The 48,191-nt window shown below is 62.1% G+C and carries 46 protein-coding genes and 2 pseudogenes (1 of these 48 only partly in view); 26 read left to right on the top strand and 22 right to left on the bottom strand.

What is annotated here, in order from left to right:
• The 5 genes from IVA91_RS27100 to IVA91_RS27080 form a co-directional block, all read left to right on the top strand.
• Window positions 1–658, top strand: a 658-nt coding sequence (locus IVA91_RS27100) for a PHB depolymerase family esterase (protein ID WP_247459464.1), incomplete at its 5' end; no start/stop codon positions are given.
• Between the two features lie 285 nt (window positions 659–943).
• Window positions 944–1,249: a hypothetical protein gene (locus IVA91_RS27095; RefSeq protein ID WP_247279954.1), complete on the top strand. Its 306-nt coding sequence runs from the start codon at window positions 944–946 to the stop codon at window positions 1,247–1,249.
• 233 nt (window positions 1,250–1,482) lie between these two features.
• Window positions 1,483–1,821, top strand: coding sequence for a DUF1236 domain-containing protein (locus IVA91_RS27090; RefSeq protein WP_247459462.1), 339 nt, complete (start codon window positions 1,483–1,485; stop codon window positions 1,819–1,821).
• Between the two features lie 91 nt (window positions 1,822–1,912).
• Window positions 1,913–2,335, top strand: coding sequence for a hypothetical protein (locus IVA91_RS27085; RefSeq protein WP_247279937.1), 423 nt, complete (start codon window positions 1,913–1,915; stop codon window positions 2,333–2,335).
• Between the two features lie 241 nt (window positions 2,336–2,576).
• The gene (locus tag IVA91_RS27080; protein ID WP_247459460.1) at window positions 2,577–3,755 is read left to right on the top strand and encodes an MFS transporter; all 1,179 of its coding nucleotides are present in this window, start codon (window positions 2,577–2,579) and stop codon (window positions 3,753–3,755) included.
• 1,855 nt (window positions 3,756–5,610) lie between these two features.
• Here IVA91_RS27080 and IVA91_RS27075 read toward each other — a convergent pair.
• The 7 genes and pseudogenes from IVA91_RS27075 to IVA91_RS27045 form a co-directional block, all read right to left on the bottom strand.
• Window positions 5,611–6,045: a hypothetical protein gene (locus tag IVA91_RS27075; RefSeq protein ID WP_247279955.1), complete on the bottom strand. Its 435-nt coding sequence runs from the start codon at window positions 6,043–6,045 to the stop codon at window positions 5,611–5,613.
• 1,061 nt (window positions 6,046–7,106) lie between these two features.
• Window positions 7,107–7,430: a low affinity iron permease family protein gene (locus tag IVA91_RS27070; RefSeq protein ID WP_247279956.1), complete on the bottom strand. Its 324-nt coding sequence runs from the start codon at window positions 7,428–7,430 to the stop codon at window positions 7,107–7,109.
• An 814-nt stretch (window positions 7,431–8,244) separates the two neighbouring features.
• Window positions 8,245–8,415 (bottom strand): hypothetical protein, encoded by a 171-nt coding sequence (locus IVA91_RS27065; protein ID WP_247279940.1) that lies wholly within the window; start codon window positions 8,413–8,415, stop codon window positions 8,245–8,247.
• A 41-nt stretch (window positions 8,416–8,456) separates the two neighbouring features.
• On the bottom strand, window positions 8,457–8,636 hold the full coding sequence (locus tag IVA91_RS27060; RefSeq protein ID WP_247279941.1) for a hypothetical protein: 180 nt from the start codon (window positions 8,634–8,636) through the stop codon (window positions 8,457–8,459).
• Window positions 8,637–8,697: 61 nt separating this feature from the next.
• A pseudogene (locus IVA91_RS27055) lies at window positions 8,698–8,937 on the bottom strand (hypothetical protein); the annotation flags it as partial.
• A 140-nt stretch (window positions 8,938–9,077) separates the two neighbouring features.
• Complete coding sequence (locus IVA91_RS27050) at window positions 9,078–9,308, bottom strand: hypothetical protein (protein WP_247279942.1); 231 nt, start codon at window positions 9,306–9,308, stop codon at window positions 9,078–9,080.
• Window positions 9,309–9,345: 37 nt separating this feature from the next.
• Window positions 9,346–9,627 (bottom strand): hypothetical protein, encoded by a 282-nt coding sequence (locus tag IVA91_RS27045; RefSeq protein ID WP_247279943.1) that lies wholly within the window; start codon window positions 9,625–9,627, stop codon window positions 9,346–9,348.
• Window positions 9,628–9,984: 357 nt separating this feature from the next.
• Here IVA91_RS27045 and IVA91_RS27040 point away from each other — a divergent pair.
• The 3 genes and pseudogenes from IVA91_RS27040 to IVA91_RS27030 all read left to right on the top strand — a co-directional run.
• Window positions 9,985–10,333, top strand: a pseudogene (locus tag IVA91_RS27040) (transposase); the annotation flags it as partial.
• A gap of 235 nt (window positions 10,334–10,568) precedes the next feature.
• A complete protein-coding gene (locus tag IVA91_RS27035) occupies window positions 10,569–12,209 on the top strand; it encodes a cytochrome b5 domain-containing protein (protein ID WP_247279957.1) in 1,641 nt (546 codons plus the stop codon).
• A 519-nt stretch (window positions 12,210–12,728) separates the two neighbouring features.
• A complete protein-coding gene (locus tag IVA91_RS27030; protein WP_247279944.1) occupies window positions 12,729–13,631 on the top strand; it encodes a hypothetical protein in 903 nt (300 codons plus the stop codon).
• On the opposite strand, the gene IVA91_RS27025 is transcribed toward IVA91_RS27030, so the two are convergent.
• The 8 genes from IVA91_RS27025 to IVA91_RS26990 form a co-directional block, all read right to left on the bottom strand.
• Window positions 13,537–14,160 carry an HWE histidine kinase domain-containing protein gene (locus IVA91_RS27025; RefSeq protein ID WP_247459458.1) on the bottom strand — a complete coding sequence of 208 codons (624 nt, stop codon included), beginning with the start codon at window positions 14,158–14,160 and terminating at the stop codon, window positions 13,537–13,539. The two genes, IVA91_RS27030 and IVA91_RS27025, sit on opposite strands and share 95 nt — an antisense overlap.
• A gap of 1,205 nt (window positions 14,161–15,365) precedes the next feature.
• Window positions 15,366–17,390 carry an NAD(P)-binding protein gene (locus tag IVA91_RS27020; protein ID WP_247279946.1) on the bottom strand — a complete coding sequence of 675 codons (2,025 nt, stop codon included), beginning with the start codon at window positions 17,388–17,390 and terminating at the stop codon, window positions 15,366–15,368.
• A gap of 57 nt (window positions 17,391–17,447) precedes the next feature.
• Complete coding sequence (locus tag IVA91_RS27015) at window positions 17,448–18,389, bottom strand: acetoacetate decarboxylase family protein (RefSeq protein ID WP_247279947.1); 942 nt, start codon at window positions 18,387–18,389, stop codon at window positions 17,448–17,450.
• Complete coding sequence (locus tag IVA91_RS27010; RefSeq protein WP_247279948.1) at window positions 18,386–20,542, bottom strand: FAD-dependent oxidoreductase; 2,157 nt, start codon at window positions 20,540–20,542, stop codon at window positions 18,386–18,388. The genes IVA91_RS27015 and IVA91_RS27010 overlap by 4 nt, the downstream gene beginning before the upstream one ends.
• A gap of 17 nt (window positions 20,543–20,559) precedes the next feature.
• Window positions 20,560–24,693 (bottom strand): AAA family ATPase, encoded by a 4,134-nt coding sequence (locus tag IVA91_RS27005; protein ID WP_247459455.1) that lies wholly within the window; start codon window positions 24,691–24,693, stop codon window positions 20,560–20,562.
• Window positions 24,694–24,923: 230 nt separating this feature from the next.
• The gene (locus IVA91_RS27000) at window positions 24,924–25,199 is read right to left on the bottom strand and encodes a hypothetical protein (RefSeq protein ID WP_247279950.1); all 276 of its coding nucleotides are present in this window, start codon (window positions 25,197–25,199) and stop codon (window positions 24,924–24,926) included.
• Between the two features lie 527 nt (window positions 25,200–25,726).
• Window positions 25,727–25,897: a hypothetical protein gene (locus tag IVA91_RS26995; RefSeq protein ID WP_247279951.1), complete on the bottom strand. Its 171-nt coding sequence runs from the start codon at window positions 25,895–25,897 to the stop codon at window positions 25,727–25,729.
• An 81-nt stretch (window positions 25,898–25,978) separates the two neighbouring features.
• Window positions 25,979–26,176: a PilZ domain-containing protein gene (locus IVA91_RS26990; protein ID WP_346015531.1), complete on the bottom strand. Its 198-nt coding sequence runs from the start codon at window positions 26,174–26,176 to the stop codon at window positions 25,979–25,981.
• Window positions 26,177–26,724: 548 nt separating this feature from the next.
• Here IVA91_RS26990 and IVA91_RS26985 point away from each other — a divergent pair.
• Window positions 26,725–27,063 carry an H-NS histone family protein gene (locus IVA91_RS26985; protein ID WP_247279952.1) on the top strand — a complete coding sequence of 113 codons (339 nt, stop codon included), beginning with the start codon at window positions 26,725–26,727 and terminating at the stop codon, window positions 27,061–27,063.
• An 816-nt stretch (window positions 27,064–27,879) separates the two neighbouring features.
• The gene (locus tag IVA91_RS26980) at window positions 27,880–28,212 is read left to right on the top strand and encodes a hypothetical protein (RefSeq protein WP_247450688.1); all 333 of its coding nucleotides are present in this window, start codon (window positions 27,880–27,882) and stop codon (window positions 28,210–28,212) included.
• 1,412 nt (window positions 28,213–29,624) lie between these two features.
• On the opposite strand, the gene IVA91_RS26975 is transcribed toward IVA91_RS26980, so the two are convergent.
• The 6 genes from IVA91_RS26975 to IVA91_RS26950 form a co-directional block, all read right to left on the bottom strand.
• Window positions 29,625–30,461 (bottom strand): transporter substrate-binding domain-containing protein, encoded by an 837-nt coding sequence (locus IVA91_RS26975; RefSeq protein ID WP_247415304.1) that lies wholly within the window; start codon window positions 30,459–30,461, stop codon window positions 29,625–29,627.
• 69 nt (window positions 30,462–30,530) lie between these two features.
• Window positions 30,531–31,013: a MaoC family dehydratase gene (locus IVA91_RS26970; protein ID WP_247281351.1), complete on the bottom strand. Its 483-nt coding sequence runs from the start codon at window positions 31,011–31,013 to the stop codon at window positions 30,531–30,533.
• 9 nt (window positions 31,014–31,022) lie between these two features.
• Window positions 31,023–32,606 carry a CoA-transferase gene (locus IVA91_RS26965; protein WP_247281352.1) on the bottom strand — a complete coding sequence of 528 codons (1,584 nt, stop codon included), beginning with the start codon at window positions 32,604–32,606 and terminating at the stop codon, window positions 31,023–31,025.
• Between the two features lie 16 nt (window positions 32,607–32,622).
• On the bottom strand, window positions 32,623–33,765 hold the full coding sequence (locus IVA91_RS26960; RefSeq protein WP_247415300.1) for an acyl-CoA dehydrogenase family protein: 1,143 nt from the start codon (window positions 33,763–33,765) through the stop codon (window positions 32,623–32,625).
• 12 nt (window positions 33,766–33,777) lie between these two features.
• Entirely contained in the window at window positions 33,778–34,146 is a 369-nt protein-coding gene (locus IVA91_RS26955) for a hypothetical protein (protein WP_247281354.1), read from the bottom strand.
• Window positions 34,147–34,149: 3 nt separating this feature from the next.
• Window positions 34,150–35,226: a LacI family DNA-binding transcriptional regulator gene (locus tag IVA91_RS26950; RefSeq protein WP_247281425.1), complete on the bottom strand. Its 1,077-nt coding sequence runs from the start codon at window positions 35,224–35,226 to the stop codon at window positions 34,150–34,152.
• On the opposite strand from IVA91_RS26950, the gene IVA91_RS26945 reads away from it, so the two are divergent.
• From IVA91_RS26945 to IVA91_RS26890, 12 genes are all read left to right on the top strand, one after another.
• Entirely contained in the window at window positions 35,129–35,368 is a 240-nt protein-coding gene (locus IVA91_RS26945) for a hypothetical protein (RefSeq protein ID WP_247281432.1), read from the top strand. The two genes, IVA91_RS26950 and IVA91_RS26945, sit on opposite strands and share 98 nt — an antisense overlap.
• A 63-nt stretch (window positions 35,369–35,431) precedes the next feature.
• On the top strand, window positions 35,432–36,340 hold the full coding sequence (gene dapA / locus IVA91_RS26940; RefSeq protein WP_247281426.1) for a 4-hydroxy-tetrahydrodipicolinate synthase: 909 nt from the start codon (window positions 35,432–35,434) through the stop codon (window positions 36,338–36,340).
• Window positions 36,341–36,354: 14 nt separating this feature from the next.
• Complete coding sequence (locus IVA91_RS26935; RefSeq protein WP_247415298.1) at window positions 36,355–37,545, top strand: CoA transferase; 1,191 nt, start codon at window positions 36,355–36,357, stop codon at window positions 37,543–37,545.
• A complete protein-coding gene (locus tag IVA91_RS26930; RefSeq protein ID WP_247281356.1) occupies window positions 37,542–38,705 on the top strand; it encodes an acyl-CoA dehydrogenase family protein in 1,164 nt (387 codons plus the stop codon). Before IVA91_RS26935 ends, IVA91_RS26930 begins: the two co-directional genes overlap by 4 nt.
• A gap of 11 nt (window positions 38,706–38,716) precedes the next feature.
• Window positions 38,717–39,124 carry a MaoC/PaaZ C-terminal domain-containing protein gene (locus IVA91_RS26925; RefSeq protein WP_247298328.1) on the top strand — a complete coding sequence of 136 codons (408 nt, stop codon included), beginning with the start codon at window positions 38,717–38,719 and terminating at the stop codon, window positions 39,122–39,124.
• 3 nt (window positions 39,125–39,127) lie between these two features.
• Window positions 39,128–39,559 carry a MaoC/PaaZ C-terminal domain-containing protein gene (locus IVA91_RS26920; RefSeq protein ID WP_011086090.1) on the top strand — a complete coding sequence of 144 codons (432 nt, stop codon included), beginning with the start codon at window positions 39,128–39,130 and terminating at the stop codon, window positions 39,557–39,559.
• On the top strand, window positions 39,556–40,509 hold the full coding sequence (locus tag IVA91_RS26915) for a dihydrodipicolinate synthase family protein (RefSeq protein ID WP_247281358.1): 954 nt from the start codon (window positions 39,556–39,558) through the stop codon (window positions 40,507–40,509). The genes IVA91_RS26920 and IVA91_RS26915 overlap by 4 nt, the downstream gene beginning before the upstream one ends.
• Window positions 40,510–40,520: 11 nt before the next feature.
• On the top strand, window positions 40,521–40,823 hold the full coding sequence (locus IVA91_RS26910; RefSeq protein WP_247281359.1) for a DUF4286 family protein: 303 nt from the start codon (window positions 40,521–40,523) through the stop codon (window positions 40,821–40,823).
• A gap of 121 nt (window positions 40,824–40,944) precedes the next feature.
• Entirely contained in the window at window positions 40,945–41,781 is an 837-nt protein-coding gene (locus tag IVA91_RS26905; RefSeq protein WP_247281360.1) for an ABC transporter substrate-binding protein, read from the top strand.
• 19 nt (window positions 41,782–41,800) lie between these two features.
• Window positions 41,801–42,532: an amino acid ABC transporter permease gene (locus IVA91_RS26900; RefSeq protein ID WP_247281361.1), complete on the top strand. Its 732-nt coding sequence runs from the start codon at window positions 41,801–41,803 to the stop codon at window positions 42,530–42,532.
• Window positions 42,529–43,335 carry an amino acid ABC transporter ATP-binding protein gene (locus IVA91_RS26895; protein ID WP_275974750.1) on the top strand — a complete coding sequence of 269 codons (807 nt, stop codon included), beginning with the start codon at window positions 42,529–42,531 and terminating at the stop codon, window positions 43,333–43,335. The genes IVA91_RS26900 and IVA91_RS26895 overlap by 4 nt, the downstream gene beginning before the upstream one ends.
• 18 nt (window positions 43,336–43,353) lie before the next feature.
• The gene (locus tag IVA91_RS26890) at window positions 43,354–44,292 is read left to right on the top strand and encodes a dihydrodipicolinate synthase family protein (RefSeq protein WP_247281362.1); all 939 of its coding nucleotides are present in this window, start codon (window positions 43,354–43,356) and stop codon (window positions 44,290–44,292) included.
• 89 nt (window positions 44,293–44,381) lie between these two features.
• Here IVA91_RS26890 and IVA91_RS26885 read toward each other — a convergent pair whose 3' ends face one another.
• The gene (locus tag IVA91_RS26885) at window positions 44,382–45,269 is read right to left on the bottom strand and encodes a LysR family transcriptional regulator (protein ID WP_247281363.1); all 888 of its coding nucleotides are present in this window, start codon (window positions 45,267–45,269) and stop codon (window positions 44,382–44,384) included.
• Window positions 45,270–45,425: 156 nt separating this feature from the next.
• Here IVA91_RS26885 and IVA91_RS26880 point away from each other — a divergent pair, with 156 nt between their 5' ends.
• The 4 genes in view from IVA91_RS26880 to IVA91_RS26865 are tightly spaced (at most 36 nt apart) and all read left to right on the top strand, a layout consistent with a single transcriptional unit that may run on beyond the window.
• Window positions 45,426–46,382, top strand: coding sequence for an N-carbamoyl-D-amino-acid hydrolase (locus IVA91_RS26880; RefSeq protein WP_256464561.1), 957 nt, complete (start codon window positions 45,426–45,428; stop codon window positions 46,380–46,382).
• 36 nt (window positions 46,383–46,418) lie between these two features.
• Window positions 46,419–47,243: an ABC transporter substrate-binding protein gene (locus tag IVA91_RS26875; protein ID WP_247281364.1), complete on the top strand. Its 825-nt coding sequence runs from the start codon at window positions 46,419–46,421 to the stop codon at window positions 47,241–47,243.
• Window positions 47,240–48,097: an amino acid ABC transporter permease gene (locus IVA91_RS26870; RefSeq protein ID WP_247281365.1), complete on the top strand. Its 858-nt coding sequence runs from the start codon at window positions 47,240–47,242 to the stop codon at window positions 48,095–48,097. The genes IVA91_RS26875 and IVA91_RS26870 overlap by 4 nt, the downstream gene beginning before the upstream one ends.
• Window positions 48,094–48,191, top strand: partial view of an amino acid ABC transporter ATP-binding protein gene (locus tag IVA91_RS26865; RefSeq protein ID WP_247281366.1) — the 5' end (the start) only. The gene runs 667 nt beyond the window's last position; the window shows 98 of its 765 coding nt (coding positions 1–98); the start codon lies at window positions 48,094–48,096; the stop codon falls past the right edge of the window. Before IVA91_RS26870 ends, IVA91_RS26865 begins: the two co-directional genes overlap by 4 nt.

Here is a 48,191-nt window from a genome sequence, read left to right as displayed (position 1 = left end):
CGTGGTCTATCCCGAGCAGCCGAGCGCAGCCAATCAGTCGAAATGCTGGAATTGGTTTCGTACTGGTGACCAGGAACGGGATGGCGGCGAGCCTTCGCTTATCGCGGGCATCACCCGCCAGGTCATGCAGGATCATCGGATCGACCCAAAGCGCGTGTACGTAGCGGGGCTGTCCGCCGGCGGCGCGGCGGCTGCCATCATGGCTGCGACGCACCCCGACCTCTACGCCGCCGTTGGCATCCATTCGGGCTTGGTTTGCGGAGCTGCCAGTGATCTTCCCTCCGCTCTTGTCGCCATGCGGCAGGGAGCCCGTTCTATCATTTCCCATCGCGGACCGCAGGTGCCGACCATCGTTTTCCATGGCGACCGAGACACAACGGTGCATCCGAACAACGGCGACCGTATCGCCGAACAATCGGGTAATGCGTCGGATTTCAATGCGAAGGTCATCGGTGGAAAAGTGCCACACGGGCACGCGTATACCCGCACCATTCTGACCGACGTGAGCGGGCGCGCGGTCTCCGAACACTGGAATGTTCACGGCGCAGGCCACGCTTGGTCGGGAGGAAGTCCGGCGGGATCCTACACGGATCCAAGCGGCCCGGATGCAAGCAGGGAGATGCTTCGCTTCTTTCTCGAGCAATCGCTCCCGACTTAGTCGGCATCAGGTTGATGCCACTAGAGCAAGCAGAGCGATTGCAGAATGAATTGGCGCGGCCCGGATTGAAGTTTGCTGAAGCCGACTGGCCGTGATCTTCACCTCGATTGAGCGCGTGCGTCCAACGGACGCTCGCGCCGATCGCGCTACGTCTTCCCGGGCACTCAAATCGGTGCTGGCGCGCTCATATTTGATGCCCGGCGCGCGGTGCGGGGAAATGTGGCAGACGTTCCAAAGTCGGAACATCGCGCATGACGGGAAGTTAGTGGGGTAGGAGCACCCGTGATGGGCCTGAAGCGAACGATCAAAAACCTCGGCCCCTATCCGTCGCTCCTTCTATTGGCAGTACCCACGGCGACGGTCGAACCGTTGAAGCTTGTTGCGTTGGCGGTTGCCGGCAAAGGCCATTGGATCACCGGGACCGCGATGATCGTCGCCTGCTATCTCCTTAGCCTGTGTGTCGTCGAAAGGCTCTTTGTGATCGTCAAGCCGAAGCTTTTGACGCTTCCGTGGTTCGCCAAGTTGTGGAATGCCGTCACCTCGGTTCGCACGGCTATTTTTGCGCCTTTTCGTAAGCTGCGCGTGGATTAGGGCTCCGACGCGCGCGACGTGCTGTCCCGTATGCGAGGGTCGTCGCCACAACCACACCCATGAGGTGCGCCGCTACGTCGAGTGCCGCGCCGATGGCGACGGGGTGAGGCTTAGCCTCTCCGTATCATCCTGTGCTCGCGCGGGCAAAAGCGGCAATCGTGCTGCCGCGCGTCCGGAACCTTGCCACCATTCGCGGGTTCATGCAGGCTGCATGCTGCGGCGAGGAGATATGCATGAAGAAGCTGATGCTGACGTGCGCGGCCGCCGCGCTGATCTCGACGGGCGCGATGGCCCAGTCCACGGTGGTCACAACCACCGGGACGAGCCACGCCGCGGCCGTGCAGATCGAGCCGGAATACCGCACGAAGATCCGGAGCTACGTGACGGAACACAAGATCCGTCCGGTAGAGAGCCGCGAGAAGATCGTGGTCGGCTCGCCCGTGCCGCGCGAGCTCGAGTCCGTGCCGGCCGAATGGGGGCCCTCTCTTACGAAGTATCGCTACGTCTACTCCGGCGAGCGCGTGATGCTGGTGGACCCGTCGACGCGCACCGTGGTCCAAGAGGTGGAGTAGTCCTCGAAGGCGGGCCGCTGAAGGAAGCGGCCCGCCTTCAGCCACGTCCGGACCGTCGAAATCGATTCCCTTCATTTGCAAGCGGCTGTCCATGCCGATCATCCGTTATTTCGCGTTCCTGAGCGGGCTGCTGCTGGCGCTGCTCTTCGCAGCGGACCGGTACCTGCCGGCGCCAGTCGAGCGCGCAGGCGCGGCCGACCCCGACAGGACGACCATCCGGATCAGCTCGGCAAGGAGCCTTCCGGAGAAGATCGTCTTCGACACGCGCCCGCGCACCGATGTTCCGGAGATGGTGCAGGCCGAGCCGACGGCCGAAGTACCGCACCAGGCAATGCGGGAGGCCCTGGCCGCCATGCCTGCTGCAGCTCCCCACCAGATCAAGAAAGAACCGCGTGCCCGCACATCTACTGAGGCGCGTCCGCATGCAAAGCGGTTGGCGAAATCGTCGAGCCGACCGCCCGAGCCACGGCTGGCCTTCGAACGGTACGACCTCTTTTCCGGCGGGTGGTGGTGAGCGGGACGATTGATCCCGGGTACAGGAAAAGGCCGCGCCCACCGCGTGCGCGGCCCTCGTTCCGTTCCAGATGGGCCGGAGTCACCAGTGGGATGATGCCAGCGGTGCCGCACGACCGGATACGAGCGATAGTAGAAGAGCTTGAAAAGGCAGATCGACTAGGTGCAATGAACGGTGTTGCAAGTTGGGTGGAGAGCTTGGCGTAAAACACCGGCGAAACCGATTTCAGTGGCTTTAGGCTGTGGCTGGACCAATCGCCTATATTGCTGTTTACGGCGCCCTGTACGCTGCGTTCGGTGCGGCATCGCCATTCTGGCCTAAGCTTTTCGAGACGAGAGCTCTGACGCCTCAGCAGATCGGTTCAATCCTCGCTGCGGCAATGTTGGTGCGGCTTGTCTCCGGTCCGTGTCTTGCAAGGCTCGCCGACGTCCTCGGTTCATTGCGCCTTGTGCTCGCAAGCTGTGCCGTGTTGGCGGCCGGAGCGGCAGCTGCCTTGGTCTGGGCAGATGGATTTTGGTGGTTGCTTGTTCTAGCGTTGGCTCAGGCTGCGGCACTTGCTCCGACGACCTCGATTGCGGACGCGTTGTCAGTGAATGCAGCGAAACCTCAAATGGGCGGAAGGCCATTTGAATACGGCTGGATACGGGGTTCGGGCTCGGCCGCCTTCGTCGTGGGCACGATCGTCGTTGGACAACTGATCGGTCCTGCTGACCTCATGCCGGTTATCTGGATGAATGCCAGCCTACTGATCGCAGCGGCCAGCGCGACGGTGTTTATGCCCGCTGTTAACGCTCAAGCCGCTCCACCTGCGCCGCCGGCATCGTTGGCCTTCGGTGAGGTAGGTGCTCTTTTGGCGATCCCGCGATTTCGGATCCTGATTTTGGTTTCCGCTTTGGTCTATGGAAGTCACTCGATGCACGACGCATTTGCCGTCATTCGGTGGAGCGACGCTGGAATAGGAACTTCCGTCATAAGCGTTCTGTGGTCGGAAGCGGTGGCGGCAGAAGTTTTGGTCTTCTTTTTCGTTGGTCCTCGGTTGATTGAACGGTTTGGCGTGCGTGGTGCGGCCATCTTAGCAGCCGCGGCCGGCATCATACGTTGGCTGATTGAGGGAGCGACGACTTCTATTGTGCTTCTCTCAATGATTCAGCCCTTACACGGGTTGACCTTTGCGCTGCTCCATCTCGCTTGCATGGACATGATGAGGGCAGTTGTCTCCCCGACGGTAGCCGCCACCGCCCAAGCCCTTTATGCCCTTGGTTCAGGCCTCGTTACCGCTGCGTTGATATCGCTGTCCGGCATTCTTTATGCTCGATATGCAGGAGCTGCGTTCTTGCCGATGGCAGCTCTCTGTGCATTGGCCCTCCCGTTGGCTTGGTACGGCTTTGCCGACCAAAGGGCGCGATGCGGCCCCGTTTGATCCAACAGGTCCAACTGCCGGCGCACCGGCATCTTTATCGGCGCAGCGCGCGCGGCACGACGCTACGCTTGCGAATATCGCCAGGTGACGAAAAGGCGCCAGTTGGCAGGAGGCGCTTGTGGCGACCAGTCCAATGCCGATCAAGCGCGAGACTTATATCGGGCGGGCGCGTCACTCCGAGTTGCACAGCATCCAGAACCTACCTGTTACTCTCTTAGCTGAGCGGCGTTACCGCCGCGCGATGACATACCCGATGAGGAAAGCGACGGCCAGCGAAGCTAGAGGAGCTTCCCTGACCACGTCACGAACAATTTGGGACCACGCGCTGTACTGTTGGCCTTGCTCCAGAGATTCTCGAACGTTGCGCCCCACCTCCCGCACACTCTCTGATACTTGCTTTACTGTGGACATTGACGCCGCTTCGTACTCGTCGGCAGAACTGCGCGCGCCAGACCGCGGCGCTCACCAAGAAGAGCGACGAATTCGCAAAGCGGCTTCCAGCCTGGTCATCCACTTCCACCGCTCTTGCCCGTAAACGCCAAGCGTATTCGAGACCGAAACCAAGGCGATCCCTGCCTCGGCAACCTTCAAGCCGAGTAGGCGAAGCCCCACGTTGCCACCTTTCTGTTTTGGCGCGGCCGCTATCGGTCACTTGAGCGCCGCTGGCGTGAACGTGTCGGTCCACAGCCTTGGAAAGGTGTGTCAAGCATCGTGCGACTTCAAAGCACTTGTCGGATCCTTCTTGCCTCATCCAACCGCCCACGCGATTTGCGAAGGTCGCAATGTTCTCCACGTTGAGCCTGCAGCTCATCTGGGCAAGGGAAAAAATCATGATGCGATTGTCTCTGTCGCATCATGATCTGCACTCAAGGCCGATTTGGTGCGAGTGTCTGTATCACCCTTTGCGCTTGCCGAGCGTGTGAGAAGAGTTGGCGTTGGATGGATAGTATAGACGGTTGCAATCATTTACACCCTTCTTTTGGATGGCTTCAGCGATTCCTGGCGTTGAGCTCACGCGCTGAGCTTCGACGCGCGCCATGTCAGCGCGTTTCACGCAGTCGACATATGGCTTATTTCCTAACCAGTCCCACTGGCCGGCCGAGGCTGGAGAGATTTGTGCAGAGCCAACAAAGGCGCCTAGGCTGAGCGCGGCGGCTAGAGCTAGAGCGAGGCGAGAAGATTTCATTGTCGTGATCCCTGGTTTTTGCGGCTGCTCGATTGCAGCGCGGGGGGACCATCCCATTTTTCGATTCAGCAACTCTATAATGTTCGTCACACTTCGCGACGATGACCATGAGGCGTCATCTCGGCGCGCGTATGCTCACATTGCAGATGAAGGAGATCAAGAGCCGCTGCCCTCGGCTGTATTCAATGAATTGGCGCCATCATTCGACGGTTCGATTGGAACGCCGAGTGGGGACATAGCAATGTTGTTTCCGCTTTCGTCTCTGTTTAAGTCTCTGACGGTCCCCCCCGATTTGGCTGCGGCTGCGGGCGAGGCCGGGGATAGAGGTTCAGTTGTCCGCGTAATAGACCGAGTAGAAGGTCGCCTATTGATGCTGTGGACGGCTCCTCCCGACGCGAAGACGGTTTAGGGTCAACCCTCTTCGTCCTTCCCGACTCCACGCCGCGAAGCCTGAACGTGAAATCGACTTTGTGGGGATCGCTACGGGGATTTTGCTGCCCGCTTTGATATGGCCCTTGCGCCGCTCGTCTCTCGACACGAAGCCAATGCAGATGGCCCTGAAGTGAACAACGCTAAAACCGTTGCCACGTCGGCTCTCCGTGGCACACGATTTATGCCATTATTCCCTATCGGGCGAGAATCGGACATCGCAAACGTCGGCAGGCGATTTTAATGCGCTAGGAATATGAAAGCGGCAATCAGTGCTACCATGCTCGCGAAGATCAGCAGTGCCGGCACCGATTTTCGAGTCATTGGCCCCGTCGAATGGCGTGCAGGCGACTGACCGGGTTGAACTCTGAGCCGTCTCTGTGACCGCACGACTTTGCTCTGTGTCATTGGCGTCCGAGCCTTTGGTTCCGGAGCTGCGCCTACACCTCCCATCTCGCTGTAATAAGCGCTGTATACTTCGCGAACGGCCAGGGCCGTGGACTCGACCTCGCTCATGATCTCGAGCCGGGCTCGATAATTGGTCAGAAAGCTTTGGGCGTTGGACGGTAGGTCATCGAAACCACCGAGCTTGGCCATCATGAGCCAAGTGGCGAAATCCGCCTCAGCCTTCGTGCGAGCTTTCTTGGCGATATTGGTGTTGGAGCTAGAGGACATGGTGGTCCGCTTGGTTTGAACGCGGCCGCGAAGCTGGTTCATCGACAGCATCCGCGCCGCGCGAACGGCAATTGGCAATCCAGTCACAATAATGACGGCGCGGGAGAGTTCAAACGCGAACCCTACCAACTAGTCGGCTTCTGGCCGCGGTTGAAGCCGGCCGAGCAGGCTAGCCAGGGTAGGGCGCGCCTCTGCTGACACCACAATGGCAGTAGCCAACATTGAATCGTGGTCCAATTCGACTCCAATTGTCACGCTCTCAATGTATGCTCCGCGACGCACTTACGACAGTGAGCGCGATAACAGCATCTGCAGACTCATCTTGCAATGTCTGCGGATATCCGCTCCTCTACACTCCCCAGTGCAAGTAGTTAGAGCTGCATAGATTTCAGCTGAGTGTCTGAGCGTCGGCATGAATTACTACGGCCACTTGCTACAAGTTAGTGGCTTCCCCAACGCTGGCTCGAGCTGAGCTTGGCCGCGAAGGCGCCAGTGCGCGAAGGACGACTTCGCGACTGCATTTTGCATCGGCGCAGCCGCCGACAAGCGCAATGAGTTACTTGGGCGGCTTCATGGTCGCTGATCGCTTCGCTGCTGGCCTGCGCGAGGTGATCGCCTCTACCTTCTTCAGCGTCTGTGCAAACTTAGATCGGAGATACTGTTCATGCTCCGGGTCTTTAGGCTCTGAGAGGAATGCAACCTTCACGAGGAAGCGGTTCAGTAGCGATGCTATCGCAAGGTTGTCCGAGTGTTGCGAGCGCAGGGCCGTGAGTTGCCGACGCATCTCAATGAGATCGATGGTTTCGCGGTCTGACTGCCTTTTTCAAATGAAACTCGCGCGAGAGGCCTACAGCCCAGCGGAAGCCACCGCGACGAGTATGGTGGCGCGACGGCTTCGACACTTGGGGACCCGGACCAAGGGCAATGTCCGGCGATAAAAAGCTAGCGCTCCGCAGCTTCGCTGCAATCAAAGTCTGCAGTTAAGCTTGATGCCGCGGTGGCGGGTTAATTCTGGAACCTGAAGGGAAGAGCGGTCAACGTGATTCGAGTGCATCATTAGCTCACGACGTACGGACCTGTGCTCGCTCTCGCTCGACTTCCTCGGCGTCCCTGTCATCGATATTCATAAGTGAGTTTTTGGCATCGTCATGAACCTTCAGGAGTCCGTCGAGCTTCGCATGAATGGCCTGTGTGTCGCGGTGCCCGGCGCGCTGGATCACGAGGGTCATTCCCCAGGTCGCAAGCGTGGCAAGCGAGTGCCAGTCCCGTCCATTGCCGAAGATGATCCAAAGCGCGGCATAAAGGAGAAACACGGCGAACGCGCCTGGTCGCGCGGCAAGCACGCCGATATTGGTCAACCAGGCTCGGACTTCGCTCGGGGCCATGGCGATCAACGTACCGCTGCTTTTGTAGGTTCGAGAGAGGAGGCGCGCTCGCTCGTTCTCCCGGAAGCATCCGGTAGCCGTCGTGCTTCACCTCACGAATTCAGTCCAGTCCTGACGAGACCTGCTTACCGCTGGCCGCCAGGCAGAGCTCATACGCCATGCGCATGCGGGGAAAATAGGTGTTGAGGTAGGCGATTGCGAATCGAGTTCGTGGTTCCAATGTTCAGAAGCGAGCAGAACGAATCCGTCGAGCTCGATTCCCTTGTCGATCCGCGCCAAGCACCTCCAGCGGCCTCGGCATCGCCCCCTCAACGCATATAGTGCTGAGGCCGCATTTCTTTCGCGGCGGCAGGCACACGCGACCTTCCTGATACCGTGCACAGAAGGAACCTGTGTTCCTTGAATGGCGGCAGCACTCCATACATTAGCCGTAGATCGGCCACAGCGGGCGGGTTCGCTACAAAGCAGGACCCGTCCCGACTGTGGACAGGGACGCCTGACGACGAGCATCATCTGGTAGAGTGATCCAATGGCTGATCAACGCACGCCCGTGCGCCGCGCCGCGGCCGGTATCGGTTCAGAACCCGCTGAGAAGAACAATGTTGGGGAGGCACTCGATCATGTGTTGCACGAGGTCCAGGCCGCGCGGCGTGACCTCAGTATGACTCGCTTCTGCCTCCAACAGGCAGAACCGTTCGCAGAATAGATCGAGCCGCAACCACACTCGCTGATCTGATGCAATCCGGAAACCGCATAAACAAGGACCCCCGGGCCTACCAGCCGTTTCAAAGGGAAGAGGCGTAGTAAGGCCGCCTCATCGTTGCTTCTTGCCTGCTCGCTTTTTCGATTTCAGGACGTCGGCCTGGCTTTGGAACGCGCGTGCTAGTGCCTGCAGTTCCTCGGACACCCCGGCATCTGCAGCCGACTTTGCTGCGCGCGCAGCCTTTTCAGCTTGCTTGCGAAACTGTTTGATTTCCTTCGCCATGGATCAGTCTCCTTGTGGTTCCCGATCAGGCCGCCAGAAGATTATATCATGTCGCCGCCGCTGCGGAGCCGAACATAGGTCCCGCTCTCGTGCAGATGCAGCCAGCCGCGCTCAATAGCGAACTTTAGGCCGGCACCGACCTCCTCGCCGCTGGCTTTGAGCGTGTGGAGGAACGGTGCGTTGATTTTTTCAATATGGATGCGGCCGTCCTGGACGGGCACGACACTGGCGGCGAGCTGGACGAGCTTTCGGGCGGCGGCTTCCGGTTTGGCGTGGGGACGTTCAGCGGCAAACTAGCGCTCCTGGGGGATGGACCCACTTACAAGGCGTGATCTGCCTTGTCTCGGTTAGCTTGACCATGCGGGGAGGTGGCGCGTACCGGGCGGTGCGACATGGTCGGCATCTGAGGGAAGCTTCCAGCTTCCAGAGCGGCGTATCTTTCGGCCGGCGGATGGCCTCTAGCGGGAGACTGGCGCGGGTCTTACAGCGGGCGCACTCTACCTCTAGCCAGCCAAGTCCGCCATATATTGAATAGGAATTTGCCCGAATATGAGAGCGACCGGTGCAAGGTCCGGGCGGCGTCTCTGTTGTCGGTTCATCGGGCAAACCGGAAGCAACCTGCCGAGTCGCCGAACGACGCTCGTGGACTCCGTTGCGTTGATTTACGCGGCACGTTCCTTGTTCGACTGTTCCTGTACGGCGGTCGCGGTTTCTTCCAACCCCTTTTCGTAATTGCCCGCCAACCTCTCAATACTGTCGGCCCACATCCTCAGCATTGAGACTTGAAAGTGCATAGTTGCCTTCAAGGCATTCATACCGATTGCAGTCGCTGCGCTGATGGGACCTTGTTGGTCGCGCGCGAAACGGTTTTCGTTAGCGGTCTCGTCTGCCATGCGTTTCTCTCCCTCGTTTTGATGTTCTCGCCGTAAGCTATGTGGTGGGTTGTGCCCTGCGTGACTCTAAGCATTCAGCCAAGACTTGATCTGCCGCGAGCCTCGCACGTCGGTCGTCGTGCAGTTCATCCAGTTTTTTTAAGTACGCGACGGCCGCTATTTGCAAGAGATCGAAATCATCTCGACCCGAATCACGAACATTGGCGACGTAGCGATAGAGGGCAGAACGCCTATTATCGTTCTCGCTGATGCCGCTGTGGAACAGCAAGTAATTCCGCCAAGCGAACGCACACGCGCCTTCTATGGTCTGAGAAGTCATGGCCACCTCCCAAAGCCCAGAGAAAGACTGACGACCCGTTTCGTTCCTGGAATCTCTCAGATGTAATATTGTTCCGTAGCTGCGCTGCAAGGTGTTTGCACCGTTGCGACGTCGATGGTGTAGTCGGCAACTGTCGATATCGCATTCGGTCAATGCGATTGGGTCCGAACGGCCTTGGAGCGCACGGATTTCGAGTGGCGGGTTTGCTCGAATGATCGTTCGTGTGTTCGCCAGAAAAATGAGACTGCACTACGTGCGAAACTTCCGCTTCTGATGCTGTGGACGGCTCCTCCACGGGCACGAGAGTGCCAATGATTGGGCGCCGTTTGAGGCTCCCACGATTCGGAGGAGCAGCGCATGCAGTTAATTTCGACGATCGGTCTGGACATCTGGAAAGTCGGTCTTTCAAGTGCATGGCGTCGATGCAGCCGGCCAGGTGGTGATTCGGCGCCAACTCAAGGGCCGTTTCATGCTGTCGTTTTTTGAGAAGTTCCCGCCGTGCCTGGTGGGGATGGAGGCTTGCGCGCCATCCCACTATTGGTCCCGCGAACTGCAGGCGTTGGGGCATACGGTGCGCTTGATGCCTCCGGCGTACGTGAAGCCCTACGTCAAGCGGCAGAAGAACGACACCAAGGACGCAGAGGCGATTTGCGAGGCGGTCACGAGACCTAACATGCGGTTCGTGCCGACCAAGACGGTCGAGCAACCCTATCCCGATAGGCAGCTCGAGCATGCTACTGCGGGCTCGTTGGCGATTGTGAAGCTAGCACGTCCGGTTCCGCCAGAAGCTGCTTTATTGCTGGTCAACCCGAAGCTACTCTCGAGTTAATTCGAGCGGCACCCACCGTGCTCCGCCACGAGCTGGGTAATCGGTGCGTTCGCTTACTTGGCAAGGGCGACAGATGCGGGCAGTGATCATCGGCGCAGGAATGGGCGGGTTGATGACGGCGTTGGCGCTGCGGCAGTCCGGCGTCTTCGCCTCGGTCGATGTCTACGAGCAAACCAAGGTGCCGAGCACTGCAGGCGCCGGGTTGAACGTACCGCCCAACGGGGCGCGAATATGTCGTTGGCTGGGCGTTGACCTGGATGGCGGGGATCCCAGGGGCCCCGACGGGGTGATCGACGGTGGCCGGGCCGCAATTCTGGAGTCGACAAGGCAGTTCAACGCCGATGGGACGGTGACGCAGAGGCCGTTCGATCATGTCACCGCCGCGGGCGACGGCGCCGGCTTCCATCACATGCACAGGCTTGACCTGTTGATGTGTCTGTACAAGCGCGTGTTCGAGTTCGGTCCCGAAAGCGGGGCGCCGTGCCCGATCACCGTGCACATGGACTGTCGGCTGACGCAGCTGCATCAGACCGCGGGCGAGGTGACGGCGAGTTTTTCGAATGGTCGAAGCGCCGCGGGAGAGGTTCTCGTCGGCGCCGACGGAATCAACTCCGCCACCTTGCAGCTGGCGTGGCCGAACCCGCGTCCCAAGCGGTGGACGGAGGTGACCTGCTTCCGTGGACTTATTCCGCGGGCGGTGGTCGCCTCGCTCCGCAAGACTGACGGTAGCCCGCTGGACCACAACCCCATCCACTCCTTCAGCATGGACCGGCACCGGAGCGAGCGGAGCGGGGCGACAACGTACTGGGTGCGCCGGGGCGAGTTGTTGAACGTGTGGATCGCCCGCTATGAGCCGGACTCTGCCGCATTCGAGCAGGAGGAGGGCGACTGGTTTCCTGTCAGACACGAGGAGATCGTTCGCGATGTGGCTGAAGCATTTACTGGGCACCCCAGCAGAGACGATCTGCTCGCTTTGGCGGGCGCGATCGTTCGACCTACGAAATGGGGCCTCTACGATCGTGACGCCCTCGAAACCTGGGTGCAAGATCGTATCTGTCTGCTCGGCGACGCGGCGCATCCGATGCTTCCGACGTTCGGCCAGGGCGCCGCGCAGTCCTTCGAGGACGCCGCCGCGCTCGCTTGCGCGTTCACCCTGCACGGCCGCGACGTGGCCACAGCACTGTTGCACTACGAACGCGTGCGGCATTATCGCGCGACCCGATTCCAGCTCGGCTCCAAGTTCGCCTTCGATCATTTGCGGGCCAAGGACACCGCTGAGCAGAAGGCTCTGCTCGAAAAGATCGACGAGCGGGTGAGCCCGGCATTTGCCCACGACAAGCGGGGCGGTGAGGACGACTCCTGGATCTATGCGTACGATGCCCGCAACATCGGCGCCGAATTGCCTCCCAAGAGATTGGGGCCGTGGGACTTCCGCCGCGCCGCAAAGGCCAACTACCCCGCGATCACCCGCGAGTTCTGGACACCGGCTGCTCCCGCCAGGGCTCCACGCCCGGTCACGCGCGAAGAAGTCGCCCTGCACAAAACGCGCGACGACTGCTGGGTCATCATCCGGGGAAAAGTCTACGATATCACGGAGTGGGCACCCCATCACCCCGGTGGCGCAGGAATCGCCCGCATGTATGCCGGCAAGGAAGCTACTGCCGAATTCGGTGACTATCACAGTCCTGAAGCTGTCGCCCACATGTCTCATTTCTGTATCGGCGACCTCGTCGACGCTCCAACACCTGCGTGACTGGCCATCACTAGCTCGCCGACCCAAATCGGACTTCAGGGTTGACCATAAGCCATGCGCCAGTGAGGACGGGGGTTGGGACGCGAGGGTCGCTTTAGTCAACATATTTGCTAAACTGTGCAGGGAAATGGAAACGGGTGGATCAGCACAACCCGCCGGCGATGCCGCTGAAGAACTTCGTGAGTGGATCGGGTTGAGATCCCCGACAGCCAAGCTCGACAGTGCGGCTCGTTGCGATTTCCGCTTAGGGGCCCTGAGCTGAATAGCGGTCCGGCTGGCAGTACGTCAGCTGTCTGGCTTGGAACGGGCACGCCGGGCGCTTCCCTCGACCGCCGCTGGTGACCTCATAGCTGCCCTTAAGCAGCGTCGGCTCTCGGGTCCCGAGCGAACAGGTGGCGGACGGTGCCACGAAGGCCGCTTGTGGTCCCAGACCAGACAAAGACGCTCCGCACAGACGTGTCTCCGGAGAGCCAAAAAACGCAGAAACAGGCTACGATCCGGCCCGACGTTGCGCCCCGATTGTCCCTCGTTGTCCTACCATTTGCAAATCTCAACAACGATGCGGAGCAGGACTATTTCGCCAACGGCATTACGACCGATCTGACGACAGATCTCGCGCAAATGCCCGAGACATTCGTGATCGGGCGCGGGACGGCTTTCACCTATAAGAATAAGCAGGTCGATCTGAAGACGCTCGGCAAGGACCTTGGTATCCGATGGGCGGTACAGGGCGCGGTGCAGCGGGCCGGAGATCGGGTCCGTATGAACGTATCACTTTCCGACCTGTCGACTGGTCGTGACGTCTGGTCGGACCGCTTTGACGGCGATCGGTCAAACCTTACTGCCTTGCAGGACCAGGTCACGGCTCGGCTCGCCCGCTCCCTCAACGTCGAGCTCATCCAGGCTGAAAGCCGGCGCAGCCAAATGGATAGGCCAACCAATCCAGACGCTGTGGATTTCAGCATGCGCGGCTGGGCGAAGCGCTATGGCCCCCGGAGCAAGTTAACGAATGCAGAGGCAAACGACCTGTTCGATAGCGCACTGCGCCTCGATCCGGACAACGTTGATGCAATCATCGGCAAGACGTTGTGCATAGCGGATGGCGTGATCTACGGATGGTCACCATCCGTAGTCGAGGACAAAAAGAGGGCGATCAAGCTAATAGATCAAGTTCTTGCAAAACGACCGGCGACCGCAAACGCGCACGTAGCCAACGGAAACATTCTGAACTACGGGAATCCTGAGGAAGCTTTACCTGAACATGACGCAGCTTTGGAAATCGATCCCAATTCGCCCGTCGCGTATGCATCCAAGGGGATCGTACTTGTTACGGCGGGACGCGCGGGTGAAGCGTTTTCTCCGATTGAGATCGCTTTGCGCCTAAGCCCCAAAGACCCGGCTGCTGGCACTTGGGTGTCGTGAGAAGGTCATGGGCACGGGCAAGAGCTAACTGCCGTCCTGTGAACGTCGGCAGAAACTCTTGCAGATCGGTGGCATGGCGAGCCGTCTGACTGGCGAGTGACTGCACCGTGGCAAGCGTATTTTTCACGTGGTGGTTCAGCTCGTCGATGAGCACCTTTTGAGTATTCTCTGCCTGCTTGCGCTCGCTGATGTCGACGAGCATGTTGATGGCGCCGACCAAGTTTCCTTCCGCATCGCGGAGCGGAGTCGGATAAGCAATGAACGGCACGCGTCTGCCGTCTGGACGCTCAGCAATTGCCTCGGCCCCGCGAACCGGGCGGTTTTCACGCAGCGCCACTGCCATCGGACATTCATTGTGCGGCAGAGGCGGACCGTCGGGCCAATAGAGTTTCCAGGTTACACACCATTTATTGCCAGGCTGGGCGTCCGCCCCGCCATCTCGACTGCGGCCCGATTGAAGAAATTTAATACGGCCGTCGGCATCAGTGGTGTAGATCGCTGCGGGCAGACCCTCAAGGAGATCGCGCATGCGTTGTAGGATGTGCGCCGAAGTTTGGAGAGAAAATCATTGGTGTGACAGCCCTTTCTCGCCGGATATTCAATCGTCAGATTCGCCGAGGGGCAGCGATTTCCGGGTTGTGGGGAAGTGTATCCGAAATCCTAGGATTGGCTTGAGTGTTGCCAGCCCGGACCATGGGAAACTGTCACGACTTAGTTTGGATCACATCGAGAAATCTCTTTAAGCGCCATAGCTTAGGCGCCCAAAGTTCAACCGCTGGATCGGCCCGACAGACTCCAATTGAACGCGAATGATCCAGATCGAACGCGAAACGACACCATTGAAAAGGAAGGATGAGATGGACGGCCGACACGGCCGTCAGAACCTTAGGTCGAAGCTCGATGACGCCCGCTTGCGTGCCGCTAAGCGATCGACGCGAAACGACACCCGAATTTGGCGCGCCGTTTCGGGCCAGATAGGCTGTTTGAATGTGTATCCGAAAATCTTGGGATTGGCTTGAGGGCTGCCAGCTCAGATCATAGGACTGACATTAGCTAGTGCGGATCACATCGAACGCGAAACGACATCGAATTAGCCGAGCGTCGGACTTTTGGGATAACAAGATGGCCCAGCAGAAACACGTCAGACTGTTCCGGAACGGCCGCAACCAGGCGGTTCGTCAACACGCCTGCTACTGCGCAGGAAGCCTGGGGGTGTTGTGCGGAGTATCTGTCCGGCACGGCGGGCTGGGAACGTCGAGGAGCGAGTGAGAGATACGGCCGCATTCAAGGCGCTAGGAGTTTCCGATTTTCGGACCAAGGCGGCGCGCGAACTGCGCGATGCTGGGTATGCCTGTCGCGCAAGAAGGCCATCTCCGTATCGCCAAAGGACGTCTGGTGACGAGCCAACGCCACGGTACCTACTATCGCGGATCGCCCACCATCGACCAATACTCGCGCTCCTGCGCGGCTTCGAGTTCCTCGAGCGTCACGGGGAATGAGCGAGAAATCGAGGTTGTAGATCGGTATCGGCGCATTGTCGGCCTGTCCCGGCGGCGACTGCGGTGCCAGCCATTCCAGCGATGTTGCCGCCTGCCACCCGCTCAAGGTCGAGATTTTCGAGCCCGATCGAACAGTGGTCGAGGGCTGGCCCTGGCGCGACCGAGTGCCGATCATCGTCGCCACGGCACGCCTGCCGGAGTTTGAGGGACCGCGCCTCAGCGCGGCTCCTGCCACCTACGTTGTCTTGATGTGGGTGGGAAAGTTGCTGATCGCGCGGGAGGCGAGCATTGCGGATTCGATCGCTGACTCGAAACATCCACCGCTGAAGCGCGTGCGCGTCCAGTCGCCGACGACATACAGGTTTGCGAAGTCTGCCGTATCCGCGGATGAAAAGCGGCTCGCAACATTCGTGCCGCTCGGCGTCTGCACATAGAGGTCCGAGCCGTCGAAATTGGCCGCGACGCAGCGGCAGGTTTGCTGGCCCGCGCCGTAGCCCGGCCACAGGATGGGCAGGTGTTGTGCGATCCACTGATCGGCCTGCTGGTTCGCTGCCTGCTGCATCGAATCCGGGGTAGGCGCGGGTTGCTGCGGCACGTGGAGACAGCCGACGAAATAGCCGATCGTCTGCGGTGCGTCTGGACAGCTCCATGATTCCGTCTGCAGCTGATGACTCATGTCTCCCCAGGAATCGTAGTTCTCAGCGAAAGCGGTCAGCACGGTCGGCCCAAGCGGCCAGCCCAGACCGGCGATGGGAGGGCCCATCCAGAGCTGCAACGACTGGGTTCCCACGGACCGGCTGTCTCCTAGCGCGGCTTGCCATCGCGCGCTGCCTTGCGCGAACGACGCCGGGGTCTTGGTGATCGCCGCGGGCGGAATGGCAAGGATGACGAGATCGAAATCCTGGTCCACCTGCAGCGGTCGCGTGCCGGCGGATGCCGTGCAGAAGCTGGATTCGAAATTGCAGCCCCGCAAGACAGAGCCGTCCTTGAGTTGATCCCAGTCCGGCTGGTTCGGCCAGCATTGCAGGTTCTTGACCGGTACCAGCGGCCTGTAGGGCGTGCCGTCCCCCGTCACGGCCTGGATCGAGATCTCGATGGACTGAATGCGCCCGTTTGCCGCGGTCATGTCGGTGAGCCGGCTGAAGAACTGCACGCATCCCGGCTGCCGCGCCTCGAGGACCTCATAGAATGGCGTGAAGATGGTGTCACCCGTTCCTGCTGCCATCTTCCACAGCGGGGCGTTGCGATAGCCAAAGGTCAGCTCCATTGCAAAGCGAAAGGTGACGCCGGCGGCCATCGAGCCATTATCGATGTTACCGGCCAGACCGTCCCGGAAGGCAAAGGCGAGATCGTAGAGCGCGCGAATGGGAGCTGAGGCCAGCGTCTCGTCGAACGCACCGCACGTCGCCAGCCATGCGCGAAAGTCCTGTGCGTTGAGCTTGTCGTAGGCGGCCTCGCCGCTGTGGGCGATATCCCGGAGATAGCCGAGGCCTGTCGCCACGCCGAGGTTGGCAAGAATGAGGAGCCGGCTCATGGCTCCAGATGCCAGCTGAAACGATTCGTTTTGCTCGGCATCGTGCCCGGCCGGTTGCCAGCCCTTGTTGCCAATCGCCTCTCTCAGTTGCTTATTGGCGATCTCGAGGTCATTGAGCTTCTTTTTCGTTCTTTCATCCGTTGGTTCGAACAGGGGAGCACGCAATGCGGCAATCGCGGCCTTGCCGCCCTTGATCAGCTTATCGAGGCCAACCGACGTCTCGAGCCAATCGGCCAGCCTTTTTACCAGCCGATGCATGGCATCCACAGGCCCTTCCGCCAGGGCCCGCGCGGCCATCGGATCTGCGCCGAGACCGTCGCCAGGTTCACCTGGAGATCGAGGCAGGTTGGCGAAGTCCCATGGCTCCCAGGCTCCTCCGCGACCGTCGGGCTCCATGAGGGTGATCTTGCGCTGAGGGATGAACGCCTGCTCCCAGGTGGAGAGCGGACTGCCCGGGCCAGGATGCCAGGCCTCATAGCACGCCCGCAGCGTCGCAAACGCGTTGTGATAGCAGCCCATCAGCATGTGGAGCCCATGCTCTTCAATACGGTCGTGCTCGCTGTAATTACGCCCGCTGGCGCATTTTCCCCCAAGGCGCCAGCCCTGGGTGTAGAGTGTGACCCGATAGCGATCGTTCTGCTCCGGCGCCGTTAGCCAAAAGGCCGCGGCGAGTCCCGCCGGTCCTCCTCCGATGATCACGACGTTGATTTGCGATCCGTGGGGCATGGCTTATCCTCCATGCAGCATCGGTGCACCGATGCTGCCAAAACCAATTGAGCTCGTCTACGTTGCAACGATCACGGCGCTGCCGGGAAGCGCTGTATAATCGATCCTTGCCCAACCGGCGAACCTGATCGGCAGGCGTGTGGTCGGGGATGTTGGCATCGTCCCGAGCAAGTCGAACACGATCCTGTGGCTTTCGCAGGTGGCAATCTCGGCGGTGAAGCTGTCGAACAGCGGGCCCCCAGCGGCGAAATTCGTCACTGCGATCGGCGAGTTGACGATTGCCTGATAGCAGCAGATCGTCGGATCGTCCGACGTACGGAATTGCTTCAGCACGACACACGAAATTTCCGGCTGGCGGGTGAGCATCTGGAGGGCATCTTCGGCGATCCCGTCGAGCAAGCCTCGCACCGCGCCGCGGGCTGCTGCCCCCGCGCTGTCCCAAGGTTCGGACTTGGCGCCCTCGTTGGTCCTGAAGATACGATAGAGAACGACGTCCTGCGCGGGCGTCGTCGGCGCGAGGACCGGGAACACCGTGGTCCGACAAGAAAAGCCCGCGCCCGGCGCATCGGTGTCGACGCCGATGCGCGCGAAAGCTTTCGGCCATCCCCAGACCTCGCGCCCGGTGACAAGGCCGATCGTGTAGTCAATGAAGATATAGGGCGCCCAGAACACCAGCCGGCTGGGAAGCGGATTGGTGCCATGAAACTCCCAGAGCGGCACCAGGATCATGGTCTCGCGCCCGGGCATGAAGCCGATCGCATCGACCGTCGAGGTACATCTTGCATTGTCGCTGAAGCTGAAGATCGCGGCGGACAGCGCAGGGGCGTAGCGCACCCGTCCGGGAGCTACGGGATTGAGAAGCGCATCCACGAGGTTCTGAACGGCGGTGGTGTCGGTCTCGATGCTGAAGAGGCTCATCGTGGCATCGGCGAAGGTGTCGGGAGCTGACAGACACGTCGCGCCGTGTCCGATCCACGATATGTAGGGTACCTCTGTCATGTTCCTGGTCCTTGCGATGGCCGGCGTTGCAGGAAGTCGTACCCGACAATGTGAGCAGGGGCGCCGCTGATCGCGCGCGCGGCCGCCGCACCGGACATCACGGCTCCCTCGATTGCCGTGGTGTTGAAACCGTGCCGGCTGCCCTCGCCGGCAAGGATGAGGTTGTTGAAGCCGGTCTGGTCGGGATGCAGCCGATACTGCGTCGTTCCCGCTGCCGACAGCGTGCAGCATTCGGTCGGGTCGATATTGGCGCGCCAGAACTGCTGGTTGAAACGTGCTGTGCCGACGGCCGGCTCCGTCACGTGCAGCACGTCGAAATCGAAGGCGCCGTTGGGATCAGCGAGTGGCCACAGGCCGTAGGACGACTCGTTGAGCCACGCGATCGCCTGGGTCCGGATCTCATCATGGGCCTGGGCGGGAACGCCTGTATTGGAGGAGGGCTGCCGGAATAGCGTCGTCTTGTATGTTCCAGTGAGATAGTGCAGGGACTGCGGCCTCGGCCCCTGCCAGGTTTCGAACGGCAACACCTGGGTCATGTCGGCCCAGATGTTTAGATACTCGGGCCCTGAAACGGTCGCGGCTTTGCCGGTGGTCCAGCCGAGGCCGGCACTGGTCGGGTCGCACCACAGCTGGACCGACTGCGTCGGCACGACACCGACATTCTGAACGTACGAGGCAAACGCTCCGTTCTTGGCGATCAGCTCCGCGCACATGCTGGCGTCAGCGCCATTCAGGGGCTTGTAGGCGCCGAGCGAGATCGCAAGGACCGCGATGTGGAAATCCGTTCCGAGATGAAGCTCCTCGGGTGGTCCGACGGGCGGCCGATCGCACCAATAGCTCTCAAAATTGACCTTTGCGGCCTTCATCTCGGCGCCGTCGACGAGTTGCTCCCAAAGCGGCTCGGCCGGCCAGACAGTCAATCCATCCGCAAGATCGTAGGTGGGCTGGTAGTCGCCGGAGATCGTCTCCACCTGCTTGTCCATCCGGATCGTCTGGATCAGCGTCCCGTCCGGCGACAAGCCGAGATGTGTCACCTTGCGGAAAAATTTGAAGCTCACGCCCAACGAAACAAGATGCTCGTACAGCGGCGCGACGATCACCTCGCCCATGCCGGCCTGGATGTCCCACATCATGGCGCCCTTGTAGGTTCCGATCAGACGCATGATGACGCCGAGCCCGGAGCCCGCGGCGTAGGATGGACGCGACACATCACCGTCCTCGTACTGATACAAGGTGTCGTAGAGGACGCGAATGACCGAGGACGTGTTAACGATCGTGGGGTTGGCGCCGTGGTTGATCAACCAGGCGCGAAAGTCGTAGCCGTCGAGCGCTTCGAGGGGACGGTCCGGCACGACCAAATCCCAGAAAATGCCGGCAGAGGTTGCTGCGAAGATATCGAGGACTTCGGTCAGGATGCGGTGATCGAGTGGAGATGCCTCCACGAATTCCGCCCTCTGTTCACCCACGAACTTCCGTCCGGCCAGCGCATCGCGCGCCCACCGGACGAGGTCGTGAAATTCTTTCATGTCCTGTTCGGTCAGCTTGCGAAGATCTGAACCGTGAGCACGCAGGTGGTTCTGCGCCGCTCTCACCGCACCCGCCGGTGTCGCAGTATCCGACGACAGCGCCAGGGCTCCGGTGGGCGGCAGCCAGCCGGCCGCAGCGACCGCCTCTGCGGGGGCCGGTTGCTGCAGGCGACGTTCAATCGCCTCCGCGATCCAGCCGGCGACCATCTGCATCATCTGGCCCCAGCTCGGCAGGAGTGTGCCGTCACCGGGCGTTCCATCGTTGGTCGGCCAGGTCAGTGGCCAGTACGTCCATCGGCCGTTGTCGTAAACGCCGATCGGCGTGTAGCTTTGCGGCGTCACGGCGGCCGTCCAGTCCGTCAGCATGCCGCCGGGCGGATTCGCCGCATAAAGCTCCTGGAGCATCTGAAAGGTGTTTTCGTAGCAGCCGAACCAGACGTGAAGGCCGTGCTCGAGATTGCGTCCCAGATCGTCCCTTCCGCTTGCTGCCTTGCCGCCGAGCCGCCAACCAAGCTGGTACACCGCGACCTCGTATCGATCGCGCAGAGCGTGGGTCTTGGTAAGGTGATAGGCCGCGCTCAGCCCGGCCATGCCTCCGCCGAGAATCGCGATCTTCTGCTTCGCCATCGATCTTTCCTCTCATGCTACGCCCGGATGGCTGAGTGACCCTCGCGCTTGACTGCTGCAGCCGTCATTAAATCGTAGCCCCACGGCCGGGCTCCCAGGCCATCGAGCATCGACATTCCCTGTTCGTAGTGGTGCTCGCGCGCGGCGTTGTCGGGCAGGGCTTGCGCGAGCCCGAGATGACCCAATGCCTCCTCAAGCGGCATCTGCAATCGTCGCGCCCAACCCTGCGCACGGCGGAACTGACGGATCGCTCGGCTCTGCCGTCCCGAGGCCAATGCAAAGCGGCCTTCGAGCACGTGCGCGCGCGGGCGGCATATCCGCGTCCGCGCTGCGTAGGCCGATACGGCGCGGCACGCCTCGGCCGTGCGCGCATGCAAGCCGTCGTCGCGCTTGCCGTCAGCCTGGCTTTGCTCGAGCAGTTCGAGGAACACGGCAGCCACGCTGCTGACGCTGTTGTACGCCGAGCCCATCGTGCAGAAGCCGGCGGCCAGGTTCTGCAATGCCTCGTCGGCACCGCGCCGTGCGCCCTCGATGTCGCCTGCCCTGAGACGAGCGGCAGCGGCAACGCCGTCGCAGAGGTGGCGTTCGGCCGGATAGAGAACGAGCTCCCGCACCGCTTCCATCCGTCGCACCGCGGCAGCAGGCGGGCGGCCCTCCAGCATATCGAGTGCCGACTGACCGGCGAGCAACCAGATCCGCACCGCATTCGTTTCGGCCCCCTCCGCGTCCCATCCGAACTCGCTGAGGATGGCACGCGCTTCGCGGTAGTTCGCGGCGGCCATCGCGATATACCCGAGCACCGCGCGGCACGACTGTCGGCGAAACCGGTCGCCGAGCCGCTCGAACAGCTTGGCGCCATCCTGCAGAAGCGTACGCGCCTCGTCCCAGTCACAAGTGTGCAGCGAGTAGACCGCGCCATAGAGACGGGCAAAACCCTGGTCCCGCAATTCTCCGACACGTTTGGATTCGTCGATTGCGCGTTGACGATAGTAGCGGCCCAGCGCATGCAGGCGCGTCGTTCCAAGTCCGATCGCGAGCGCCCCGTATCCGCCGATCGTCTCCGAGACCGCACCAACTTTTTCGGCCTGGTTCAACGCCGCGAGCGTATCGTGCTCCAGCTCGGTGGATTGGCACATGAAGTAGGCACGCTCGGCGAGGCGTGTATGCAGAAGGGCGGACAGCCGCTCCCGTTGGCGGGTAACTTCATCGCATGGCGTTCGCATCAAGCCGACTCGGTGCGCGGCTTGTCGAGCGAGCTGCCGAATCGTGGAGAGCCTCATCTGGAGGGGGGTCTCCGGCCTCTTGATCCTGTTCAGCCGCATGCATTCCCGGAAATAGCCCTCGGCGTCACCGAAGCGCGCCAAGGCGTGGAGCGCTTCTCCTCTCAGGAACGCGAAGGTCGAGCGCTGGGCGTCGGTCAGCGCCAGCCGTGCGGTCCTGGCCAGACGGTCGGCGCGCTCCACATGCATCAGCGCGTCATCATTGGCAGAGCGGAGCACGGCGAGGCTCGCCGCCGACAGGCGAAACTCGACCGCTCTCGCCGTCTCGCCCGCGTGCTCGCAATGATGGGCGAGCTCCGAATAGTGCGGCTCCAGCGCCTCCGCGCGCCGCCGCTCGATCTGCTCGACGAGATGAAGATGGATCGATCGTCGTTGCGCATAGCTCAGGAGCTCGTATGTCGCTTCCTGAATGATCACATGGCGGAAGGCATGCGCGGCGCTGTCTCCTCCGGATGCGGGCTCCAGAATGCCCGCGAGGGCCAGGCGCCGCACGCTCATCTCGAGGCTGCGCGCCTCGCTCGGAAGCGGATAGATCGCCCGCAATGTGTCCATGTCGAAAACGCGGCCGATGACGCTCGCAACCTTAGCCACGAGCTGATCGGCCTGACCAAGATGGTCGATGCGTCCGACGACCAGGTCACGGAGCTTTTGCGGCACCGCGGCGGCTCTGAGATCGGACGCATGCACGAGACATTTCCCCTCCCGTGCTTCGATCAACCCATGCTCCTGCAGCGAAAGCACGAGCTGCTCGATATGGATCGGCAAGCCTTGCGACTGTCCGTAGACGAAATCGACCAGCCGGCGTGGGACGGACATGACGTTCAGGAGATCGCAGATGATCTGCGTCGTGCCTTTCGAGTCAATCCGTGTAACCGGGATGCGGCGGGACGCACGCTGGATGACCCGTCCGCCGTGCGGCGCCTCCGTCGCATCGAACGGCCGCGACGTCACCACGATCAGCAGCCGGGGCAATCTGCGCGCCAGCGCCAGCAGAAGGTCCGCCGACAGCGCATCGATCCAGTGCAAATCGTCGAGCAGGATCAAAGGGGCCCGATCCGCCATTCTTCGGGCGGCGAGCGCAACGATGATATCCTCTATGCCCGCCTGTCGCGCCGCGCCCTTGATCTGGGCAGCAAGTTCGCTGCTCGGCAATCCGAGCGGCATCACGTCCTCGATCAAGGCCGCCTTCTCGATGAGGTCAGTTTCGGCAAGCGCCTCGTGAAGTCGTGTCCGCAGCAGAGGCGGGCTCACGGGTTCGCGGTCGCCGGGCTCGCGCAGCAATTGCTGCACGAAATTGCGGAAGACGTAGTAGGGCGTCGCGCGCTCGATCACGTGCGTGGCAGCGACGATCGTCGTGTGGCGACTGCGTTCGGCCGCCTCACGCAAGGCCTGGAGCAATCGGGATTTGCCAGCGCCTGGTTCGCCTTCCAGAACGACGAGGCCGCCTTCACCACTGCCGAGCCCTCGCGTCAATTCCGCATATTCGGCATCGCGCCCGACGAGCGCTTTCTGCCCGGCGGGCGAGTGCGCAGGTGCCGCGAATGCCTGCGAAAGGCGGTGTACGGCAAGCGGACGCCCGCGCCCCTTGACCGAGATTTCCTCGGCTGGCGAGAAGGCGAACCGCCCGCTCGCCGCGCGGGCCGTCTCGGCATCGTAGAGCACGTCGTCGTCGGCGGCCTGCATGAGCCGCGCGCCGTAGTTCATGACGGGTCCGTTCAAGACGTAGTCGCGTCGCGCCGCGTTGCCGACCAGGCCGCAGAATACGCGGCCCGTCGCCACGCCGAGCGAGTGCGGTATGCCGAGCTTCGAGGCGTCCTCACGAATGCGTTCGGCGATCCCGACCGCGTGAGCCGCATTGCTTTCCGAGCCGAAGGACGGCAAGCCGCAGACGATGAGTGCGATGACGCCTTTTTCGTTAGCGACCACCCGCAGAATTTCGACATCGAGCGCCTCCGCGGCTTTCGCGACGACCTCGAACATCGTTTGCAGCCGAGCCTGGGCGGAGCCGTCGGGAAGCTCCGGTGCGCTGAGCCGAACATAGATAAGGCTCACGGCCCGGAATTCGGTCAGCCAGGCTACGAGATCGGACTGGCCGCGCGCGACGACCACGCGCGGCAGGAACGATTTTGGCGTGGACCACGAGAGCGGAATCGGACCAGGCGCCGGGCCGCGATCCGCTGGCCCCGTGTCGACCAAGGCGTCGAGGCGTGCCGCGGCGTGCATCGCTTGGCCGTGAGAGCCAATCGGTTCGAGCTTCGCTGCGGCGCCGAGCATTTGCGCGACCGCATCGTCGACGATCACCTCGCCCGGCTCGACCTCGTGCGAGATCGCGCTGATCGTGCGCAACGGCTCGCCGGCGAGAACATGAAAGCGCCGCCCGCTGTTGCCGGAAAGAATGACCGAGGTGAATTTGCCGGCGACCAGCGTCACTCGGTGGCGAAGCGAGGCGGGCGGCTGGACCGGCCAATGGAGCTGGACCTCGCGCAGGCCAATTGCAGCCCGTGCGGCTGAGACGGCCGGGGTGCTCGTCGATCCGGCGGCGCGCCAAAGCGCGATCGCGGCGTCGCCATCAATGCCCACCACGTCGCCGCCATGCGCCAGCACAATGTTGATCACGCAGCGGAAATAGTCGTTGAGGACGTCCCCGAGCCGCTCGGCGCCATCGGGACCGGACGCGGCCACCAGATCGGTCATGGACGTGGAGTCGACGATGTCGACGAAGAGAACGATTCCGTCGATGTCGCGAAAGCGAAAGCCTTCGGCGTCATCTCCGTCCGCCAGCTCCTGATAGAGTAAGTTCGAGGCGAAGCCTTGGAGCCGCTGGTCCAAAAGGGGAGTAGACAAAACTGCCCTCCCGAGGTGCGGGATCATTCACTGTATCAATGCACTACCGAAGCGCGTCTGACCGTGAACGGCTTCACATATCGGCAAATTACGTCTGGTTGTTCCAATGCTAACCTTCAGCTTCGGCGGTGTAAACAAACAATTGGGCACCTCTCGGAATCACGTCATCGATGTCGCCGGAAGCGACTAATTCACTTGCTTTCGCAATGTCTTCGAAGCCGTCGGGTTGATGGGATCCTGTCGCGAATGGCGCGCCGTCATTTTGTCGCCCGCCTGCTCCTGCGCGTCGATCCCAGTTTCGCCTTGACGTGGTCCTTCGGCCAAAGCGCGCCTTCGGGCAGAACCCGGACGCGGCCGTCATCATCGTTGCTGACTAGAACCTGGTCGCTTACATCGCCATCGATGCGGGTCAGCCTGAGATCGGTCTCGGGCGTCCAGCCGAGGGTGATGTCGACGTCACCAGGGAACACCTGCCAGCGTGAGCCGTCGTCGAGCTCGACGATATGGCTTTCGGAATGGGATACGATCCTCAAGGCTCGATCTCCAGCTTTCACGACGATAGCGGGGCGTGATCTGGCGGAGCGCATCCCGAATGCCAAATACATTGAATACTCAAACGGAGGACATGCCTTCTGGTTCGGCGATGCCGAGGCACTTCTCGGCGATATCGAAGAATTCATCACGGGAGATCATGAGAATTTATCGAATGATTTCGAGCGAGTTTTGATCACGATTCTATTCACCGACATCGTCGATTCGACCCGCAGCGCAGCCAGGATGGGCGACCTAGCATGGCGTCGGTTGTTGGACCAACACCACCAAATGGCAAGCGGGATCGTAAAGAAGCATCGCGGTAATCTCGTTAAATCTATCGTCGACGGATTCTTGGCAACCTGGGCATCTTTTCTCAGGTTGATGGAGCGCTCTTCAGGGGGCGTAATACTGAGGCCGCGGTCAGGCTTATCCGCGAATCGGCCGCGGGTTTGGTTTATAGAATTGGAAAGCAACTCTAGACTCTGCAGCGCGACGTCCGAGGCAGCCAATCCCGAAATGCCCGGTGTCAGTCCGGCATGAGGCTACTCGGCTGTTTCCCAGCCAACTCGCGGCCGGCGAAGTTAAGCTCCAGGTCTCTAAGGTGTTCGATCAACTGCTCTATGATCTCGTGATAGTCGGATGGCGTCAATGAATGCACGCCGCGCAACGCCAATTCATCCTGAAGAATCGTCGACAACAAGCCTGTCAGTCGTCTGAGCGAGCATGGATAAATCTGAAGTCTCATTGTGAACCGACGAGACGTTTCTCTGCGTTCGGTTTACTCTTTGTCTTCTGTGACGAACTGAACTCCGACGTGAGAACCATCCACCCAAATTAGCTCGCAGCGCCGAAATGCCAGACCCGTGGAGGACAGAACCAAGAAGAATTCCTGTGCTTTCAGGGGATCTGTCGAGCCGTCAACCTCAAGCTTGGCACCCATTGCAGAGGCATCGACAAGGGTCAGCTTCGCCGCCACGTCCCGTGGACACCCATGATGCTGACCGTATGCTTGTGTTCAAAGCGAACACGGTGAGCTTTTCGGTTGTTTTCCATCATCTGCAATCCCTAATTTCAAATCAGTTTCTCCAAATAAATGCGCCGCCTTCCTGCGCGTCTCTGCAATAAGCAAACTCGATCTTCGCCGACTGAGCCAGTAGAGCCGTCTTCTGGCCGCTTCATTTAGTTGTGTCTGTCCCACCATCAATCGGATGCAGCTACTCGCAAGCTCATAAATCAAGACAGCCCGAGCGAATGTCATCTGTTGTTTGAATGTCGAGAGCTTGAACCTGCGACAACAGAGCGGCGACGTTCGGCCCAATGCCGGGCAGTCTCTGGCATGAGGGACTTGTCTCAGATTTCGCCTTGTATGGCTGCCGAAATATGAGCACTGAGGACATTGTCGCAATTCTCAATTCCGGATCGGCATGGCCTTGCCGAACATAAACAGGAGACGATGAAAAATAGAGCGATACGAATACACCCGACTTGTTTGCTGGGCCTTCTCCCAAGAATTCGGATCGAGCCATGAACGCCGCCCATTTCAATTCGCTCTCCCTTGACGAGCTCTGGAGATTTCATCAGCAGGTCACCGCCAGCCTTACTCAGAAAATGTTAGTGCAAAAAGCAAAATTGGAGGAACGGCTCCACAAGATTGGACTCGCTGACGAGGCCACAAGGTTCGATCGTAAGCGCCGTCCATACCCGCCCGTTCGTCCCAAATATCGCAATCCAAGGAACCCGGCGGAGACATGGTCGGGTCGCGGCAGGCTGCCTCGCTGGCTGCGGCCGCAGCTTCGAGGCGGCGGGAAGTTGGACGACTTCCTAATCGACCAGACTTCGGTTCAAAAGCGGCAGACCAATTGAGCGCTGCGGGCGCGACCGCGTTGGAAAGAAGGCCAACCCCACATCCTTTCCTTGTCTGGCATCCGTTTGGCTTCTCCGACTGAAAGAACACGAAGGCCAGCGCCGCAGCATCGAACAGCCCTATCGGGCAATCTTCATTCACCACGGCTTGCGTTGGCGGTGGAACGTCTCGCTCTAACGCCCGTGCGAGCCGGTAGGGTTTGCTTTCTGAGGTCATCGCCGAGACGCGAGCATACGCCGAACTGACATGTTGGCGCTCGTATGTATGTCCCCGCACTCCAGTAGCTTGGACGCGTGGACACCAATACACAGGCTCTAGACGCGAGCGGACGTTCTACGAAGCTGGAGACATCCGTCGAATGGCCCAAGGACTCGATCGCGGCACCCACAGTAAGTGATGAAGCGACTACACCAGCGCGACAACGCCGCGCATTTGTAGGTCGAACGAAAGTGCGCACTCGATCCGACTTACGATAAGTTCTGCTAGGATCGGGCGAGGGCACGCATCGTTAGCCACTGGCGCGACCGCGAGAAACTGCGCAACATCGACTTGGCTAGCGTGGGCAAGCGGCTATGGAGCTCCGGGATGGGGCCGCCGAAGTCGGAGCGATCAACGCGCTGATGCCGAGTTCGGAAGCGGACGCGCTTGCAAAACACAGTCCCACCGTCATTTGGTCGCTCCGGGGGCCGCCAGACATCACTCCTTTGGTCTTCTGCGTGTGATGCGCCGCTGATTTATTCGTGCCGAGATGCATCGGCTGTTAAGGGTTGATTTAGTTCCCGGCACGATCATTGGGGACCACAAGGGACCCGAGCATGCAACTGCATCATGCCAATACCTTGGAAAGGTTCGAGACTGTCGCGGATCAAGGCAGTTGCGAGGTCGCGACCCGGCCCGTCACTCTCGACCAATCAGATTTCTCGACCTCCAATCGAGATGAGGTCCTGGCGCTATTGGCGCCGAGCGGCCTTGCAAAACGCACTTTTTGGCTCGTCGTGGCCGCCTTGGCTGGGGGCTTCGGATTGGGATGGGCTGGTGCTTGGTACGGTCCTGCAACTATCTCGCCTCTCAACCCAATTGCTCAGGTAGAGACCGTTTCGCGCCGCATGCCGGACACAAAGTCAGGCGGCAGGATCGAAAGCGCTTGAAAGGTAGCATCAGCCTCGGACTCGCGAACACCGCCTGGTGTAGGTCAGCCCTCCACAACAAGCGCGAGCCTTGCTCCGAAGCCCTTGGCCAAAGCGTCGAGTGGGGCGCAATCGGCGGAAGCTTCGAACCAAGCTTCTTCGGCCGGCGAGGCGGACATGTCTGTGACCGGCTCGCTTGGGTCTGCGGGGCCGCTCATGTCGGTCCCCGAGACAAGACCAACGACTATTAGGGGGTGGGCAGTCCTTGACGTTCGCGGTGGAACGGCGGTGCTCGAAGGGCCCGATGGGATTCGAATGGCAGCACGGGGCGACGTGGTCCCCGGCATCGGGCGGATCGACTCTATCGTGCGTTGGGGCAACCGCTGGATAGTTGCAACGCCTGGTGGATTGATCTCGACGCCCTAGGCGTGAACGGCTGCGACGAAGAGGCATGCCATCCATTCGTGCGGCACACACTGCAGGGCGCGGGCCCGGGTTTTTGCAATTCAGTTTCACCCGATCTAGCCAGGACTGTTGAGCCATCGACCTCGAGCTCCGGCGGAATTCGAATGGGCGATCTTTGCCTTCGGAGGGCAGCGCTCATTCTTCGAACTCAGTATAGGCCGAAGCTTTCGCCAACCTGCTGTCCTGATAACGCACGCGCCTACCAGCGGACCGCAGCCCGCAAGTTTGCTTGCTCTACCGCCGCCAACACTACGACCGTACTTGTTCTTCCCTAGGCCTGGCCAGAGCGGCACGTTACTTTGCGGCCGAAGGAAACGGGATTGGTAAGGAGGATTCGAACTAGCGTGGTACTGCACGACCTCATCTAGTACAGCAATGCTGTACCGACCGGACGTGCCATGTTCCACGGGGCTACGAAGCCCTCTGAATAAGCACTTGAAACGAAAGGAGAATGCCTCAACTGTTAGCCTGAAAACTTTAGTCGGCCCGAACATCAGCTATACCAGACGAGACGATAAAGCGAAATAACATCAATCTGTTAGCGCATCGATTTTGCATTGCCCCCGTGATGGATTGGAGCGAGAGTTCGAGTGTTTCAATTGGTTAGAAGGCGGCGTGTGCACAACGTGTGCACCGGGAGATCAAGAAAAATCTTGCGACAGCCAATGAGGAGCAAGTTCTCTTAAGCGGACGAGCGGACTTCAGTGGTGCAAGTGCAACGCAAGATTTCGAGAGTGACGGCAGACTACGCGAGGCTGACGAGCAACCTCAGTTCTCGAATATGAAAATTGACACTCAATCGGAATGGCGTGGGCGTGCTGATCCACCCGAGATCAAACCGTTCCTGGGGTGTGGGTTGGTCGCGTTTCCCGCGACCAACGAGTAAGCAGGCAGATGCTCCTGTTCTCCCATCAGCGGCAGTAGGTCGATCATATGTGCGCTGCCACACATGAGATAGCGCGAGCTTGTCAATTCGTCGGCCCATCCCCGCGAATGGCGAACGTCGTGGCCTTCAGCTTGGTCATGCCGAACTTGTCGAACAGCTTGTCGTAGGTGCCGTCGGCTCGGATCGCGGTGAGCGCATCTGCTGCGGCTTGCGCCAGCAGCTTGTCGCGGAAGGCGAAGGTGATGTCGGTGCCGGCGATGTCGCGGACCCAGATCTTTGCGATGCCTTTCTGCTCGAGCGCGTTCGCGGTCTCGTTGATGTTGAGAGCGGCTTCGAGCTGGCCAGCACGCAGCGCGGCCGAGGTCGCGGTCACCGTGGCGAAGGTACGCAGTTCGACCGGCTTGAGGCCCTTGGCCTCCATCGCGGTGCTGAACTCGCGCGCCTTGCGCTCGGTATAGGTCGCCGATTCCACGCCGACGATGCGGCCGGCGAGATCCTCGAACTTCTCCAGCTTAAGGCTGGAGGAGGGATCGGTGTAGATGCTGATCGCCTGCTGCGCGTAAGGCACGAGATAGAGCATCTTCGAGCGCTCCTCGGTCCAGAACAGGCCGGTGTTGATGGCGTCGAAGCGGCCGGAGCGAAGCGCCGGGATCATCGGCGGGAAGTCCATGCGCAGGAAAACCGCCTCAACGCAGATGCGCTTGGCGATCTCGCGGGCGAGCTCGACATTGAGGCCCTGCAGCTCGCCCTTGTCGTCGACGAATTGCTGCGGCGGCAGCGTCGGGTTGATCGACATCTGCCATTTCGGCGCCTCGATCAGGCTCGACGCCGGCACCTTCGGCGTACAGGTTTGGGCTCCGGCCGCCTGGGACAGGCCGATGAGCAGAGCTAGGGCGGAGAGGGTTTTTCGATATCGCATCTCAATACTCCAATCAAAGCGTGGGTGCAGAGGAGCCGTCCTCCGGTCCGCGTTTTCTTCAATGTCTCGTCATGTTTCCACCGTCGCGTCGGCTTGCCGGGTCAGGATGAGCGAGATGTGGCGCGCCGCGGTCACCACCTCGTCGCGCTGGTTGAGGAGGTCGAGCGTCTCGACGACGATGCCGCGCTCCGGATTTTTGGTCGGCCGCTTCTCGACGAAGCGGAAGCGGACACGCAAGGTGTCGCCGGCGACGATGGGGCCCTTGAACTTCACCTCGTCCCAGCCGAGCGAGGCGACCGAGGTCTCCTCGTACAGTTTCAGCTCCGACTTGAGCCCCTCCATCAGCGACAGGCCGAACAGGCCATGGCCGATGACCGCTGGAAAGCCGCGCGAGCGCGCGTAACCTGAGTCGATATGAAGCGGATGATGGTCGCGCGTGACGTCGGCGAAGACCGCGATATCTGCCTCAGTCACGGTGTGCACGGCGGTCTCGAACTCCGCGCCGAGCGCGATGTCCTCGTAGCGGAGATTGATCGGAGCGCTCGCGTCCATGCTGATCCCTCAGGCGACCTTGCGCGGCCGCGCCGGCAGGGCTTTGAAGCTCTGCGCGATGCCCATTGGGCCCGAACGGAAGATGCGCGGATCCATGTCTTTCAGCTGCGGGCTGATGCGCGGCTTGAAATCCATACGGGCGAGGATGTCCTCCTCAAGCCGCGCGCCCGGCGCGATCTCGGTCAGGGTCACGCTGCCGTTCTCGAGCTCCAACATGGCGCGCTCGGTGACGTAGCTGACATGCTGGCCGCGCTGTGCCGCCAGCGACGCGCTGAAGCTGATCTGGCCCACTTGTGGCACGAATTTGCGGAAAGCGCCGTCGCGACGGATCGCCAGGCGGCCGTTCTCGACGCCGATGTCGAACTTGCCGCCGGTCATGGTGCCGCTGAAGATCAGCCGCTTGGCGTTCTGCGTGATGTCGATGAAGCCGCCGGAGCCGTCGCGGCGCTCGCCGAAGCGGGTGACGTTGACGTTGCCGGCTTCGTCCACCTCCGCGAAAGAGAGGAAGGCGCAAGAAAGGCCGCCGCCATCATAGAAGTCGAACTGATAGGCCTGATCGAGAATGACGCGTGGATTGATGGCGGTGCCGAATTCGCGGGCGTGACCGGGCACGCCGCCGACCACGCCGGATTCCACCGTTAGCGTGATCAGGTCCGAGATGCCTTCCTCGGCCGCGACATTGGGGATCATAGCGGAGATGCCGACGCCGAGATTGACGACGTCGCGAGGGCGCAGCTCGAAGGCGGCGCGGCGGGCGATCACCCGCCGTTCGGTGAGCGGATCGGGCGTGATCATCGCCACCGGGACGCGCGTCTCGCCACAGCGTGCGGGGTCGTAGGCGGTGCCGTAGGTCTGCATCTGCTCGGGCTCGAGCACGATGTGGTCGATCAGGAAGCCCGGGATCTTCACCATCTGCGGATGGATCGAGCCGCGCTTCACGATGCGCTTGACCTGGCAGATCACGGTGCCGCCGGCATTGTGCACGGCCTGTGCGATCGAGAGATCCTCGCGCGTGGTGCCCTCGTGCTCCATGCTGATATAGCCGTCCTCGTCCGCGGACGTGCCGCGGATGATGGCGACATCGGGCGGGGCGGGCACGCGGTAGAGCAGCCACGACTGGTCATGCAACTCGAGCAGGTCCACCAGCGGCGCTGTGGTGCGCTTGTTCATGCGGCCGCCATCCTGCCGCGGGTCCATGTAGGTGTTGAGACCGACATGGGTGAGCACGCCCGGATGCTTTGCCGCCATGGCGCGGCAGAGCTGGCTCATCACCCCTTGCGGGAAATTGTAGGCGTCGATCAGCTCGTCGCGGACGAGGCGCATGAACGGCACCTGGAGGCCGAAATTGCCGCCGATTACGCGCGCGATCAGGCCTTCATGGGCGAGATGGCAGAGACCCTTCTCGGTGACGGCGCCGACGCCGGTGATGTTGATGAGCGTCAGATTGTGCGGACCCTGGCCGCCGAGGAAGCGCTGCTCCAGCGCCTCAAGGATCGATTCGGCAGCGCCCGTGCCGCCATTTCCCCCGACGATCAGCGTGTCAGCATCGCGAATGAGACCGGCGGCCTCTGCCGCTGTGATGATGCTCAGCATGAGCGCGCTTCCCGCATCACGCGGCCTCCTTCTCGACCTGGCGGGCGATGATCAGCCGCTGGATCTGGTTGGTGCCTTCGTATATCTGGGCGAGGCGGACGTCGCGGAAGATGCGCTCGATGCGGTACTCGCGCGAATAGCCGTTGCCGCCGTGGATCTGCAGCGCGTTGGAAACGTGCTTCATCGCCATGTCAGTGGTGAACAGCTTTGCCTGCGCCGCCTCCTTGGCGATCGACTCGCCGGCATCGTGCAGGCGCGCGGCGTGGTGGATCAGCAGGCGCGCGGCGGCGATGTCGGTGGACATGTCCGCGAGCATGAACTGTACGGCCTGGAAGCCGATGATGGCCTGGCCGAACTGCTTGCGGTCCTTTGCGTAAGTCGTGGCGTCCTCGAACGCCGCCTGCGCCATGCCGAGCGCCATCGAGGCCATCATGAGCCGGCTGAAGTTGAAATTGCTCATGGCCATCTTGAAGGCCTGGTTCTCCGGCCCCATCACGCTGTCGGCGGGGAGGCGCACGTCTGAGAAGGTCATCTGGCAGTCGTCGAGGCCATGCATGCCGAGCAGCTCCTCGTTCTTGCCGCGGGCGATGCCGGGCAAGGTGCCGTCCACGAGAAGACAGGAAATGGCGCGATGGCCCGCATCTGCGCCGGTGCGCGCGAACACCATGATGCGGTCGGCGACGCCGCCGAGCGTCACCCAGGCCTTGGTGCCATTGAGCCGCCAGCCATTGCCATCGCGCACCGCGTTGGTGCGGATGCCCGCGACGTCGGAGCCGTGGTCGGGTTCCGAGACGGCGGTCGCGGGAATGATGTCGCCGTTGAGGATTTTGGGGATCAGCGCCTTGTGCGCCTCAGTGCCGTGATGGTCGAAGAACAGCACGGCCTCGACGGGAATTGCGAAGGCGTTAGCGACCGCGCCGGAGCAGCGCGCCAGCTCCTCCATCGCGATGCAGGCAGCAATCGCATCGAGACCCGCGCCACCGGCGCCTTCCCGCAGGCAGATGCCGAACAGGCCGAGATCGGCCATGCCCTTGTAGAGCGCGCGGTCGAACCGGTCCTCGCGGTCGATCGCGGCGGCGCGCGGCAGGATCTCCGCTTCGGCGAAGCGGCGGGCGGTCTCGCGCAGGGCTTTCTGGTCTTGGCTGTAGAAGCGGTCCATGGCGTGCTCCCGTCAGTCGCTGGCGAGCTTGGAATCGTGGGAGACTTCGCTGCGGGCGCGATCGAGGAAATAGATCGCGACGTCGTCGCCCGGCACGCCATAGGCGCTGCACACGCCGCGGGTTAGCGCGATGGCGGCGGCGCGACGCTCAGCCTCGCTGCGGCGGAAGGCGTGGACCTTGAGCAGGATGCGCTGGCCGGTAGCCTGCGCGCCGAACGTGCCGGCATGGGCGTAGTCGTCAGGCGCAATCGGCAGGAAATAGAGTGTGACTGTATCGGCGGCGACGCCGAACGCCGACATCAGGCCGTCGGTCACCGAGCGCGCCACCGCGGCCTTGCGCTGGGACGGGACTTGCGGGGCGAGCACTTCGACATACGGCATCGATCAGACCTTCGCGGATTTGGCCGCAGATGATTTGGATGAAGACGATTTGAACTTGCCGGATTTCGCAGGGGCCGGGGCTTCGATCTGGCGGCAGGAGTCGCGCTTGATCAGCCGGGCACCGACGCGATATTCGCGGACGCCGTCATTGCCGTTGCCCTTGCTATTTCCCTTGGCGTCCATGCGATGCAGCAGCCGGTCGACGGCGAGATTGGCAAGATCCCGCGCGCCGTTGTCGACGATGCTGATCGCCGGGCGATGCCATTCGAACCACGGCATGTCCTCGTAGCAGAGCAGCGACAGATCGTCGGGAATGACGATCTTCCGTTCCGCGGTGACACGCAGCACGCCGAGCGTTGCCTCGTGGTTGGCGACGAAGATCGCGCTGGGCGGGCGGGGAAGGTCGAGCAGCTTGCGGGCGGAGGTCGCGCCGGTCTCGGGCTCGAAATGGCCGGCATGGATCAATGTGTCGTCCCTGACGATGCCGGCCTCGCGCAGGGCGCGGACATAGCCGGACAACCGTTCGCGGCCGGACGTGGTGTCCTGGCGGCCGACGATCAGCCCGATGCGCTTGTGCCCGAGCTCGATCAGGTGACGCGTGCCGAGATATGCGCCTTGCGGATCGTCGGCGAGCACGGTCTCGAGATCGGTCGCGTCGTCGCGCCGCACCAGGCAGACGATGGGCACGTCCTTCGAGAGCGCCTTGAGCTGCGCGCCGTTCTTGCCGGTCGGCACCACGATCAGCCCGTCGATGCGGTGGTCGACCAGCGTGGTGAGGGTGTCGCTCTCCTGCTGCGGATCGTCGCCGCCGATGCACAGAAGCATCTGATAACCCAGCGCCTTCACGCGCGCCTGCACCACTTCGGCCATCACCTGGAACGAGGCGTTGGTGAGATTGTGGACGAGAAGCGCCACCAGCCGCGACTGTCCGGTCTTCAATCCGCGTGCGATCGGGTTCGGTCGATAGCCGAGCTCGCGCGCGATGCGCACCAGCCGCTGCTGCGTGCGTTCGCTGGTCAGGCCGGTTCCCGTCAGCGCTCGGGAAGCAGTGCTGACTGAAACGCGGGCCGCCTGTGCCACATCTTTGAGCGTGACGCTCATCAAACCTGCCGATAAACTGCAAACGATTGCAGAAACGCTAAGAGCTTATTCCACACCAATCAAGCTTAAAAAATGGATGGTGTTGCCCAATGCAGAAACATTTATGCAAACGATTGCATAAGGCGTGCGGTTATTCCGCAGGCGGCATCCATCGCCTGAATCCACCCGAGTACCCGGCAGTTCCCTGATGAAGACGTTCCGCGGCACCTACACCGTCATGATCACTCCGTTCACGGCAGCGGGCGAGGTCGATGTCGCGGCATTGCGCGCCTTCGTCGACTGGCAGATCGTGGAGGGCATTCACGGGTTGATCCCGCTCGGCTCGACCGGCGAGTTCCTGTCCATGGACGATGACGAGAAGGCGCTGGTTGCCGAGGTCGTCATTCGCCAGGCGGCGGGGCGCGTCCCCGTGCTGATCGGCACCGGCGCGGAGGATACGCGTGAGGTGGTTCGCCTCAGTCGCCGTGCCGAAAAACTGGGCGCTGACGGCGTGATGATCATTCCGCCGTTCTATTCGACGCCGACCGACGACGAGTTGGTCCATCACTACAAGACGGTGGCCGACGCGATCGCGCTGCCGATCATGGTCTACAACAATCCGGCAACCGCAAATGTCGATCTCAAGCCGCAGCTCGTGGCGCGCATCGCCGAGATCGACAACTGTCTCTATATCAAGGATTCGACGCTGGAGGTGACGCGCGTGCGCGACATCATCCGCCTCTGCGGTGACAGGATGACGGTGTTCGGCGGCATCCTCGGCTTCGAATCCTTCGTCGAGGGCGCGCAAGGCTGGGTGGCTGTGGCCTCCAACGTGGTCCCCGCGGAGATGGCTCGCATCTTCAGCTTCGTCGCCGACCACGGCGCGATCAAGGAAGCGCGCGAGCTCTATCTCAAATACCTGCCGGTGATCGAATTCGTCGGCGGCCAGGCCTACGTCGCCGGCAGCAAGGCGCTGCTCGGCCACATGGGTTTTGCAGCCGGCCATCCGCGGCCGCCGCGGCTGCCGTTGCCGGCTGCGCAGGATGCGGCCGCACGCGCCCTGGTCAAGACCTTCGATCTCGCATGGCGCGGTGCGCCGGTTGCGGCTGCTTAAACTGAGGTGAACGGATGAACCTGCTCGACGGCGTCAAGATCCTCAGCTTCAATCATTATCTCGCAGGCCCGCTGGCGGCGCAGACGCTGGCCGATCTTGGCGCCGACGTCATCGCGGTCGAACCGATCGAGGGCGCCTTTCAGCGCAACTGGGCGGTCGCCAATCATTTCATTGCGGGTGACAGCGTCAATCATCTGGCGACCGGGCGCAACAAGCGCAGCCTCGCGGTCAATCTCAAGCATCCCGACGGCGTTGCGGCGGTGAAGAAGCTGGTCGCCACCGCCGATGTCGTGATGGAGAACTTTCGGCCGGGCACCATGGCCAAGCTCGGCCTCGGCTACGACACGCTCAAGGAGATCAACCCCGGCCTGATCTATGCGGTTGCCACCGGCTTCGGATCGGAGGGGCCGTACAAGGATCGTCCGGGCCAGGATCTTTTGCTTCAAGCGATGTCGGGTCTTGCGATGCGGACCGGACGCGCCGACGGCGAGCCGACGGCGGTCGGTGCCGTCATCGTCGATCAGCATGCCGCCTCGCTCTACGCCATGAGCATCCTCGCGGCGCTGTTCGCCCGGACGAAGATGGGCAAGGGACAGCTCGTCGAGGTCAACCTCTATCAGGCCGCACTGGATCTCCAGGTCGAGCCGCTGACGGCATGGCTAAACGGCGCGCCGTCGCCGACGCCGCGCGGCCCGGCCGGCATCGCGGCGTGGTTCAGCCCCGGGCCTTACGGCGTTCACGCCACGGGGGATGGTCATATGGCGATCTCGATGGCCACGCCCAAAGCGCTCGCGGTCGCGTTGGATAGCGAAGAGCTGAAGCAATTCGGCGAGGGCGACAGTTTCTCGAAGCGCGAGGAGATCACGCGGATCGTTGCTATCAGGCTGAAGCAGAAGCCGACGGCGGAATGGCTGCCCGCGCTGGAAGCCGCGGGCATCTGGCACGCGCCGGTGCAGGATTATCGCGACCTCGAGACCGATCCCCAGCTTAAGCATCTCGGCGTGTTCAAGAGTGCCGAGAGTGCAGGCGGCGCGCCGATCCGGATGATCGCACATCCCGCGCGCTATGACGGCCGGACGCCGGAGGTGCGGCTGGTGCCGCAACGGCTCGGTGCGCAGACCCGCGAAGTGCTCGGCGAGATCGGTTACGGCGCAGCCGACATTGATGCGATGATCGCCGGCAAGGCCGTGGGAGTGGCGCGATGATCGACTTTTCCGTGCCCGAGGAGACACGTCTCCTGGTCGACACCGTTCGCCGTTTCGTCGAGACGGAGGTGCAGCCGCTCGAAGACGTCGTGGAGCAGACGGCCAAAGTGCCGGCCGACGCGCTGGCGGTCACCAAGTCCAAGGCGCAGAAGCTCGGCCTTTACGCCATGAACATGCCGACGGATGTGGGCGGCGGCGGGCTAACTTGCGTCGAACATTGCCTGGTCGAGGAAGAGTTCGGCAAGACGTCCGACGCGCTGATCCGCCGTGTGTTCGGCCAGGTCTATCCGATGCTGATGGCCTGCAAGGGCGACCAGATCGAGCGCTACCTGCTGCCGACGGTGAAGGGCGACAAGATCTGCGCCATGGCGATCACGGAGCCTGGCGCCGGTTCCGACGCCGCCTCAATCAGCACGACCGCCCAGCCCGATGGCGACCAGTGGGTCCTCAACGGCACCAAGCATTTCATCAGCGACGGCGACATCGCCGACTATGTGATTCTGATGGCGCTGACCGACAAGGAGAAGCGTGCCCGCGGCGGCATCACCCTGTTCCTGGTCGATCGCGGCACACCGGGCTTCAAGGTGGCGCGCACCCAGCCGATGATGGGCCATCGCGGCTATGGCCATGCCGAACTGAGCTTCGAGGATTGCCGCATTCCGAAAGCGGCCGTGCTCGGCGAGGTCGGCGGCGGCTTCAAGCTGATCATGCAAAGCGTGCTGCAGATCCGGCTCGCCCATATCGGCGCCCGCGCTGTCGGCATGGCGCAGCGTGCGCTGGAGATGATGCGCAAGCATGCCGGCGAGCGGCGCCAGTTCGGCCAGCTGATCGGCGATTTCCAGATGGTGCAGAAGCTGATCGCGGATTCCGCCACCGAGATCTTCGGCGTGAAGATGATGGTGATGAACGCCGCCTGGGACATCGATCAGGGCAAGGATGCGCGAGACAAGGTCTCGATGATCAAGGTTGCGGCCTCCGAGATGCAGGGCCGCGTGGTCGACCGCGCCATCCAGGTGTTCGGCGGCATGGGGTTCAGCAAGGATTTGCCGCTGGAGCGGATGTATCGCGATGCCCGAGTCACCCGCATCTATGACGGCACCTCCGAGATTCACCGCATGCTGGTCGCGCGCAGCACCATCAAGAACGGCCTGCAGCTTTAGGGAAACGATCGATGTCCCACGCACCTCTTGAGCCCGGCGCTGCCTTCGCCTTCCGCAAGACCATGACCGTGGCCGAGCAGGCGATGTTCACCGGCATTAGCGGCAATCTCGGCGCTCTCTATGTCGATGCCGTCCGCGCCAAGAAAGCTGGCGCGTCGAATATGATCGCCTTCGAACTCGCGGTCGGAGGTCTCGCTACGACGTGCCTCAGCCAGCTCGGTGGTCCCACGCGGCGGATCGGCAGCATCGCGCTGAATTTTGCCGCGCCCGTGATCGTCGGCGACTCCGTCGAGGCCAGGGCCGAGATCGTTTCGGTTGACGGCGACGACGCGGTCTGTCGCGTCACCTGCACGCTGTCGCCCTCAGGTGCCACCGTGGTGGACGGCACCGCGACGCTGGTTCCCTTTGCCAGGGCCTAAGCCATGTACGAGCCGAAATCCTTCGACGATCTCAAGGTGAATGACAGGGTCAGCCTGAGCAAGACCATCACCGAGGCCGATGGCGCGCTCTATATCGCCGCGACCGGCGATTTCGGTCCCGTTCATGTCGATGAGGTCTATGCCGGCGCGACGCGCTTTGGCCGCAGGCTGGCGCCGGGGATCATGGTTGCGGGACTCTGCACTAGCATCCTCACCAGCGAGCTGGTCGGCACTATCGGCGTGTCGGTGGAGGACCGGTTCTGGTTCACCGGTCCCGTGTTCTACGGCGATACGCTCACCTTCGACGTCTGGATCGCCGAGCAGCACGACGAGACCCGCACCATCATCTGGGAAGCGAGCGCGCGCAACGAAGGTGGCCTCGAAGTGCTGAAGGCGCGCGCGAGCCTGAAATTTCCGCGGCGGAAACCGTCATGAGCAAGGCGATGAAGAAACCGGATTTGCGTGGCGTCACGGTCGCGACCGTGCTGCCCTTCAGGGACGACAGCTCGATCGACTGGGACGGCTATGCCCGCGTGCTGGACTATTGCGCCTGCCCTGACAGCATCGCGGCGGTGTTCGTCAATGGACATGCCGGCGAGGGTGGATCGCTCTCGGATGACGAGCGTCAGGCGGTGATCGAGCGGACGCGCCGGCAGATCGGCGGCAAGCCGCTATTGGCCGGCATCATCGCGCATTCCACCGCGGAAGTGATCCATCAGGCACAGCTCGCGGAGGCTGCCGGTGCCGACTGCGCGGTGTTGTTCCCGCCCGCACCGCTCGGCGGCGGAGCGTCGGCGACCTCGCGCGCGCCAATGGCTTTCGTGCAGGCGGTCGCCTCCGCGATCGGAATTCCCGTGTCGATCTTCCAGTATCCGCTCGCATCGGGATTTGGCTACTCGCCGGAGACCTTGGCCAAGATCGCCGCGCTCGACAGGGTCATCGCCATTAAGGAGGGCAGCGACACCATGCTGGCCTATGACGAGAACCGGCGGGCGGTGAAGCTGGCCGATCCATCCGTGGCGATCCTGCCGTCGAACTTCAACTGGTTCCTGCCGCAGCTCGCCGTCGGCGGCGACGGCATTCTCTCCGGCCTCGTCAGCCTCGCGCCGCATCTGTTCGCAGCGCTCTGGCAGGCCTCGCTCGCCGACGACCTCAAGGCGATGCGCGCCGTCAACGAGCGGCTCTATCCGATCGTCCGCGCCATTTACGGGCCTGCGCCGATCATGGACATGCACACGCGCATGAAGGTCGGGCTCAAGGCGCTCGGCCTGATCCGCAATGCCGATCCGCGGCCGCCGCTGCTGCCGGTTCTACCTGCGCTGTGCGATGCCATTGTAACGACGGTCGGTGTGGCGCGCGCAGCCGGCGACATCCGTCCGGCATGAGGAACGAGACGATGCTGGACGAAGCCTTCATCCATATCGTGCGGGTCGACATCGACCCCGAGCACGAGGCTGCGTTCAACGCCTGGTACGAGCAGAGGCATTTCCCCGATCTGCTCGCCTGTCCCGGCTGGCTCTCGGCAAAGCGCTTCGTCTCCATCGGCGACGGGCCGAAATACGCCGCGATGTACGAAGTCGCGGGGCGATGGGCATTCGAGACGCCGGAATTCCTGAGGGTAAAGGGCTTCGGTCCGTTCGAATCCCTGGTGAAGAACTTCATGCGCATCCAGCTCAGGCCGATGTCGGGACCGGCTTGAGCAGATCGAAGACGACGCTGCCTGCCGTGTCGCGAGATCCGGCCGGCCGCATCCAAGAAACGTCGAGGGGAATTCCGGGCGAGGAACTGCATCAGTTATTGGCGTGTTACTGGAGGTATCCATGGTCTCGACACTGCTTCGCTTGGGTGCTGTTGCCGCACTCGTTCTCGCATCCACGGCGGTGCATGCCGCCTGTACGCCCACAATCACCGACGACAATCTGATCGCGCCCGGCAAGTTGCAGCTCTCCATCAACCCGACCAATCCGCCGCAGCAATTCGTCGACAAGGACGGCCAGCTGCAGGGCCTCAACGTCGAGCTCGCCGCCGAGCTCGGCAAGCGGTTGTGTCTTCCGGTCGAACTCGTCCGGATGGATTTTCCGGCAATGATTCCCGCCCTCAACGCGACCCGCATCGACGGCATCGATACCGGGATGTTCTGGACCGAGGAGCGTTCCAAGCTGATGTACATGGTGCCTTACGCGATCCAGGCGATCTCTGTCGTGGTGGCCCCCGACAGCGGCACAAAAATTGCTACCGAAAATGATCTGATCGGAAAATCATCCGCCGTCGAGGTCAGCAGTTACCAGATGAACTGGCTCAAGAAGCTCAGCGATGCCAGCGTGGCGAAAGGCGGAGCCGCCGTCGAGATGCGGACGTTTCCCACTGCCACCAACGTCGTCAGCGCGCTGCTGGCGGGACAGGTCGACAACGCCTTGCTCGTGGATAGCGTGGCGCGCGATCTCACCAGCCGGGGCCGCGTCAAGGAAGTGCTGAGCGGGCTCGGCACCGCGCGCACGACGCTCGGCTTCCGTAACAAGATGGTGGTCGATGCCGTCGTCAAGGCGCTGAACGCTATGCGGGCCGATGGCAGCTACCAGGCGCTGTTCGACAAGTTCGGCCTGACCAGCATGCCGGCCGACCAGCCGCTTGCGATCGCCGGCCCGGGTCCGGCCTGAGATCTACGGAGACGAGCCGATGAGCCATTTCAGTCCGACGGCCGCCGTCAGCTACTTCTTCAATTACTTCCTGATGAAGGGAGTGCTCGTTACCATCGGCTTGACGGTGGCGGCGGTCGTCGGCGGCTTGATCCTCGGCATGGGCGTCGCGTTGCTGCGCATGTCGTCCAATCCGGCGCTCGCGGGCGCTGCGCGCTTCTACATCTGGTTCTTCCGCGGCACGCCGCTGCTGATCCAGCTGGTGGTGATCTACAGCGGCTTGCCGCAGCTGGGCATCAAGTTCAGCGTGATCACCTGCGCACTCGTCGGCCTGATCCTCAATGAGGCGGCCTATCTCGCCGAGATCGTGCGCAGCGGCTTCATGGCGGTGTCGGCAGGACAGCGCGAGGCCGCCTGGGCGCTCAGCCTGTCGCCCTGGGTCACGTTCCGCCGCGTGACCTTGCCGCAGGCGTTCCGGTTGATGATCCCGCCGCTCGGCAACTCCATCAACTCGCTACTGAAGGCGACCTCGCTCGCCTCCGTGATCTCGGTGGAAGAGCTCATGCGCCGCAGCGACATGCTGATGCAGGAGCATTTCCAAATCCTCGAAGTCTATGCGGCGGCAACCGCCTATTACCTGATCCTCACCTCGGTCTGGGATGCGATTCAACGCCGGCTGGAGAAGCACTTTGGTCGGTCGAGTGCTGCGAAGTCGAGGCGCCTCGACGCGAGGGGGCCGGTTGTGCAGGCGAGCGTGGAGGCTCGCGCATGAGCGAGACATCGATGAATACCGCTATGGGGAGCGGCGTCGAAGGTGCAACAGCGCAACCGCAGCTCCGTGAGGTGCCTGCGGTCCGGATGGAGGCCGTCTACAAGCACTATGGCGACTTCACCGCGTTGAATGAGGTCGATCTCAAGGTCGCCAAAGGCGAGAAGATCGTGATCTGCGGTCCGTCCGGCTCGGGCAAGTCGACGCTCATCCGCTGCATCAATCACATCGAGAAGCACGACGAGGGCCTGATCTACGTCAACGGCGTCGAGCTCGATCGCCAGCGCAAAAACATCGATGTGGTCAGGCGCGACACCGGCATGGTGTTCCAGAGCTTCAACCTGTTCCCGCACATGACGGTGCTGGAGAATTGCATCCTGGCGCCGATGACCGTGAATGGCATGTCGGAAGCGGAGGCAAAGAACCTTGCCATGCATTTCCTCACCAAGGTCCGGATTCCGGACCAGGCCGAGAAATTCCCCGGCCAGCTGTCGGGCGGCCAGCAGCAGCGTGTCGCCATCGCACGCGCGCTGTGCATGCGTCCCAAGATCATGCTGTTCGACGAGCCGACCTCGGCGCTCGACCCTGAGATGGTCAAGGAAGTCCTGGAGACCATGAAAAAGCTCGCGGAGGAGGGCATGACCATGCTGTGCGTGACGCACGAGATGGGCTTTGCCCGCGAGGTCGCCGACCGCATCGTGTTCATGAACGAGGGCAAGGTCGTGGAGCAGGCTGCGCCGGTGGACTTCTTCAACCATCCGAAATCCGAGCGGGCGAAGACGTTCCTCGACCAGATCATTCACTAGACGGCGATGTCCGGCGGGATGACAATTTCGCGGTCGTTCGCAGATCGGCTGCGCGGCATTCATGCTGCGACGATCGTGCCGATGACGCCCGATTTCGAGATCGATGAGGCAAAGCTCGCCGCGCATCTCGCCTCGGTCGCGTCCACGCCCGGCATCAATGGACTCCTGGTCAACGGCCACGCCGGCGAGAATTTCGTGCTGTCCCTCGCTGAAAAGCAGCGCGTGGTGGAGCTGGCGAGCGAGCACGCTCCGAAGGACTGCCTGATCGTCTCTGGCGTCAATCATGAATCCAGCCCGGAGGCTGCGCGAGAGGCAGCCACGCTGGAGCAGGCGGGTGCGGACGGTCTGCTGGTTTTTCCGCCCAATAGCTGGGCGCTCGGTCACGCCGACGGCTGTGTTATCGAACATCACCGCCATATCCGCGATGCCACGACCGTGCCGCTGATGCTCTACGCCGCGCCGGTCGGTGCGGGTGCGATGACCTATGCATCGCCGCTGCTCGAGCAGCTCGTCGCCGATCCTCGCTTCGTCGCGATCAAGGAGGGCAGCTGGGAGGTCGCTGCCTACGAACAGAATCTGAGGCTGATCCGCAAGCTGCGGTCGGACTTCGTCGTGCTCGGCTCGGGAGATGAGCACCTGCTGACGAGTTATCTCGTCGGCTCGGCCGGCAGCCAAGTCAGTCTCGCCTGTGTCGTTCCGGAACTAGTGGTCAGCCTCTGGATCGCGGCGGAGGCTGGCGATTGGCCGCGGGCTCGCGCAGTGCACGAGAAGCTGTATCCCCTGGCAGGTGCGATCTACCGCGATCCGCCCGGAGGACGGGCAACGGTGCGGCTCAAAGCCTGCCTGAAGCTGCTCGGACGTCTGTCATGCGACGCGGTGCGGCCGCCGCAGCCGCCGGCGACGCCGGATGAGTTGCGGGCACTCGACCTTGCCTTGCGGATCGCCGGACACGGATGATGGCGGTACGTCAGAACGATTTCGCGCGTAGTCGGGCGGCCTGACCAGGTGCGACGTCGGCTTGTGCAGTCAGCAGTAAGATGCCCTCATCATTCAAGCTGCCGGCTTGCTCGGCGGACTTCATCGAGGAACACTCTTGCAAGACGCGAGATCGGCTCCGCTTCCGACCACAGCATGTATGCCAGCGCAGGTGTCTTGGGAAGGAAGGGGCGTATGACCAGCTCTTGATTTCCAGCCTGGTGCGGCGAGAATGGATCCACCACCGCCGCGCCGATGCCTGCCGCGGCGAGCACGCAGGCGGTGTTGCAGTATCGCACCTCGACGGTCGGCTGGAATGAAGCGCCGGCCGAAGCAAAACTCGCGCGCACGGCCTCACCCAACTGTGTTCCACGCTCGAGCCCGATGAAGGGTAGATCGACGAGATCGGACGCGGTGATCACCGCGCGGTCCGCCAGCGGATGCTGCGGCGGCATGACGCAGACCATCTCGCCGGCGCGGACCACTTCATGCGCGATGCCTGGATGATGCGAGAAGCCGAGCACGAAGCCGAGCTCGGCGACCCGGCTCAGCAGTCCGTCGATGATGCCCTCATAGCGGCGTACGTCGAAGAACATCCGCGTCTGCGGTCGCCGACGCAGGAAGACCGACAATGCGGGCGGGATGATGCTGTAGGCCAGCGGCGGCGTTGCGACGATCGACAGATGCCCAGTGCGACATTCCCTGAGGTCACGGACGCGGTTTTCCAGCTTGGCATGCAGCGCAAAAATCGTCTCGCTTTCCTTGTAGAGCGCCATCGCCTCCGCGGTCGGAAACAGGCGGTTGTTGACGCGCTCGAACAAGGCGAAGCCCGCCTGCGTCTCCATTGCCTTCAGCGCGTTGCTGATCGCTGGCTGTGAGAGCGACAGCTCCTCGGCTGCTGCGACCGTTGTCCGGTGTCGAACGACCGCACGCATAATTTCGAGTTGACGCAGGTTCATCTATTCGTGCCCGTTATAGTCTGGCCGAAAATATCATAGCACGAGTGATTGCCAATGCTGTCCAGCTTTCTTGTAATGCACTGCGGAAAGTGTGCTGCCGAACGTAAAATCGGTTCGCCTAACGAGGCAGCAGTCCGCTAGATTTGGAGGCAATGTTTGACCCGCGTCCTTCGTGCTGCCGCCGCCCAGATGGGGCCGACGCAAAGAGCAGACACCCGCGCGCATACGCTCGATCGCATGTTGAAACTGTTGGATGCGGCGGCTGAACAAGGCGCGCGCCTCGTGGTGTTTCCCGAACTGGCCTTCACGACGTTCTTTCCGCGCTGGCTGCTCGAAGGCGATGGGCTCGATCAGTATTTCGAGCGCGGCATGCCGAACCCGGCTGTCCAAGCGCTGTTCGACCGCGCCCGCGCGCTCGGCGTCGGCTTCTATGTCGGCTATGCCGAGCTGACAGCAGATGGCCGGCGCTACAATTGCGCGATCCTGGTCGACGACGTCGGCGAGATCATCGGCCGCTATCGCAAGGTGCATCTGCCGGGCTCGGTCGAGCCGCGGGCGGGCGCGCGCTATCAGCAACTCGAGAAACGCTATTTCGAGTATGGCGATCTCGGCTTTCCGGCCTTCCGCACGGGTTCGGCGTGGGGACACGCGATCATGGGCATGATGATCTGCAATGATCGCCGCTGGCCGGAATCCTGGCGGATGCTCGGCCTGCAGGGCGTTGAGCTCGTGTGCATCGGCTACAACTCCGCGGCCTACGATCCGAACGGCGGGACCAGCGAGGATGCCGCGCTGCGCACCTTCCATTCGACGCTCGTCGCACAGGCCAACGCCTACATGAACGCGACCTGGGCGATTGCGGTGGCGAAGGCGGGCGACGAGGATGGCTCCGGCCTGATCGGCGGCTCCTGCATCGTCGATCCGAATGGCAGGATCGTTGCACAGGCGAAGACCCTCGCCGACGAAGTCATCGTCGCCGACATCGATCTCGATCTCTGCCGTCAGGGCAAGGACAAGATGTTCAATTTTGCGGCCCACCGGCGGCCCGAGCAATACCGGGCGATCACCGAACGCGCCGGCGTCATCGAGCCGGCGCTTCTCGACATGGACTGATACGCGGCCGGTTGCAGCGTTGGCAAAGGAGCTGACATGATACGCCTCTCGCTTTTCCTCGGGCTCGCCGCATTCGCTGCTGCGGCCGTCGCCTCGGCAGCCGAACTGCCAGCAGAGATCAAGCAGGCCGGTACGCTGAAACTGACTGTTAATTCGACCTACGCGCCGATGGAGTATCGCGATCCCGCAACCAACGAGCTGGTCGGGCTCGATATCGATCTCGCCAACGAGCTTGCCAGGCGGCTTGGCGTGAAGATCGTCTGGAGCGAGACGCCGTTCGCCGAGCTCATTCCGTCGCTGCAGACCAAGCGCGCCGATTTCATCATCAGCGGCATTTCCGACCGCGCCTCACGGCGCGAGACCGCCGACTTCATCGACTATCTGACCACCGGACCGCAGTTCTTCGTGCTGGCCGACCATGAGGCGACCGCCGCCACCGACCTCTGCGGCAAGAAGGTCGGCACCACCCGCAGCACCAGCTTCCCGATCGAGATCGAGAAATGGAGCAAGCAGAATTGCGAGACCGCCGGCAAGCCGGCCATTCAGTATGTTCCGGGCGAGAACTCGATCGACGTGCGCAACCAGCTCAAGCAGGGCCGCATCGACGCTGCAGTTCAGGGCGGCGAGACGCTGCCCTTTGCGCAGGCGCAGGAGGCTGGCAAATACCGTGTCGTCGGCGAGCCCTTTGCAATCGGCTATCAGGGCATCATGTTCCGCAAGGACGATGTCGCACTGCGCGAAGTGGTGACGGAGCATCTGGCGGCGATGATCGCCGACGGCTCCTACAAGAAGATCCTCGAGAAATTCGGTTTGGGCGCGAACGCGGTTTCCAAGCCCTTGATGAATGCGGCGCCGCAATGAGGGCGGCGCCGACGCTGGCGGAAGGCTTTCCTGATCTCTCGCAGATGCAGATCGCGCGGGAGATCCACTGGCGGCGGTGGCTGGCTGCGGCCGCGATCGTCGTTGTGCTTGCGGCGATCGCTCGCGCCTTTGCCAATGGCCAGATCGAATGGTCCTATGTCAGCCGCTTCCTGACCGCGAAGGTGATCCTCCAGGGCATCGTCAACACCATGGTGATGGCGGTACTCGCGATGGCACTCGGCATCGTCCTCGGCGCGGTCGCGGCGATCATGCGGCTGTCACCCAATCCGGTGCTGAAGTCGGTTGCTGCAGGTTACACTTGGCTGTTCCGCGGCACGCCGCTGATCCTGCAACTCCTCCTGTGGTTCAACCTCGCGCTGGTGTTTCCGACCATCGGTATTCCCGGCCTGTGGACGGCGCGGGCCGTTGACGTCATGACGCCGTTCCTCGCAGCGCTGCTCGGGCTCGGCATCAACCAGGGTGCCTATACGTCGGAAGTGATGCGCGCCGGCATGCTGTCGGTCGACGCCGGGCAGTATGAGGCGGCGCAGGCGATCGGCCTGGGGCGGCTGCGGGCGCTGCGGCGGATTATCCTGCCTCAGGCGATGCGGGTGGTGATTCCACCGCTCGGCAACGAGTTCATCGGCATGGTGAAGGCGACCTCGCTCGCCAGCGTGATCCAGTATCCCGAGGTGCTGCACAACGCCGAGAATATCTACTATGCGAATTCGCGCGTCATCGAGCTTCTGATCGTCGCCGGCTGCTGGTATCTGCTGGTGGTATCGATCCTGACGCCTCTGCAGATGCTGCTCGAGCGCCATTTTGCGCGTGGAACGGCACGGATCAACCGATGACGAAACCGCTCGTCGCGATCCGCTCCGTCAGCAAGGCCTTTGGAGAGTTCCAGGCTCTCAGGAATGTCTCGCTCGACGTGTGGCCCGGCGAGGT

The organism is Bradyrhizobium sp. 153 (genome assembly GCF_023073835.1).
In the GTDB taxonomy this organism is placed as follows: domain Bacteria; phylum Pseudomonadota; class Alphaproteobacteria; order Rhizobiales; family Xanthobacteraceae; genus Bradyrhizobium.
This window is presented reverse-complemented; position numbering and strand designations above follow the sequence as displayed.

Bases quoted from the DNA above. Each gene is read 5' to 3' on its own strand.
- IVA91_RS27095 (WP_247279954.1), top strand. From the start codon at position 944: ATGGGCCTGAAGCGAACGATCAAAAACCTCGGCCCCTATCCGTCGCTC.
- IVA91_RS27090 (WP_247459462.1), top strand. From the start codon at position 1,483: ATGAAGAAGCTGATGCTGACGTGCGCGGCCGCCGCGCTGATCTCGACG.
- IVA91_RS27085 (WP_247279937.1), top strand. From the start codon at position 1,913: ATGCCGATCATCCGTTATTTCGCGTTCCTGAGCGGGCTGCTGCTGGCG.
- IVA91_RS27075 (WP_247279955.1), bottom strand. From the start codon at position 6,045: ATGTCCTCTAGCTCCAACACCAATATCGCCAAGAAAGCTCGCACGAAG.
- IVA91_RS27070 (WP_247279956.1), bottom strand. From the start codon at position 7,430: ATGGCCCCGAGCGAAGTCCGAGCCTGGTTGACCAATATCGGCGTGCTT.
- IVA91_RS27065 (WP_247279940.1), bottom strand. From the start codon at position 8,415: ATGGCGAAGGAAATCAAACAGTTTCGCAAGCAAGCTGAAAAGGCTGCG.
- IVA91_RS27050 (WP_247279942.1), bottom strand. From the start codon at position 9,308: ATGGCAGACGAGACCGCTAACGAAAACCGTTTCGCGCGCGACCAACAA.
- IVA91_RS27045 (WP_247279943.1), bottom strand. From the start codon at position 9,627: ATGACTTCTCAGACCATAGAAGGCGCGTGTGCGTTCGCTTGGCGGAAT.
- IVA91_RS27035 (WP_247279957.1), top strand. From the start codon at position 10,569: ATGACGGCGTTGGCGCTGCGGCAGTCCGGCGTCTTCGCCTCGGTCGAT.
- IVA91_RS27025 (WP_247459458.1), bottom strand. From the start codon at position 14,160: ATGCGCGATCTCCTTGAGGGTCTGCCCGCAGCGATCTACACCACTGAT.
- IVA91_RS27020 (WP_247279946.1), bottom strand. From the start codon at position 17,390: ATGCCCCACGGATCGCAAATCAACGTCGTGATCATCGGAGGAGGACCG.
- IVA91_RS27015 (WP_247279947.1), bottom strand. From the start codon at position 18,389: ATGACAGAGGTACCCTACATATCGTGGATCGGACACGGCGCGACGTGT.
- IVA91_RS27010 (WP_247279948.1), bottom strand. From the start codon at position 20,542: ATGGCGAAGCAGAAGATCGCGATTCTCGGCGGAGGCATGGCCGGGCTG.
- IVA91_RS27005 (WP_247459455.1), bottom strand. From the start codon at position 24,693: ATGATCCCGCACCTCGGGAGGGCAGTTTTGTCTACTCCCCTTTTGGAC.
- IVA91_RS26985 (WP_247279952.1), top strand. From the start codon at position 26,725: ATGAACGCCGCCCATTTCAATTCGCTCTCCCTTGACGAGCTCTGGAGA.
- IVA91_RS26980 (WP_247450688.1), top strand. From the start codon at position 27,880: ATGCAACTGCATCATGCCAATACCTTGGAAAGGTTCGAGACTGTCGCG.
- IVA91_RS26975 (WP_247415304.1), bottom strand. From the start codon at position 30,461: ATGCGATATCGAAAAACCCTCTCCGCCCTAGCTCTGCTCATCGGCCTG.
- IVA91_RS26970 (WP_247281351.1), bottom strand. From the start codon at position 31,013: ATGGACGCGAGCGCTCCGATCAATCTCCGCTACGAGGACATCGCGCTC.
- IVA91_RS26965 (WP_247281352.1), bottom strand. From the start codon at position 32,606: ATGCTGAGCATCATCACAGCGGCAGAGGCCGCCGGTCTCATTCGCGAT.
- IVA91_RS26960 (WP_247415300.1), bottom strand. From the start codon at position 33,765: ATGGACCGCTTCTACAGCCAAGACCAGAAAGCCCTGCGCGAGACCGCC.
- IVA91_RS26955 (WP_247281354.1), bottom strand. From the start codon at position 34,146: ATGCCGTATGTCGAAGTGCTCGCCCCGCAAGTCCCGTCCCAGCGCAAG.
- IVA91_RS26945 (WP_247281432.1), top strand. From the start codon at position 35,129: ATGCGCACCAGCCGCTGCTGCGTGCGTTCGCTGGTCAGGCCGGTTCCC.
- IVA91_RS26935 (WP_247415298.1), top strand. From the start codon at position 36,355: ATGAACCTGCTCGACGGCGTCAAGATCCTCAGCTTCAATCATTATCTC.
- IVA91_RS26930 (WP_247281356.1), top strand. From the start codon at position 37,542: ATGATCGACTTTTCCGTGCCCGAGGAGACACGTCTCCTGGTCGACACC.
- IVA91_RS26925 (WP_247298328.1), top strand. From the start codon at position 38,717: ATGTCCCACGCACCTCTTGAGCCCGGCGCTGCCTTCGCCTTCCGCAAG.
- IVA91_RS26920 (WP_011086090.1), top strand. From the start codon at position 39,128: ATGTACGAGCCGAAATCCTTCGACGATCTCAAGGTGAATGACAGGGTC.
- IVA91_RS26915 (WP_247281358.1), top strand. From the start codon at position 39,556: ATGAGCAAGGCGATGAAGAAACCGGATTTGCGTGGCGTCACGGTCGCG.
- IVA91_RS26910 (WP_247281359.1), top strand. From the start codon at position 40,521: ATGCTGGACGAAGCCTTCATCCATATCGTGCGGGTCGACATCGACCCC.
- IVA91_RS26905 (WP_247281360.1), top strand. From the start codon at position 40,945: ATGGTCTCGACACTGCTTCGCTTGGGTGCTGTTGCCGCACTCGTTCTC.
- IVA91_RS26900 (WP_247281361.1), top strand. From the start codon at position 41,801: ATGAGCCATTTCAGTCCGACGGCCGCCGTCAGCTACTTCTTCAATTAC.
- IVA91_RS26895 (WP_275974750.1), top strand. From the start codon at position 42,529: ATGAGCGAGACATCGATGAATACCGCTATGGGGAGCGGCGTCGAAGGT.
- IVA91_RS26890 (WP_247281362.1), top strand. From the start codon at position 43,354: ATGACAATTTCGCGGTCGTTCGCAGATCGGCTGCGCGGCATTCATGCT.
- IVA91_RS26885 (WP_247281363.1), bottom strand. From the start codon at position 45,269: ATGAACCTGCGTCAACTCGAAATTATGCGTGCGGTCGTTCGACACCGG.
- IVA91_RS26875 (WP_247281364.1), top strand. From the start codon at position 46,419: ATGATACGCCTCTCGCTTTTCCTCGGGCTCGCCGCATTCGCTGCTGCG.
- IVA91_RS26870 (WP_247281365.1), top strand. From the start codon at position 47,240: ATGAGGGCGGCGCCGACGCTGGCGGAAGGCTTTCCTGATCTCTCGCAG.